At 71.2% G+C, this 57,671-nt stretch carries 46 protein-coding genes and 1 pseudogene (1 of these 47 running past the window's edge); 19 read left to right on the top strand and 28 right to left on the bottom strand.

Annotation, left to right across the window (positions count from 1 at the left end):
• Positions 1-153: 153 nt before the first annotated feature.
• From ACZ62B_RS24520 to ACZ62B_RS24530, 3 genes are all read right to left on the bottom strand, one after another.
• Positions 154-2,295 (bottom strand): putative bifunctional diguanylate cyclase/phosphodiesterase, encoded by a 2,142-nt coding sequence (locus tag ACZ62B_RS24520; RefSeq protein WP_468723804.1) that lies wholly within the window; start codon positions 2,293-2,295, stop codon positions 154-156.
• On the bottom strand, positions 2,292-3,104 hold the full coding sequence (locus tag ACZ62B_RS24525; protein WP_344556944.1) for an SAM-dependent methyltransferase: 813 nt from the start codon (positions 3,102-3,104) through the stop codon (positions 2,292-2,294). The genes ACZ62B_RS24520 and ACZ62B_RS24525 overlap by 4 nt, the downstream gene beginning before the upstream one ends.
• A 335-nt stretch (positions 3,105-3,439) precedes the next feature.
• On the bottom strand, positions 3,440-4,369 hold the full coding sequence (locus ACZ62B_RS24530) for an SCO0930 family lipoprotein (RefSeq protein ID WP_469692178.1): 930 nt from the start codon (positions 4,367-4,369) through the stop codon (positions 3,440-3,442).
• A 181-nt stretch (positions 4,370-4,550) separates the two neighbouring features.
• Between ACZ62B_RS24530 and ACZ62B_RS24535 the strand changes: the two genes are divergently transcribed.
• On the top strand, positions 4,551-5,156 hold the full coding sequence (locus tag ACZ62B_RS24535) for a hypothetical protein (RefSeq protein ID WP_468723802.1): 606 nt from the start codon (positions 4,551-4,553) through the stop codon (positions 5,154-5,156).
• Positions 5,157-5,191: 35 nt separating this feature from the next.
• A complete protein-coding gene (locus tag ACZ62B_RS24540) occupies positions 5,192-5,956 on the top strand; it encodes a bestrophin-like domain (RefSeq protein ID WP_344556939.1) in 765 nt (254 codons plus the stop codon).
• Positions 5,957-6,057: 101 nt separating this feature from the next.
• On the opposite strand, the gene ACZ62B_RS24545 is transcribed toward ACZ62B_RS24540, so the two are convergent.
• A complete protein-coding gene (locus ACZ62B_RS24545) occupies positions 6,058-6,555 on the bottom strand; it encodes a hypothetical protein (protein WP_344556937.1) in 498 nt (165 codons plus the stop codon).
• 334 nt (positions 6,556-6,889) lie between these two features.
• Here ACZ62B_RS24545 and ACZ62B_RS24550 point away from each other — a divergent pair, with 334 nt between their 5' ends.
• Positions 6,890-7,558 (top strand): class F sortase, encoded by a 669-nt coding sequence (locus tag ACZ62B_RS24550; RefSeq protein ID WP_344556935.1) that lies wholly within the window; start codon positions 6,890-6,892, stop codon positions 7,556-7,558.
• Between the two features lie 31 nt (positions 7,559-7,589).
• On the opposite strand, the gene ACZ62B_RS24555 is transcribed toward ACZ62B_RS24550, so the two are convergent.
• Positions 7,590-8,429, bottom strand: coding sequence for a polysaccharide deacetylase family protein (locus tag ACZ62B_RS24555; protein ID WP_344556933.1), 840 nt, complete (start codon positions 8,427-8,429; stop codon positions 7,590-7,592).
• Between the two features lie 145 nt (positions 8,430-8,574).
• On the opposite strand from ACZ62B_RS24555, the gene ACZ62B_RS24560 reads away from it, so the two are divergent.
• The gene (locus tag ACZ62B_RS24560; RefSeq protein ID WP_344556931.1) at positions 8,575-9,036 is read left to right on the top strand and encodes a universal stress protein; all 462 of its coding nucleotides are present in this window, start codon (positions 8,575-8,577) and stop codon (positions 9,034-9,036) included.
• 33 nt (positions 9,037-9,069) lie between these two features.
• Here the strand turns inward: ACZ62B_RS24560 and ACZ62B_RS24565 are convergent, their stop codons facing one another.
• Positions 9,070-9,894 carry an alpha/beta fold hydrolase gene (locus tag ACZ62B_RS24565; protein ID WP_344556929.1) on the bottom strand — a complete coding sequence of 275 codons (825 nt, stop codon included), beginning with the start codon at positions 9,892-9,894 and terminating at the stop codon, positions 9,070-9,072.
• Positions 9,895-9,951: 57 nt separating this feature from the next.
• Here ACZ62B_RS24565 and ACZ62B_RS24570 point away from each other — a divergent pair, with 57 nt between their 5' ends.
• Positions 9,952-10,425, top strand: a complete 474-nt coding sequence (locus ACZ62B_RS24570) for a MarR family winged helix-turn-helix transcriptional regulator (RefSeq protein ID WP_344556927.1) — start codon at positions 9,952-9,954, stop codon at positions 10,423-10,425.
• A gap of 6 nt (positions 10,426-10,431) precedes the next feature.
• On the opposite strand, the gene ACZ62B_RS24575 is transcribed toward ACZ62B_RS24570, so the two are convergent.
• Positions 10,432-11,586, bottom strand: a complete 1,155-nt coding sequence (locus tag ACZ62B_RS24575; RefSeq protein WP_468886066.1) for a CapA family protein — start codon at positions 11,584-11,586, stop codon at positions 10,432-10,434.
• Positions 11,587-11,797: 211 nt separating this feature from the next.
• Here ACZ62B_RS24575 and ACZ62B_RS24580 point away from each other — a divergent pair, with 211 nt between their 5' ends.
• From ACZ62B_RS24580 to ACZ62B_RS24590, 3 genes are all read left to right on the top strand, one after another.
• On the top strand, positions 11,798-12,343 hold the full coding sequence (locus ACZ62B_RS24580; protein WP_468886065.1) for a sigma-70 family RNA polymerase sigma factor: 546 nt from the start codon (positions 11,798-11,800) through the stop codon (positions 12,341-12,343).
• Positions 12,344-12,479: 136 nt separating this feature from the next.
• Positions 12,480-13,001 (top strand): hypothetical protein, encoded by a 522-nt coding sequence (locus ACZ62B_RS24585; RefSeq protein WP_085571413.1) that lies wholly within the window; start codon positions 12,480-12,482, stop codon positions 12,999-13,001.
• A gap of 151 nt (positions 13,002-13,152) precedes the next feature.
• A complete protein-coding gene (locus ACZ62B_RS24590; RefSeq protein ID WP_344556901.1) occupies positions 13,153-13,806 on the top strand; it encodes a zf-HC2 domain-containing protein in 654 nt (217 codons plus the stop codon).
• A gap of 408 nt (positions 13,807-14,214) precedes the next feature.
• On the opposite strand, the gene ACZ62B_RS24595 is transcribed toward ACZ62B_RS24590, so the two are convergent.
• On the bottom strand, positions 14,215-16,311 hold the full coding sequence (locus ACZ62B_RS24595) for a SpoIIE family protein phosphatase (RefSeq protein WP_468723791.1): 2,097 nt from the start codon (positions 16,309-16,311) through the stop codon (positions 14,215-14,217).
• 146 nt (positions 16,312-16,457) lie between these two features.
• On the opposite strand from ACZ62B_RS24595, the gene ACZ62B_RS24600 reads away from it, so the two are divergent.
• Complete coding sequence (locus ACZ62B_RS24600; protein WP_344556896.1) at positions 16,458-17,879, top strand: lipase maturation factor family protein; 1,422 nt, start codon at positions 16,458-16,460, stop codon at positions 17,877-17,879.
• Here the strand turns inward: ACZ62B_RS24600 and ACZ62B_RS24605 are convergent.
• The 4 genes from ACZ62B_RS24605 to ACZ62B_RS24620 are packed head-to-tail and all read right to left on the bottom strand — an operon-like array spanning position 17,867 to position 21,832.
• Positions 17,867-18,709 carry an amidohydrolase family protein gene (locus ACZ62B_RS24605; RefSeq protein ID WP_344556895.1) on the bottom strand — a complete coding sequence of 281 codons (843 nt, stop codon included), beginning with the start codon at positions 18,707-18,709 and terminating at the stop codon, positions 17,867-17,869. The genes ACZ62B_RS24600 and ACZ62B_RS24605 overlap by 13 nt on opposite strands.
• The gene (locus ACZ62B_RS24610; RefSeq protein ID WP_344556894.1) at positions 18,706-19,686 is read right to left on the bottom strand and encodes an aldo/keto reductase; all 981 of its coding nucleotides are present in this window, start codon (positions 19,684-19,686) and stop codon (positions 18,706-18,708) included. The genes ACZ62B_RS24605 and ACZ62B_RS24610 overlap by 4 nt, the downstream gene beginning before the upstream one ends.
• The gene (locus ACZ62B_RS24615; protein WP_344556892.1) at positions 19,683-20,438 is read right to left on the bottom strand and encodes an SDR family NAD(P)-dependent oxidoreductase; all 756 of its coding nucleotides are present in this window, start codon (positions 20,436-20,438) and stop codon (positions 19,683-19,685) included. Before ACZ62B_RS24615 ends, ACZ62B_RS24610 begins: the two co-directional genes overlap by 4 nt.
• Entirely contained in the window at positions 20,435-21,832 is a 1,398-nt protein-coding gene (locus ACZ62B_RS24620) for an enolase C-terminal domain-like protein (RefSeq protein WP_382051969.1), read from the bottom strand. The genes ACZ62B_RS24615 and ACZ62B_RS24620 overlap by 4 nt, the downstream gene beginning before the upstream one ends.
• A 122-nt stretch (positions 21,833-21,954) precedes the next feature.
• Between ACZ62B_RS24620 and ACZ62B_RS24625 the strand changes: the two genes are divergently transcribed.
• Complete coding sequence (locus ACZ62B_RS24625) at positions 21,955-22,656, top strand: FadR/GntR family transcriptional regulator (RefSeq protein ID WP_344556888.1); 702 nt, start codon at positions 21,955-21,957, stop codon at positions 22,654-22,656.
• Positions 22,657-22,661: 5 nt separating this feature from the next.
• On the opposite strand, the gene ACZ62B_RS24630 is transcribed toward ACZ62B_RS24625, so the two are convergent.
• A complete protein-coding gene (locus ACZ62B_RS24630) occupies positions 22,662-25,682 on the bottom strand; it encodes an alpha-mannosidase (protein WP_469692069.1) in 3,021 nt (1,006 codons plus the stop codon).
• An 82-nt stretch (positions 25,683-25,764) separates the two neighbouring features.
• The gene (locus ACZ62B_RS24635; protein ID WP_469692070.1) at positions 25,765-26,193 is read right to left on the bottom strand and encodes a DUF3291 domain-containing protein; all 429 of its coding nucleotides are present in this window, start codon (positions 26,191-26,193) and stop codon (positions 25,765-25,767) included.
• Positions 26,194-26,278: 85 nt separating this feature from the next.
• On the opposite strand from ACZ62B_RS24635, the gene ACZ62B_RS24640 reads away from it, so the two are divergent.
• Positions 26,279-26,950 (top strand): MerR family transcriptional regulator, encoded by a 672-nt coding sequence (locus ACZ62B_RS24640; RefSeq protein WP_344556881.1) that lies wholly within the window; start codon positions 26,279-26,281, stop codon positions 26,948-26,950.
• A 201-nt stretch (positions 26,951-27,151) separates the two neighbouring features.
• Positions 27,152-27,547 carry a VOC family protein gene (locus ACZ62B_RS24645; protein ID WP_344556879.1) on the top strand — a complete coding sequence of 132 codons (396 nt, stop codon included), beginning with the start codon at positions 27,152-27,154 and terminating at the stop codon, positions 27,545-27,547.
• Positions 27,548-27,576: 29 nt separating this feature from the next.
• Here the strand turns inward: ACZ62B_RS24645 and ACZ62B_RS24650 are convergent, their stop codons facing one another.
• The 7 genes and pseudogenes from ACZ62B_RS24650 to ACZ62B_RS24680 all read right to left on the bottom strand — a co-directional run bounded on the left by ACZ62B_RS24650 (position 27,577) and on the right by ACZ62B_RS24680 (position 35,122).
• On the bottom strand, positions 27,577-27,750 hold the full coding sequence (locus tag ACZ62B_RS24650; RefSeq protein ID WP_107425205.1) for a hypothetical protein: 174 nt from the start codon (positions 27,748-27,750) through the stop codon (positions 27,577-27,579).
• A 525-nt stretch (positions 27,751-28,275) separates the two neighbouring features.
• Positions 28,276-29,769 carry an SDR family NAD(P)-dependent oxidoreductase gene (locus ACZ62B_RS24655; protein WP_344556876.1) on the bottom strand — a complete coding sequence of 498 codons (1,494 nt, stop codon included), beginning with the start codon at positions 29,767-29,769 and terminating at the stop codon, positions 28,276-28,278.
• A 106-nt stretch (positions 29,770-29,875) separates the two neighbouring features.
• Positions 29,876-31,303, bottom strand: coding sequence for a wax ester/triacylglycerol synthase family O-acyltransferase (locus tag ACZ62B_RS24660; RefSeq protein WP_344556874.1), 1,428 nt, complete (start codon positions 31,301-31,303; stop codon positions 29,876-29,878).
• A 235-nt stretch (positions 31,304-31,538) separates the two neighbouring features.
• Positions 31,539-31,889: pseudogene (locus ACZ62B_RS24665) on the bottom strand (glycoside hydrolase family 2); the annotation flags it as partial.
• A 15-nt stretch (positions 31,890-31,904) separates the two neighbouring features.
• Complete coding sequence (gene glgC, locus ACZ62B_RS24670) at positions 31,905-33,125, bottom strand: glucose-1-phosphate adenylyltransferase (protein ID WP_344556873.1); 1,221 nt, start codon at positions 33,123-33,125, stop codon at positions 31,905-31,907.
• 51 nt (positions 33,126-33,176) lie between these two features.
• Complete coding sequence (glgA, locus tag ACZ62B_RS24675; protein ID WP_344556872.1) at positions 33,177-34,328, bottom strand: glycogen synthase; 1,152 nt, start codon at positions 34,326-34,328, stop codon at positions 33,177-33,179.
• A 38-nt stretch (positions 34,329-34,366) separates the two neighbouring features.
• Entirely contained in the window at positions 34,367-35,122 is a 756-nt protein-coding gene (locus ACZ62B_RS24680; RefSeq protein ID WP_469692073.1) for a (2Fe-2S)-binding protein, read from the bottom strand.
• A gap of 210 nt (positions 35,123-35,332) precedes the next feature.
• Between ACZ62B_RS24680 and ACZ62B_RS24685 the strand changes: the two genes are divergently transcribed.
• Complete coding sequence (locus ACZ62B_RS24685; RefSeq protein WP_468886062.1) at positions 35,333-36,460, top strand: DMT family transporter; 1,128 nt, start codon at positions 35,333-35,335, stop codon at positions 36,458-36,460.
• Here ACZ62B_RS24685 and ACZ62B_RS24690 read toward each other — a convergent pair.
• A complete protein-coding gene (locus ACZ62B_RS24690; RefSeq protein WP_468886061.1) occupies positions 36,450-37,751 on the bottom strand; it encodes a transglycosylase family protein in 1,302 nt (433 codons plus the stop codon). The two genes, ACZ62B_RS24685 and ACZ62B_RS24690, sit on opposite strands and share 11 nt — an antisense overlap.
• Before the next feature lie 366 nt (positions 37,752-38,117).
• Here ACZ62B_RS24690 and gndA point away from each other — a divergent pair, with 366 nt between their 5' ends.
• Positions 38,118-39,557 (top strand): NADP-dependent phosphogluconate dehydrogenase, encoded by a 1,440-nt coding sequence (gene gndA, locus ACZ62B_RS24695; RefSeq protein WP_469692075.1) that lies wholly within the window; start codon positions 38,118-38,120, stop codon positions 39,555-39,557.
• A gap of 491 nt (positions 39,558-40,048) precedes the next feature.
• On the opposite strand, the gene ACZ62B_RS24700 is transcribed toward gndA, so the two are convergent.
• The 6 genes from ACZ62B_RS24700 to panD form a co-directional block, all read right to left on the bottom strand.
• Positions 40,049-40,807, bottom strand: coding sequence for a DUF899 family protein (locus ACZ62B_RS24700; RefSeq protein WP_469692077.1), 759 nt, complete (start codon positions 40,805-40,807; stop codon positions 40,049-40,051).
• A gap of 45 nt (positions 40,808-40,852) precedes the next feature.
• Positions 40,853-41,188 (bottom strand): ArsR/SmtB family transcription factor, encoded by a 336-nt coding sequence (locus ACZ62B_RS24705; protein WP_344556860.1) that lies wholly within the window; start codon positions 41,186-41,188, stop codon positions 40,853-40,855.
• Entirely contained in the window at positions 41,185-41,682 is a 498-nt protein-coding gene (locus ACZ62B_RS24710; RefSeq protein ID WP_469692079.1) for an SRPBCC domain-containing protein, read from the bottom strand. Before ACZ62B_RS24710 ends, ACZ62B_RS24705 begins: the two co-directional genes overlap by 4 nt.
• Before the next feature lie 142 nt (positions 41,683-41,824).
• Entirely contained in the window at positions 41,825-42,013 is a 189-nt protein-coding gene (locus ACZ62B_RS24715) for a hypothetical protein (RefSeq protein WP_469692081.1), read from the bottom strand.
• 151 nt (positions 42,014-42,164) lie between these two features.
• Positions 42,165-42,509, bottom strand: coding sequence for a GNAT family N-acetyltransferase (locus ACZ62B_RS24720; protein ID WP_344557240.1), 345 nt, complete (start codon positions 42,507-42,509; stop codon positions 42,165-42,167).
• A 34-nt stretch (positions 42,510-42,543) separates the two neighbouring features.
• A complete protein-coding gene (gene panD, locus ACZ62B_RS24725; RefSeq protein WP_361742451.1) occupies positions 42,544-42,966 on the bottom strand; it encodes an aspartate 1-decarboxylase in 423 nt (140 codons plus the stop codon).
• A gap of 667 nt (positions 42,967-43,633) precedes the next feature.
• Between panD and ACZ62B_RS24730 the strand changes: the two genes are divergently transcribed.
• The 5 genes from ACZ62B_RS24730 to ACZ62B_RS24750 all read left to right on the top strand — a co-directional run.
• Positions 43,634-43,804: a helix-turn-helix domain-containing protein gene (locus ACZ62B_RS24730; RefSeq protein ID WP_228679018.1), complete on the top strand. Its 171-nt coding sequence runs from the start codon at positions 43,634-43,636 to the stop codon at positions 43,802-43,804.
• A 233-nt stretch (positions 43,805-44,037) separates the two neighbouring features.
• Entirely contained in the window at positions 44,038-45,213 is a 1,176-nt protein-coding gene (locus ACZ62B_RS24735) for a serine/threonine-protein kinase (protein ID WP_467217174.1), read from the top strand.
• Positions 45,214-45,343: 130 nt separating this feature from the next.
• Positions 45,344-48,403 carry an SNF2-related protein gene (locus ACZ62B_RS24740; protein ID WP_467217175.1) on the top strand — a complete coding sequence of 1,020 codons (3,060 nt, stop codon included), beginning with the start codon at positions 45,344-45,346 and terminating at the stop codon, positions 48,401-48,403.
• Entirely contained in the window at positions 48,400-53,700 is a 5,301-nt protein-coding gene (locus ACZ62B_RS24745) for a hypothetical protein (RefSeq protein WP_469692083.1), read from the top strand. Before ACZ62B_RS24740 ends, ACZ62B_RS24745 begins: the two co-directional genes overlap by 4 nt.
• On the top strand, positions 53,697-57,671 hold the 5' portion of the coding sequence (locus ACZ62B_RS24750) for a DEAD/DEAH box helicase (RefSeq protein WP_467217177.1). It continues 2,763 nt past the right edge of the window; only the first 3,975 of its 6,738 coding nucleotides appear in the window; it begins with the start codon at positions 53,697-53,699; its stop codon lies off the right edge, out of view. Before ACZ62B_RS24745 ends, ACZ62B_RS24750 begins: the two co-directional genes overlap by 4 nt.

A 57,671-nucleotide genomic window follows, 5' to 3' on the forward strand; every position in this document is an offset into this window, starting at 1 on the left:
CCCCCTCCCCTTCCCGTCCTTGGGGGCTTCGCCCCCAGACCCCCTTCGCGCAGTTCCCCGCGCCCCCTCAGGGGCGCGGGGCCGACACATGTGCGGCTCCGCCGGGTGGGCGCGACCAGCCGCAGCCGCCGTGCGCCCCGAGCCACTGGGCGGCTAGCCCGTCGCGTCGACGAGCGCCAGCTCGTGCAGCCGCTCCGGCGGGCCCGGGCGGGCGTAGTACCAGCCCTGGGCCGTGTCGCAGCCGAGGACGCGGAGCTGTTCGGCCTGGGCCCCCGTCTCCACTCCCTCCACCGTGACCGCGAGGTCAAGGCTGTGGGCCAGGGAGACGATCCCCTCGACGATCTTCAGATCGACGGGATCCGCCGGGAACTGCTGCATGCTCTGGGTGAAGGAACGGTCCAGCTTCAGGACGCTCACCGGGAGCCGGCGCAGGTTGGCCAGGTTGGAGTAGCCGGTGCCGAAGTCGTCCAGCGCGATGTCGACGCCCATCTCCGCCAGCCGGCGCAGCGGCTTCAGCAGGTCGTCGTCCGCGCCGATCAGCGCCGACTCGGTCACCTCCAGGCACAGCGCGTCCGGCGCCATCCCCGTGCGCTCCAGGATCTCCACCGTGTCCTGGACCAGCCCGGGGTGCGTGAGCTGACAGGGCGACAGGTTCACGTTGATGCGCAGCGGGCCGAGCGCCTCACCCCCGTGCCGGTCCCGCCACTCACGTGCCTGGCGCACCGACTGCTCCAGCACCCAGCGGCCCAGCGGGACGATCAGCCCCGTGTGCTCGGCGAGCGGGATGAACCGGTCCGGGGACAGCACCCCGTGCTGCGGGTGCAGCCAGCGCACCAGCGCCTCCGCGCCCCGCACACTGCCGTCGCCGAGGTGCACCAGCGGCTGGTACTCGATGAAGAACTCGCCCCGGTCCAGGGCCGTCGGCAGCGCCGTGGTGAGCCCGTGCCGGGTGATGGCGCGGGCGTCCGCCTCCGGGTCGGCGAGCTCGAACCGGTTGCCGCCCGCCGACTTGGCCCGGTACATGGTGATGTCGGCGCTGCGCAGTACCTCCGCAGCGCTGCGTTCCCCGGCCGGTCCCTCGACGATGCCGATGCTGCCGCGCACGGTCAGCTCCCGGCCGTCGACGCTGATCGGGGCGAGCAGCGCGTTCATGATGCGGGCGGCGAGTTCGTCGACGGTGCGCTCGGTGTGGGGGCCGGTGGTCAGCGCCACGAACTCGTCGCCGCCGAGCCGGGCCACCATCTCGCCGGACGCGGTGGCGCAGGCCTGCAGCCGGTCGGCGACCTCGACGAGCAGCCGGTCGCCGGCCGCGTGCCCGAGACTGTCGTTGACGGTCTTGAAGCCGTCCAGGTCGAGGTAGCACAGCCCGAACCGCTGGCCCTCGCCGGCGCCGAGCGCCTTCTCCAGCCGCTCGAAGAAGAACGCCCGGTTGGGCAGCCCGGTGAGCGCGTCGTGGGTGGCCTCGTACCGCAGCCGGAGGTTGAGCAGCCGCCGCTCGGTGGTGTCCTCCATGAGGGCGAGCTGGTACTGCGGGGCGCCGTCGGCGTCGCGCAGCAGGGACACCGTCAGATTGGTCCACAGGACCGTTCCGTCCGGGCGGTAGAACGCCTTTTCGAGGTGGTAGTGCTCGCGCTCACCGCTCACCAGCTCGTCGTAGAGCCGCCACGTCTGCGGGGCGTCGTCGGGGTGGACCCACTCCTTGACGTTGCGGCCGCGCAGGGTCTGCTCGGACAGGCCGAACATGCGCCGCAGCGCGCCGTTGACCTGGAGGATGTTGCCCTCCAGGTCGGCGATGCCGATCCCTATGGCCGCGCCCTCGAACACCGCGCGGAAGCGGGCCTCGGTGGCGTGCAGCGCCTGCGCGACCACGCCCTGGGCCTCCAGCGCGGCCCGCGCGACGGCCTCCTGCTCGGCCAGCGTCCGCTCGCGCAGCGCCTGCGCGAACCCGGCGGCCATGGCGTGCTGGAGCCTCGCGGAGCGCGCCCGCAGGTCCTCCCGGTCGCCGTCCTCGCCGCAGTACAGGACGAGATAGGCGTCCACGCAGTCCAGGGTCCGGCTGAGCGCCTCCGGGTCGGTGCAGTGCGCCTCCACCAGCGCGGCGCCGGCCGCCCGGCCCGCGTCCGCGTCGAACGACCGGGCCCGCAGCGCCTCGCTCAGCAGCCGGGCCAGCGGCAGCAGCCGCTCCTCGAACTCCGGGCGGGTCGCCGACGTCGAGGTCACCGGGAAGACCGCCCGGCTCCAGATCGTCGCGAACCGGCGCAGTCTGTCCTCCGGCCCGTCCGGCTCCGCGCTCACGCCGTACGCCCCACGCCCGCGAAACCGGAGAACGCGTAGGGATCCTCGTCCTCCGGTGCGGTGTCCGGCCGCCACTGCGGCATCGGCACCAGTCCGGGTTCCACCATGTCGTACCCCTCGAAGAACCGCGCGATCTCGTCGCGCGTGCGCATGATCAGCGGGTTGCGAATGTCCTGGTACACGTCCACCGCCCCCTCGGCCCGCTCCGCCGGCAGCGGGATTCCCTCGTACGAGGCATGGGTGAGGACGAGCATGCTGCCGGGCGCGAGGGCCTGGCGCAGTTCGGCCACCGCCGTGTACGGGTCGTCCGCGTCTTCCACGAAGTGCAGTATGGCAACGAGAAGCAGCGCCACCGGCCGATTCAGGTCGATCAGCCGCAGCACTTCGGGACTGCCGAGAATCTCCTGCGGCTTTCGGAGGTCCGCGGCGACGACGTCCGTGCCGTCGTCACCCTCCAGAACGGCCTGGCTGTGCGCCACGGCCACCGGGTCGTGGTCGACGTACACCACACGGGCGTCCGGTACGGCCGCCCGCGCCACCTCGTGGACGTTGCCGAACGTCGGGATGCCGGAACCGATGTCCAGGAACTGGGTGATGCCCTCACCGGCCGCGAAACGCACCGCCCGGCGCATGAAGGCACGGTTCGCCTGCATGATCTTGGGCAGGCCCGGCATGAACTCCATGGCCCTGCGGGCCGCTTCCCGGTCGACCTCGAAGTTGTGCGAACCGCCCAGGTAGTAGTCGTACATCCGGGAGACGCTGGGCACCGAGATGTCGATGCTCCGCGGGGCCCAGGCGGGACGCTCCATGTATCTCTCCAAGGCGTAGGCGATCCGGTGTTCGAGCAGAGGCTACTGATCGCCCGCCAAAGGAGCGACCCCAAACGGAAATTGACCATCCGTTCCCGGTCACTGCCAGTGGCACGTGCCTATTCGGCGCCCCGCGAAAGCGTGACGACATGTGCCCGCGGCATTCCGGAGAGTTCCGACACGCCGAGAAGTACGCGGAGAAGGCGGAGAAGAGTGCCGATAATTCCACGGGTGCCGGTGAACCACGGCAAAACGGTCCGCCCCTCCGCGGGCTGCGAAGGGGCGGACACGGGGCCGGCGACGTCCGGAGCGGACGACACCCTTGGGGGAGGTTGCTACTTCTCCGACGCGCCGACCGGCTTTCCGTCGGGCCGTACGGCGTACCAGGTACCGCCGACGCCCTGACCGTTGGTGTCACCGGGGGCCTTGTCACCGGCGAAGGTGTAGATGGGCCAGCAGTTGATCGTCTGCTGGTCGGCGCCGTCCGGGCGGGTGAAGGTCATGTAGCCCTTCTCCTGGATGCCCTTGGTGTCCTCGAAGTCGACCGGCGAGACCACCGGCCACTTCTCCAGGCAGGCGCCGGTGCAGGCCGACACGGGTTTCGGCCAGGCCTCGTCCTTCATGAAGCGGTAGACGGTCATGCCGTTCTCGTCGACGACGATCTCGCCCAGCTTCGCGTCCTCACGGGTGGACAGTCCGGGCCGGTCGGCCGCCTGCGCCTTCTTGCCCTGGGGGTTCAGCGCGTACCACTTGCCGCCCACGCCCTGGCCCTTGACGTCACCGGCGTTGACGTCCTTGACGTAGCGGTAGGCCGGCCAGCCGGCGACGGTGAGCTGCTTGGTGCCGTCGGCCCGGTCGACCGATCCGAGCAGCGCCTTGTCGATTCCCTCGCCGGCCGTGGCGTCGTCGGCGGGCACCGGCGGCCAGGTCTTGGCGCAGTCGTCCTCGCAGTTGGAGGCGGGCGGCTCGGCGGTGTCCTGGTCGAAGCGGTACAGGGTCAGACCGAGGCTGTCGGTCACCACCTTGCCCAGTTCGGCGTCGGTGGAGACGTTCAGCTCGCCCGCCGTGTCGGAGGGGCTCGCCGACGCCTGGGCGCCGCCGCCCGCCTGGCCCGCGCCGATGTCGCCGACGTCCCCGGCCCCGGCCGTGGCGCCCACGTTCTGGCTGGCGGCGGACGGCGTGCTGTCCTGACCGCACGCCGTGGTCAGGGCCAGCACCGTCGCGGCGCTCGCCACCAGTGAGGCGGTCCGCCAGGAGGTCTTCATCGTCAACTCCACATCATCGCAAGGGTCGTGCAGCGCCCTGCTGTGCCGCCGCTCGACGATGGGTACGCATGAAGGCACGGGTCGTGTTCAACGGGGGCCCGGATTTCTTTTGTTAACTCCTTCGGGGCAATCACCGGGATCCCGGGCGCGGCCCAGCGGTTCACGATTCATGATCTTCGTCGTGCAAGCACTCGTACCGACCCAATCCCGCGCCACCGCACGCGCGTTGGCCGTGACGACGCTGGTCTGGGCGCTCGTCGGCGCACCCGGCACGGCCGCGGCCGACGCCTGCGCGTACGCCTCGACGGGGCCGGGCGGCACGGAGGCGGTGGCGGTCGCGGGACACGTCACCTGGACGGACCCCCCGTTCTGCTCACCACCGCCACCGCCCCCCACGCCCACACCCACTCCTACTCCTACGCCCACGCCCTCTCCGGAGCCGCCGCCCCCGCCCGAGCCCACGCCGACCACCCCGCCGCCGAAGCCCCGCCCGACCCCGAAGCCCGAGCCGCCGCCCCCGCCGGCCGCCCGTCCGGCACCGCCCGCCGCCCGTCCGACGCCGGCTCCCAGCCCGCCGCCGCGCCCGCGCCGCCCGCCGCCGCCGTCACCGGCCCCGACGCCGTCGGCCACGCCGAAGCCGCGTCCGTCCGTGACGCCCGTGCACTATCCGCGGTACCGCGCGGCCCCGGTCCGGCGGTCCTCCGGCGGTGCCACGTCACCGCTCACCTTCGTCCTGCTCATCACGGTTCCCGCGGTGGTCGCGATCGCCGCGCTGCGTCCGCGCTGAGGCCCGACCGACCCGACCCCTTCTGGAGGCACCTCTTGCCGGAATGGCTTGTTCTCACCCTCGCGATGCTCGCCGCCTGTGTCGTCGTGGTGGTCATCACCCTCGTACGGCACCGCAGGGCGGCCGACGACGAGGATCCCAGCGAGACCCCGGACGTCATCGAGTACATGACGATGTGGATCGGCGTGGTGTACGCCATCGTCCTGGGTCTCGCCATCGCCGGCGTCTGGGAGGGACGCGGCGCCGCCCAGGAGCACGTACGGGCGGAGGCGGTGGCCCTGCACGAGATCTCGGAGCGGGTACGGGTCTACCCCACCGAGGTGCGTGACCGTATCCGGGAGGATGTCAACGCCTATGTCGGACACGTCGTCACCACCGAGTGGCGGGCCATGGCCGACGACGGAGAGGTCACCGAACGCGGTACCGAACTCCTCGACCGCGTCCGCCGGGACGTCACCGACTACGAGCCGCGGACGGACTTCGAGGCACAGGCCTACCAGCCCCTCGTGGACCAGGTGGCCGCCGCCGACCAGGCGCGCAGCGCGCGGGCCGAGTCGACCGGGGAGACCATGCCGGGCGTGGTGTGGTTCGGGCTGATCACCGGGGCCGTCATCACCATCGGGATGATCTTCGCGCTGCAGATCCGGCGCACCACCCGGGAGATGGTCCTCGCCGGGCTGTTCTCGGCGCTGATCGCCTTCCTGCTCTTCCTCATCTGGGACTTCGACGCGCCCTTCGGCCGGGGCATCGCCGCGTCGGCGGACCCGTTCCTGCGGCTCTTCCCGCACATCGAGGGCTGAGGCCGCCCTCGGGTGGGCAGAGCGCCGCCCCGGATCCCGCTGGATCCGGGGCGAGCGGCGTGCGAACTCGTGCGAAACGGCGGCCCGGAGAGGACAGCGGTTCAGATCCGCTTCTCGGCGCGGCGGCGCATCCAGAAGACACCGCTGCCGGCGACCGCGGCGGCCACCAGGGCCCCGCCGATGGCCATGTCGGTCGGGGTCGCCCCGCTGGTGCTGCTGCCGCCGATACCGCCGCGGACACCGCCGATGACGGTGAAGGCGGCCGGCCGGGTCAGGCTGCGGCCGGAGCAGTGGACCGTGATGTCGTAGGAACCGGGACGGGCGTCGGCGTCGACGGTGGCGGTGCCCTTCGAGGTGTCGTTGGCACCGCTGATGGGCGTCAGGTTCGTCCGGGGGAAGGCGTTGGAGGTCGCCGTGCCGCCGTTGGGGCAGCCGTCGACCGTGATGGTCAGCTGGCCGCCGCGGGCGATGACGCTGGGCAGGGCGACGATGTTGGACGGGTTGGGAACCCGGCCGCCGTCCGCGACCGCCGCCGGGGCGGCGAGCCCGAGGACGGCGACCGCGGCGCCGGCGGCCGCCAGGGCACGTGAATTGCGCATGTGATCCTCCGCGGAAGACGCCCCGGGTCCCGTTCCCGGTCGATCGGCGAGAAAGCGCCTCCCGGAAAGACCCTCAGTTGCCCTGCGCACGCCCGCATTTCGGGAATGGTCCGTACCGGTGAGGCGAACCCCGCGCGGAAAACCGCGAGAGGGGATATCACCGCAGGTCACGGACCGTCAGAAAATCTTCGTCCGGTACCGCCCCGGATGGCGCACCCGGTCGTGCCGGGGCCACCCGTTCGCCGCCGCCCCGTCGCCGGTTGCGCGCACGGCATTTAGCGTTTTCCTCATGCGCGAGTGGTACGGCGACGGCCGTGTCGAGAGGGGAAGGCGAATGTCTGCTTTCGAGCCGGACGAAGCCGAATGGGAGGCACGGCGGAAAAAGCGCGCCCCGTGGGGCGTGATAGCGCTGGTTCTGCTCACCGGCCTCGCGCTCATCCGGAACGGTTCGGGGGAATTCGACGTGGGCCCGCCGCAGCCGGCCGGCGCGGCCGCCGCCGACAGCCGGACGCCCGGCGACATCACGGTCGGCGCCGTGCGGCCGCTGCCGTACGCGGTCCCGGACCGGGTCGTGATCCCGGGGATCCAGGTGGACGCGCCCGTCATTCCGGTGGGCCTGGACGCGGAGGGCTGGGTGGACGCGCCGCCGCCCCAGGACCCCAATCTGGCGGGCTGGTTCACCGGCGCCGTCTCACCGGGCGAGAAGGGCACGGCGGTCGTCGTCGGCCATGTCGACAACGCTCAGGGACCGGCCGTGTTCTACGGGCTCGGGGCGCTGAAGAAGGGAAACCGCGTCGAGGTCGCCCGCAAGGACGGGAGGACCGCCGTGTTCGAGATCTACGGCATCGAGGTCTTCGCGAAGAACGACTTCCCCGGCGACCGGGTCTACGCCTCCAAGGGGGCGGCGGAACTGCGGGTCATCACCTGCGGCGGCGGTTTCTCCAAGCAGAACGGCTACGACGGGAACGTGGTCGTCTTCGCCCGCCTGGCCGAGGTCCGCTGAGCGGTCCCGCGTCCGGGCGGGCGGGGCCCGCTCAGACGTACTGCCGGCGGGGCACGGTGACGTGGTACCCGGAGTCCAGCAGTTCGGGCAGGTAGGCGCGCAGGGCCCGTACGCTCTGCGAGCGGTCGCCCCCGGCGTCGTGCGAGAGCACCACGACGCCGGGGGCGGCGCCGTCCTCCACCCGCTCGACGATGGTGCGGGTGCCGGGCTCGGTCCAGTCGAGGGTGTCGACCGTCCAGGCCAGCGGTTCCATGCCCAGTTCGGCGCCGAGCTGGAAGGCGGCGCGGTTCCAGGCGCCGTAGGGTGCGCGGAACCACTCGGGGCGTTCGCCGTAGGCCTGCTCGACGATGTCGCTGGTGCGCTCCATCTCGGAGCGGATCCGGGCGCGCCGCAGCCGGGTGAGCAGGGGATGGGACCAGGTGTGGTTGCCGACCACGTGCCCCTCGTCGGCCATCCGGGCCAGCAGGTCCCGGTTGTGGGCCGCCATCTCCCCGCACACGAAGAACATCGCCCGCACCTCGTACCGGGCCAGGGTGTCGAGGATGTGCGGGGTGTAGCGGGGGTCGGGGCCGTCGTCGAAGCTGAGCACCATGGTGTGGCCGTGTCCGGGCACGCTCAGCAGCGGTTCGCGCCGGACCGGCGTCCTGCCGCGCGGGGTGTGCGGGGGCCCGTAGCCGGTCAGGGGCCGCAGGCGGTACTCGGAGGGCCTGAGCGGGCGGCGGGCCGCCCGGGCGCCGGCGGCCGGCGGCGGCGCGGGTGCGGCACTGTTCCCGGCGCCCGGCACGAACGCCGCGGCCACACCGGCGGCGCCCAGGGAGACGGCGCCGGCGAGCAGCGCCCGGCGCCGGGTGAGCAAGTGATCCTTCTGCATGACTCATCAGTCGCCCCGCGGAGGGCCGACGCACCTCAGCGACACCGGTGCGGCGGCACGATTTCACCCGATCGGCGCAGCGCGGGGCGACGGACCCCGGCGGGCGCGTGAGGCCGGTGAACTCGACTCCGATAGCCTCGCTGCCGTGACGGAACAACGGTCCCACCGGTTCGAACGGGGCACGGACGGCCCGAAGGTGATCGTGGCCGGCGTGGACGGCTCCGACTCCTCGCTGCGCGCCGCGGCGTACGCCTCCGGCCTGGCACGCCGTCAGGGGGCGCTGCTCGCCCTCGTGTACGTGCAGCCGGTGCTGGCCGCGGGAGCGGCGCTCGGCGCGCCGGTGGCCGACACGACCGAGGAGGTGGCCGAGGACCTGGTGGCGCAGGTCCGGGAGGCGATGGAGCGGATCAAGGGCGTCTTCGACCTCCGCTGGGAGTTCCACACCTTCCGCGGCGACCCCTACAGCGGACTGGTGAGGGCGGCCGACGACCTGAAGGCGGACGCGGTGGTCGTGGGCGCCTCCGAGCAGGCCGGCCACCGGATCGTCGGATCGGTCGCGGTGCGGCTGGTGAAGGCCGGGCGGTGGCCGGTGACGGTGGTGCCGTAGTCCCGTACGGGCGGGCCCGGGTGCGGTGCGCCGTCAGCGGGAGCGGAGGGAGCCGAGGAAGTCCAGCAGGATCTTGTTCAGTTCCTCGGGCCGCTCCAGGTTGGGGTAGTGCGCGGTGCCGTCGATGGTCACGGAGCGGCCGTCGCGGACGGTACGGGCGAACCGTTCCGCCTCGGCGATCAGGTCGGGGGCGTCGAGGGCGCCGTTGACGGTGAGGACCGGGACGTCGATCCCGGGGACGCGGGCCCAGGTGTCGGTCATGGGCACGTGGTGGTTCTCCTCGTCCGGGGTGTGTTTGGCAAGGGTGCCCAGAGCCATCTCGCGCAACCGGCCCGGGATGTCCGGGTCGATGTCGGCGGCGGTGCGGTGCTCGCCGGGCACGTAGCGCAGGAACGCGGTGAGCCAGCCCTCCACGTCGCCCGCCCCCAGGGCCGCGGCCTGCTCGGCCAGCACCTGGCGGACCCAGGGATCGGTGTACTCGAAGTCGCTGGTGGCCGCACCGCAGGCCACCACGGCGCGCACCAGCTCCGGGTACTCCAGCACCGTGTCGGTGGCGATGGCGCCGCCCATCGACACACCGACGAGCACGGCCGGACCGGTGTCCAGGTGGCGCAGCAACGCGGCGAGGTCGTCGGCCCAGCGGAACGGCGCGGTGGCGTTGGCCGAGGCGCCGTGGCCGCGGACGTCCGGTGCGATCACCCGGTACCCGGCGGCCAGGGCCGGGATCTGGGCGTCGAAGACCCGGTGGTCGGTGAAGCCGGAGTGCAGCAGGACCACCGGGTCGCCGGAGCCGGTGTCGAGGTAGGCGAGGTCGCCGTCGGCGGAGGGGAAGAAGCGCAGATCCGAAGCACCATTCATGACAACCAAGGTGTCATCTTGCGCCGAGTTTGGCAACTCAGGTGTCATGATGGCGTGATGACAGACACCGACGCCCCCCTCCCCCCGGACGAGCTCGGCCGCCGCCTCACCGAGGTGTACGACCTGGTCGGCCCCCTCTACCGGCGCGCCCAGCGCAGCGTGGAGCAGGAACTGACCACCGACGGCCTGTCCGTGGGCGTGCGTGCCGTGCTGACCCTGCTGCACCGCAACGGGCCGATGACCGTGCCGCAGATGGGCAGGGCGCAGGCGATCAGCCGGCAGTTCGTGCAGCGCATGGTGAACGACGCCGCGGCGCAGGACCTGGTGGAGGCCGTCCCGAACCCCGCCCACCGGCGGTCGTCGCTCATCCGTCCGACCGAGCGGGGCTCCGCGGCGATCTCCGCCGTCCTGGAGCGCGAGCACCTGCTCCTGCGGGAGGTCGGCGGTGACCTCACGGACGCCGATGTGACGGCCTGCCTGCGCGTGCTGGGCGAACTGCTGACGGCGCTCGACCACGTCGACCTCGGCTGACGGTCCTCACTCCCCCATCACGAGCCCGTCCTGCGCGGCGCCCCGGCTCAGCACCACGTTCCGGATCCGGTCGCGCACGGACCGCACCTCGGCGCCCCGGGCGAGCGCCCGGTTGAGGTTGACGACCCGGCCGGCGTCCACGTCGAAGAGCTGCGGGACGAACTCGGCCCGGGTCACCTCCCAGCGCCCGCCGGGGCGCTCCGGCGGGGCGAAGGTGAAGCGGCCCAGGGTGGACTGGTTGCCGCGGGGGTCGTGGACGCCCTCGTGGCCGGTCATCTCGCCGGCGATCTGGTCGCCCATGCCGTAGATCACCCAGGTGCCGTTGACCTTCTCGTAGGCCTGCGGGACATGGGCGTGGGTGCCGAGGATCAGGTCGATGTCGGGACGGCCCCCGGTGGCCGAGGCGGTGAGCGAGCGGGCGAGGGCGGTCTGCCGCTCGTCGGGGGCCTCCTGCCATTCGGTGCCCCAGTGCAGGGAGACCACGACGACGTCGGCCCCGGCCTCCCGGGCGGCCCGTGCGTCGTCGACGATCCGCGCCTCGTCGACGAGGTTGACGGCCCAGGGCTCGTCCGGCGGCAGCGGGAGGCCGTTGGTGTCGTAGGTGTAGGCGAGGTGGGCGACCCGCGCCGGGCCCGCGCGCAGCACGGTCGCCGTGCGGGCCTCCCGCTCGGTGCGCGCCGAGCCGGCGTGGCGCACACCGGCCCGGTCGAGGGCGTCCAGAGTGCGGCGGATACCCTCGGCGCCGTCGTCCAGGGAGTGATTGGAGGCGGTGGAGCAGCCGTCGTAGCCGGTGGCGGCGAGGCCGCGGGCCACCTCGGGCGGGGACTTGAAGAGGGGGTAGCCGGTGTAGTCGCCGCCCGCGCCGTACACGGTCTCCATGTGACACAGCGCCACATCGGCGGAGTCGACGACGGAGCGGATGCCGGAGAGCATCGGCCGGAAGTCGTACCCGGTGCCGCCCGCGTCGTAGCGGGCGCGTTCGATGATCGAGTCGTGGGGCAGTACGTCCCCCGAGGCGACCAGGGTGAAGCCGCGGGGCCCCGTGGCGGAAGGGGCCGGACGCCCCGGTTCCGGCGGTCGGTGGTCGCGGGCCTGGCAGGCGGCGCCCGCGGCGAGGACGACGGTCAGGACCAGGGCCACCTGCCGGCTGCGTGTGATCATCACTCCACCCCGCTGTAGTCGTATTTATTGACAAACAGGTAAGAAGCCGCATTGCGCCCGCGGCCGCTCCGACACGCCCTTTAGGCCGTCCGGCGTGCGCGAACGGCCGCCCCGACCGTTCGTCGAACCGTTCGTCGACGCGATCGACCGTCCGCCGCACGCTCCTGCGCACGCCCTGTCCCCGCGTCGCGCCGTGCGCTGCCATACGGCCATGACGGCCGGAACCACACTCATGAACGGGACGACCGCCGAGCACGAGCTCGCCGCACTGCAGCGCGAGCACGGCCGGCCCCTCTTCGCGCTGCTGCTCCGGCTCTGCGACGGGGACCGGCAGCGCGCGGAGGATCTGGTCCAGGAGACCCTGGTGCGCGCCTGGCAGCACCCCGAGGCCCTGCGCGCCGAGAACTTCGACTCCGTACGGCCCTGGCTGCTCACCGTGGGACGGCGGCTCGCCATCGACGCGCGACGGGCCCGGCAGGCCCGGCCGACCGAGGTCGGGGACGCCGTGCTGGAGAACGCCCGGGTGATCTCCGACCACGCCGAACGGGCCGCGGCCGCGCTCGACGTCCGCGAGGCTGTGAAAACACTCACCCCGGAGCACCGTGAAGTCCTGGTGCTCGTGTACTTCCAGGGGGCGAGTGTGGCGGAAGCGGCGACGGCCCTCGGGATTCCGCCCGGTACCGTGAAGTCCCGCGCGTACTACGCACTGCGCGCCCTGCGCCGGGTGCTCCCCGGATACGCCTCCGACATGCGGTGAAACCGAAGGCAGGGTCAAACCTTCGTAAAGCGCCTTGCCGACCACCCGGGTTGAGTAATCGGCTGTCCTCATCCGTGTTCCGGACCGGGGGCCCGGGTTCGGGCGACGCGCACGCACCGGAGGAAGGCAGGAAGGGATGCTGCACAGAGGTCGAGAGAGCACGGACGGCACCGGCGACGGTGAACTGACCGTCCCCATGGCCTGGTTGTACGCCGAGTACATCGCCGACGAACTGCTGCGCAGCGGCGATCTGATGCCGCCGACGTCCTTCGAGTTCCGCGCGGGCCGGGACGCCCTGGCGCTGACCGTGTTCCTGTCCGACACCGACGGCGAGCTGTCCGGCATCCGGGTGGTCACCCAGCTGGAGACCTGGCTGTCGCTGACCGCGTACGACCAGCCGTGGCAGGAATGGGTGCAGGGGCGCCTGCGGGACCTGACCGCGGACGCCGCCGCGGCCGGCCGGGACGCGCCGGACCCGGACCTGGAGCTGGCCCGGGAGGCCTGGCGCTGGCTGCGGGAGACGGAACTGCTCGCGCCCGACCTGAACGCGGTGCCGGGTGGCGGCGCGGTGACCGGCGAGGACGAGGGACCCAAGGTGTGGACACCGGCGTGGCAGCTCGGGCTGCCGCTCGGTCACCTCGCCATCCATCTTTTCTAGATTCCTCGCCGATCCGACCAATCCGGGGGCCGGTCCGCTCCGAATCCCTTGGTCACGATTCGGCACGTGGCTTGAGTGATTCGGCTGCCTGGTGCGTACCGGTGGGAGCAAGGAGTAACCCCACCCGCACCCAACGGCACGAGGATTCGGCATGAGGTCCCTGGAGAGGCATCGCGACGTCGGCGCCTACGCGCTCGGCGTGCTGGACGAGGCGGACGCGTTCCGTTTCGAGGACCACCTCATGGAGTGCCCCCGGTGCGCTGTCCAGGTGACCGAATTCGGCCCTGCGGCACGCCAGTTGATGCTGTACCGGAGTTCCACCCCACGGCTGGTGCACCCACTGGCCAAGCCCGGCCCGAGGATGCTGGACCGGCTGCTGTCACAGGTGGCGGCCCGCAACCGGGCGGGACGGCGCCGGCTGCTGCTGGCGCTGGCCGCCTCGGTGGTGGTCGCGGTGTCCGCGCCGGCGGTCGCGGTGCTGACGCGGGACGACGGCGGGAGCGCCGTGAGCGTCGCGGCGACCGACGAGCGGTCCGGGGTGTGGGCGCAGGTGACCACTCAGGACGAGGCCTGGGGCAGCAACGTGGAGATCGAGGTCAAGGACGGTGCGGGGCCCCGCACCTGCCGGCTGGTGGTGGTCGGCCGGGACGGCTCCGAGGAGACGGTGACCAGTTGGAGCGTGCCCCGTCTCGACGCCCGACCCCACACGGTGCTCGGCGGCTCCGCCATGCACCCCGAGGACATCGCCCGCTATGAGGTGCGTACGGCGGAGGGCGACAACCTGGTGACGCTGAAGCCCCGGTGAGGCCCCGTGCGGGCAGCGCGGCGCACCGCGCCCCTTGAGCCGCCGGCGTTCCCCGGAGGGCGGTTCCGGCCTGCGCAGGAGTGCCGTCCGGGGCGCCGGCGGTCAGGCCGCTCGGACACCGCAGCGGGCGCGACGGGGCCGCTCGGCGCCTGCCGGGCCCCGGTCGGCTCCGCCCGCCACACGGCCACCGCGCCACGGCTCACCGCCGTACCGGAGCCGCCCGGCACGGCACCGCCCCACACCGCCGGCACCGCCCCGGGACCGGCCGGCTCCCGGGGCGGCACGCACTCCGCGCGGCCCCGCCGCCGCGGCACGGCGACCGCGGGGCTCACCCGTGCGCGCGGTGCTTCCCCCGCCGTGCCCGCGGGAGCCCCGGGACCGCACCGACGGTGCGGCACCCGCGCGTGCTCAGGCCGGGTCGGGGTCCTTCGCCACCACGAACTCGCTCCACACGCACTTGCCGCCGCCGCGTGCCTCCACGCCCCACACGTCCGTGAGCGTCTCGATCAGGAGCAGGCCCCGCCCGGAGACGCCCGACTCGCCCGCCTCCCGGCGGCGCGGCAGGGCGCTGGAGGAGTCCTCGACCTCCACCCGCACGCGCCGTTCGCTGCCGGTGAGGGCCCGCAGGGTGACGACCGCGGAGCCCTCGGTGTGCATCAGCACGTTGGTGATCATCTCGTCGGCGACCAGCTCGATCTCGTCGGCCCGCTCCCCCGCGCCCCAGGCGCCCGCCGCCGTACGGATCATGCGCCGGGTCTCGGCGAGCGCCTCCGGATCGCCGGGCGTCACCCGCTGCTTGAGCCGGCCGCCGGGCCGCGCGCCGTCCGGGGCGCGGCGGCGCAGCAGGAGCAGTGCCACGTCGTCGCCGCCGCCGCGTTCCCCGGCCACGTCGATGAGCCGGTCGGCGAGGTCGCGCACGTCGTCGGGGCCGGCGGCGACCAGCGCCGCGAGGGCCTCCATGCCGTCGTCGAGGTCGGCGCCGGGCTGCTCGACCAGGCCGTCGGTGCACAGCAGCAGGGTGTCGCCCGGATCGAGCTCCATCGTGCCGACCGGGTAGTCGAGCCGCCCGAACTCCGCGGACAGGCCGAGCGGCAGCCCGCCGGGGACGAGGACGCGCCGGCAGGAGCCGTCGGTGCGGCGCACCAGCGGGTCGAGGTGGCCGGCCCGGACCACCTGGAGCACACCGGTGGACAGGTCGGCCTCGGCGTAGAGGCAGGTCGCGGAGCGGTCGGTGTCGAGCTCGTCCAGGAAGACGGAGGCGCGGGCCATCACGGTGGCCGGCGGGTGGCCCTCGGCCGCGTAGGCGCGCAGCACGATGCGCAGCTGGCCCATGACGGCGGCGGCGTGCGTGTCGTGCCCCTGGACGTCGCCGATGACGGCGCCCACCCGGCCTCCCGGCAGTGGGATCAGGTCGTACCAGTCGCCGCCGATGTCCCGGCCGAGGGAGCCGCCGATGGTGGCGGCGCGGTAGCGCACGGCGAGGTCGGCGCCGGGCACGCTGGGGATGGTGCGCGGCAGCATGGCCTGCTGCAGCCCCTGGGCGAGGTCCATCTCCTGCTCGTAGAACATCGCGCGCTGCAGGCTCTGGGAGATGCTGCTGCCCAGGGCGACGAGGATGTTGCGCTCCTCGGCGGTGAAGCCGCGCCGGTCGCTGTAGAGCAGCCCCATCGCGCCGATGGGACGGGCCTGGACGATCAGCGGCAGATAGGCCGCCGAGGTGATGTTCAGCCCGGTGATGCCCTGCCACAGCCCCGGATAGCGCTCGGCGAACTCCTCCGGGGAGTCGATGAAGCACGGGCTGAGGGTGCGCACCGCCTCGCTCATCGGGTACGGCTCCTCGATCCCGGTGACGTCGGTGCCCGGTACGAAGCTGCCCGCGGGGCCCTCCGCGATGAGCCGGATCCTGCCCGCCTCGACCAGACCCATCACGAGGCTGGTCGCACCCAGATGGGTGAGGCCGTGGGTGTCCTTGAGGACGTCTATGACGTCCTGCACGGTGCGGGCGTGGGCGAGGGCGGCGGTGGTGAGCTGGACGACGTTGGTCTGCTGTCGGCGGATGTCCTCCTGGGCGGCCTGCACGCGTCTGGCCTCGCCGTCGCGGAGCTCCTGGGTGGCGTCCCGGACGATGCCGATGATGCGTCGGGGCCTGCCGGACCCGTCACGGCGGATGTAGCCCTGGGTGTGGGTCCAGCGCAGGGAGCCGTCGCGGCGGCGGAGGCGGAAGTAGGCGCCGTAGTTCTCACGGCCGTCCCTCAGCGCCTCCGCCACGGCGGCGTCCAGGCGCAGGGCCTCGCCGGACGGGACCCGGCTCCCCAGGGTCTCGGGCCGGTCGTCGTACTCGTCGGGGCGCAGGTCGAAGATCTCGTGCGCCTGGGCGTCCATCTGCATCACCCCGGCGTCCAGGTCCCAGTCGAAACTGCCCATGCGGTTGAGCGCCAGGATCGGATCCGGGTGGTCCGGCCAGTCGTCCGGGAGAGACAGGGGGCTCGCTCCCCGATCAGCCATGGGCCCACCTTGCCAGGGTTCACGCGATTCTTCGACCGCTGGACGCCGTCCGCGCGCCTCTCGTCCGCGGGTCGCGCGGCCCGCCCGGTGGTATACGGAGAGTCACGTAGGTGTCGGCGGGACGAGGCAGGAGGGAGCGTACGGCCGTGGAGTGGTTCACCGCGTCCGAGTACTGGACGGGCCGGCTGGTCTTCCAGCGGGCGCTGGCCGGGCTGTATCTGGTCGCGTTCCTGACGGCGGCGCTGCAGTTCCGTGCGCTGATCGGGGAGCGCGGCATGCTGCCGGTGCCGCGTTTCGTGGAGCGGGTGCCGCTGCGGAGGTCGCCGAGCCTGTTCCACTGGCACTACTCGGACCGGTTCTTCGCGGGGTGCGCCTGGGCGGGCTGCGCGGTGTCGGCGGCGCTCCTTGCGGGGCTGGACTCGCTGCTTCCGCTGTGGGGCGGGATGCTGCTGTGGCTGGTGCCGTGGGCGCTGTACCTGTCGGTCGTCAACGTGGGGCAGACCTGGTACTCGTTCGGCTGGGAGTCGCTGCTCCTCGAGGTCGGGTTCCTGGCCGTGTTCCTCGGCAACGACGAGGTGGCGCCGCCGGTCGTGGTGCTGTTCCTGCTGCGGTGGATCCTGTTCCGGGTGGAGTTCGGCGCGGGGCTGATCAAGATGCGCGGCGACGAGTGCTGGCGGAAGCTGACCTGCCTGGACCACCATCACGAGACCCAGCCGATGCCGGGGCCGCTGAGCTGGTTCTTCCACCGTCTGCCGAAGCCGCTGCACCGCGTCGAGGTGGCGGCGAACCACGTCACCCAGCTCGTCGTGCCGTTCCTGCTGTTCGCCCCGCAGCCGGTGGCCTCGGTGGCCGCCTCGCTGATGATCGTCACCCAGCTGTGGCTGGTGCTGTCCGGCAACTTCGCGTGGCTCAACTGGATCACGATCGTGCTGGCCCTGCCGGCGGTCGCGTTCCCCTCCGATCCGCCGGCGGTGCCCGGCGCGCCCCTGTGGTACGTGGTCGTCGTCCTCGCGGTGTCCGCGCTGCTGCTCGGCCTCAGCTACCGGCCGGTGCGCAACATGCTCTCCCGCCGCCAGGTGATGAACCGCTCCTTCGACCCGCTGCACCTGGTCAACACCTACGGGGCGTTCGGCAGCGTCAGCCGGGTCCGGTACGAGGTGGTCGTGGAGGGGACGGCGGACGAGGTGCCCCGCAAGGACGCCGGCTGGCGGGAGTACGAGTTCAAGGGCAAACCGGGTGATCCTCGGCGCTGGCCGCGGCAGTTCGCGCCGTACCACCTGCGGCTCGACTGGCTGATGTGGTTCGCCGCGCTGTCGCCCGCGTACGCGGGTCCGTGGTTCGGCGCGCTGGTGGAGCGGCTGCTGGAGGGCGACCGGGACACGCTGAGACTGCTGCGACGCTCCCCGTTCCCTCCGGACGCGCCGCCCCGGCACATCCGCGCCCGCCTCTTCCGCTACCGCTACACGACCTGGCGGGAGCTGCGGGAGACGGGCGCGTGCTGGGAGCGGACGTACGTGCGGGAGTTCCTGCCGCCGACCCGGCTGACGGGGCCGGCTCAGAGGCCGTAGACGCGGGTGGCGGTGGTCTCGAAGAGCTGACGGCGTCCGGTGGCGTCGAGGCCCCCGGTCAGCGCCCGCGCGGTGGCGAGGACGTCGCCGTACGCCGCCGCGAGGGTGCAGACCGGCCAGTCCGAGCCGAACATCAGCCGGCCGGGGCCGAACGCGTCCAGCACGACGTCGGCGTACGGGCGCAGGTCGTCGACGGTCCAGGAGGCCCGGTCGGCCTCGGTGACCAGGCCGGAGAGCTTGCACACCGTGTTGGGCAGCGCGGCCAGGGCGCGGACGCCGGACGCCCAGGGTTCGAGCGCGCCCGAGGCGACGGGCGGCTTGCCCAGGTGGTCCAGGACGAAGGTGAGCCGGGGCAGCGACCGGGCCGCCGCCACACAGGCCGGCAGCTGGTGGGGCAGGACGACCAGGTCGTAGACCAGGCCTGCCTCGGCGACGGCGGCGAGCCCGCGCCGTACGTCCGGGCGCAGCAGCCACTCGGGGTCGGGTTCGCCCTGGACCTGGTGGCGGACGCCCTTCAGGTACCGTCCGCCGGGCAGTTCCCGCAGCCGGGCCAGCTCGTCGGCGGTGTCGGGGCGGGTGAGGTCGGTCCAGCCGACGACCCCGGCGACCGGCTCGTGGGCCCCGGCGAGGGCCAGCAGCTCGGGGGTCTCCTCGGGGACGGTGACGGTCTGCACCAGGACGGTGCGGGCGACACCGGCCGCGCTCGCCTCGGGTGCGAGGTCGGCCAGAGTGAAGTTCCGCCGCAGCGGGCGGAGTTCGGGGCCGGTGATCCAGTCCTGGTCGCGGACGGACAGGTCCCAGACGTGGTGGTGCGCGTCGACGACGGTCACGTCGGCTCCCCTTCGGGCGGCAGCAGGCCGGTGCCGCGCAGTTCCCGCCAGAGGGAGTCGGGGACCGGGGCGGCGAACTGGTCGGCGCAGTCGTGGACTTCGGCGGCCGATCGGGGACCGACCAGTACGCTCGCGACCGCCGGATGGGCGGCGCAGAAGGCCAGTGCGGCGGCGCGCAGGGTGGTGCCGTGCCGTTCGGCGGCCTCCCTCAGCCGCAGGGCGCGGTCCAGCAACTCGGCGGGCGCGCGGGTGTAGTCGTACGTCGCGCCCGGCCTCGGGTCCGCGAGCAGCCCGGAGTTGAAGGCACCGCCGATGACGACCGATCTGCCGTGTTCCCGGGCGGCGGGCAGCAGGTCGGTCAGGGCGCTCTGGTCGAGCAGGGTGTGGCGGCCGGCGCACAGGACGACGTCGACGTCGGTGTCGCGGACGAAGCGGGTGAGCATCGCGGTCTGGTTCATGCCGGCGCCGATCGCCCCGACGACGCCCTCCGAGCGGAGCCGCTCCAGGGCCGGGTAGCCCTCGCGGAAGGCCTGTTCGGCGTGGTCGTCGGGGTCGTGGAGGTAGACGACGTCGACACGGTCCAGGCCGAGGCGTTCCAGGCTCGCCTCCAGGGTGCGGCGTACGCCGTCGGCGCTGAAGTCCCAGACGCGGCGGTGGGTGGCGGGGACGGCGAAGCCGTGGGCGAGGTCGTCGCCGCCGGTGTGCGCGACGGGTTCGAGGCGGCGGCCCACCTTCGTGGACACCGTGTACGCGTCGCGCGGGTGCTCCCGCAGGGCCGCGCCGAGTCGGCGTTCGGCCAGGCCGAGGCCGTAGTGCGGGGCAGTGTCGAAGAAGCGGATGCCGCGCTGCCAGGCGGCCCGCACCGTCTCGTACGCCGCCTCCTCGCCGACCTCGGTGTACAGGTTGCCGATGCCGGAGGCGCCGAAGGCCAGGGCGGTGACCTCGACGCGGCTGCGGCCGAGCCGGCGGGGGTTCACCGGTTCTCCGGGCGCGGCCGCAGTCCCTGCATGCCGCCGTCGACGGCGAGGGCCGTGCCGGTGGTGGCGCCGGACAGCGGGCTCGCCAGGTGGGCGACGGCGCCCGCGACCTCGGCGGCCGAGACCAGGCGGCCGGTGGGCTGGCGGGCCTCCAGGGCGGCGCGTTCGGCGGCCGGGTCGTCGGCCGCGTCCAGCAGCCGGCCGATCCAGGGGGTGTCGACGGTGCCCGGGTTGACGCAGTTGACGCGGATGCCCTCGCGGACGTGGTCGGCGGCCATGGCGAGGGTGAGGGAGTACACGGCGCCCTTGGTGGCGCTGTACAGGGCCCGCTGCGGCAGCCCTGCGGTGGCGGCGATGGAGCAGGTGTTGACGATCGCCGCGTGCGCGGAGGCGCGCAGGTGCGGCAGGCAGGCGCGGGCGGTGCGGACCATGCCGAGGACGTTGACGTCGAAGACGCGGTGCCATTCCTCGTCGGAGTTGGTCTCCACGGTTCCCCGGGCGCCGACGCCGGCGTTGTTGACCAGTACGTCGAGGCCGCCCAGGCCGTCGACGGCGGCGGCCACCGCCGCGCGCACCGAGGCGTCGTCGGTGACGTCGGCGCGGTGTCCGGTGAGGGGCTCACCGACCGACGACGGGTCGAGATCGAGGACGGCCACCCGGGCGCCGCGCTCGGCGAGGAGTTCCGCCGTGGCCCGGCCGATGCCGGAGGCGCCGCCGGTCACCAGGGCCGTCAGGCCCTCGAAGTCGTTCATACGGCCCGCTCCTTGTCCTTGTCCTTGTCCTTGTTCTTCTGTGTGTCCGGGTCTGCGGCCCAGAAGTCGCCGTCGGGATAGGTGTAGCGCGCCAGGGACTCCGGTCGCACGGCGGCGGAGAAGCCCGGCGCGAGGGGTGCCGTGTAGTGGCCGTCGCGGATCACCACCGGGTCGAGGAAGTGGTCGTGCAGATGGTCGACGTACTCGATGACGCGGTCCTCGGTGGTGCCGGTGAGGGCCACGTAGTCGAACATCGAGAGGTGCTGGACGAGTTCGCACAGGCCGACCCCGCCGGCGTGCGGGCACACGGGGACGCCGTACTTGGCGGCGAGCAGCAGGATCGCCAGGTTCTCGGGGACCCCGCCGACGCGGGCCGCGTCGATCTGGACGATGTCGACGGAGCCGGCCTGGAGGAGCTGCTTGAAGACGATCCTGTTCTGCGCGTGCTCGCCGGTGGCCACCTTCACCGGGGCGACGGCGCGGCGGATCGCCGCGTGGCCGAGGATGTCGTCGGGGCTGGTGGGTTCCTCGATCCAGTACGGGTCGAACGCGGCGAGGGCCCTGGTCCAGCGGATCGCCTCGTCCACGTCCCAGCGCTGGTTGGCGTCGATCGCGATGCGCACGTCCGGTCCGACGGCCGCGCGGGCGGCCCGGCAGCGCCTCAGGTCGTCGTCGAGGTCGGCGCCGACCTTGAGCTTGATCTGCCGGAAGCCGTCGGCGACCGCCTGTGCGGCGAGCCGGGTGAGTTTGTCGTCGTCGTAGCCGAGCCAGCCGGGCGAGGTGGTGTAGGCGGGGTAGCCGCGCTCCAGCAGCAGGGCGGTGCGCTCCTCGGCGCCCTCCCGGCCGCGGCGCAGGAGGGCGAGGGCCTCCTCGGGGGTGAGGGCGTCGGTGAGGTGGCGGAAGTCGATCTGGCGCACCAGCCAGGCGGGGTCGGCCTCGGCGAGCAGCCGCCACAGCGGCTTGCCCGCGCGTTTGGCGGCCAGGTCCCAGAGGGCGTTGACGACGGCCCCGACCGCCATGTGCATCACGCCCTTCTCGGGTCCGAGCCAGCGGAGCTGGCTGTCGCCGGTCAGGTCGCGGTTCAGGAGGGAGGGGTCGGCGCAGAGTTCGTCGGCGGACCGCCCCACCACGTGGTCGCCGAGCGCCCGGATCGCGGCGACCTGGACGTCGTTGCCCCGCCCGATGGTGAAGGCGAACCCGTGCCCCTCGTGTCCGTCGGCGGCGTCGGTGCGCAGCACGACGTAGGCCGCCGAGTAGTCGGGGTCGGGGTTCATCGCGTCGGAGCCGTCGAGTTCGCGCGAGGTGGGGAACCGGACGTCGTAGGTGTCGACGGCGGTGATGCGGGCGGGTCGCGGGGGCACGGAGGACCTTTCGACGGGGGCCGGAGATCGCATATTTATCAGACCACTCGCCGATGAGAACACCCTTCGAGCGCGTCTGTCCCGCCATCTGACCGAATTTGGTCCGACCACTTCCGTCGTTAGACTGCGGCGCATCCGGTGAGTGGAGGAATGGCGTGGAGGAGACGGCCCCGCAGAAGGGCACGGTGACGCAGCGCGCCATCGAGCGGATCACGGCGATGATCCGCGAGGGTGAACTGGAGCCCGGCGAGCGGCTGCCCACCGAGCGGGAGTTCGCCGCCCGGCTGGGCATCTCCCGCAGTTCGATGCGGGAGGCGGTCCGCGCGCTCACGGTGCTGGGAGTGGTCGAGGCCCGGCACGGCTCGGGCATCTACGTCACCCGACTGGAGGCCGGGGACCTGCTGGAGACGTTCGGGGTGGTGGCGGATCTGTCCCGGGGGCGGCAACTGGTCGAACTGCTGGAGGTGCGCCGCGTCCTGGAGTCGAACGCGACGGCCCTGGCCGCCGCCCGGATCACCCCGGACCGGCTGGCCGAGGTCGAGAGGCACCTGGCGGCGATGAACGCCACCGACGATCCGGAGGAGATCCTCGCCCACGACCTGGCCTTCCACCGTGAGATCGCGGCGGCCGCCGGCAACGGGACGACGGCCGCGATCCTGGAGGGCCTGTCCTCCCGCACCTTCCGGGCCCGGGTCCGGCGCGGCTACCAGGAGGAGGACGCCTTCGCCCGCACCCGGCGCGAGCACGCCGCGATCCACCGCGCCCTGGCCGCCCGCGACCCGGAGGCGGCGCGGGCGGCGGCGGCCGCGCACGTGGGCGCGGTGGAGGAGTGGCTGCGCGCCCGGCTGGAGGACTGAGCCGGTCAGGCCCGCTTCAGCCGCAGCGTCATCAGCTGGAAGGGACGCAGGCGTACGGTGATCCGGTCGCCGTCGAGCGGAGGCGCCGAAGTGTCCGCCAGCGGGCGTTCCAGCAGGTCGGTCACCTCGACGCCGGCGGCGGCGAAACCGGTGGTGAGCGTGGTGCGGGCGCGGGCGCCGTGGGCCTCGTGGAAGCGGACGACGACGTCACCGCTGCCGTCGTCGGCCAGTTTGACCGCCGTGATCACGACCGCGTCCCGGTCGGCCGTCACCAGCGGGGCGATCTCACCGGCCCCGGTGAGCCGCCGCTCGGGCAGATTGATCCGCCAGCCCTCGCGCACCGCGTCACCGATGGACGCGCCCGGCACCAGTGCGTGCCGGAAGCGGTGCACGCCCTGGTCGGTCTCGGGGTCGGGGAAGCGCGGGGCGCGCAGCAGGGAGACGCGGACCGTGGTGGTCGTACCGCCGTCGCCGTCGGTGCGCACCGTACGGCTCACATCGTGGCCGTACGTCGAGTCGTTGACGACCGCCACGCCCCAGTCCGGCTCCTGGAGGTGGACGAAGCGGTGGTTGCACGCCTCGAACTTGGCGGCCTCCCAGGAGGTGTTGGTGTGGGTGGGCCGGAAGAAGTGCCCGAACTGCGTCTCGGATGCGTACCGTTCGGCGTGCAGGTCGAGCGGGAAGGCGAGCTTGAGGAACTTCTCCGTCTCGTGCCAGTCGACCTCGGTGTCCACCACGAGCCGCCGCTCCCCCGGCGGCAGCGTCAGCACCTGCGTGACCCGTGAGTCGCCGAAGGAGCGGACGATCCGCACCGAGACGCCGTCCTCCCCTCGAGTGACCTCGTCCGCCTCGGTGAGATCGGTGACCGTGTTGCGGTAGAACTCGTCGACGTCCCAGGCGTCCCACATGTTCGGGAGGTCGGGGTGCAGTTGGAGGAGGTTGCCGGCCCGGCCGGGGGCGATGGTCTCGCGGTCGGCGTCGATGTCGTGGGCGGAGACCACCAGGCCCCGGGCGTCGATCTCCACCCGCAGCAGGCCGTTGTCGAGGACGTGACCGCCGCCGGGGCGCGCGTCGAGCGTCGTACGGCCCTCGGCGGACGCCGGTCCCGCGCCGCCGGCCGGGACACCCGCGCGGGTGTGCGGGGCGGCGTTGAAGACCAGCGGGAGTGTCCCCTCGCCGGCCAGGGCGCGCTGGGCGGAGTCGATGACGCCGTTCAGTTCGGCGGTGATCCGGGCGTAGGTGGCGCGGGCCTCGCGGTGCACCCAGGCGATGGAGGAGCCGGGCAGGATGTCGTGGAACTGGTGCAGCAGCACCGTCTTCCAGATCCGGTCCAACTCCTCGTAGGGGTAGGGGAATCCGGTGCGTACGGCGGCCGTGGCCGCCCACAGTTCGGCCTCGCGCAGCAGGTGCTCGCTGCGGCGGTTGCCCTGTTTGGTGCCGGCCTGGCTGGTGAGGGTGGCCCGGTGCAGTTCGAGGTACAGCTCGCCCACCCAGACGGGTGGTTCGGGGTACTCGGCCTCGGCCTTCGCGAAGAACGCGGACGGTGTCTCCCAGGTCACCGTCGCCGAACCCTCCAGGTCCCGCAGCCGGGCCGCCTTGGCGACCATCTCGCGGGTGGTGCCACCGCCCCCGTCGCCCCATCCGGTGGGCGCGAGGGAGCGGCGGGCCGCGCCCTTGTCCTTGAAGTTGCGGACGGCGTGGGCGATCTCGGCGCCCCTCATGGAGCAGTTGTAGGTGTCGACGGGCGGGAAGTGGGTGAAGATCCGGGTGCCGTCGACGCCCTCCCAGTGGAAGGTGTGGTGGGGGAACTTGTTCGTCCGGGACCAGGAGATCTTCTGCGTCAGCAGGTACTTGGAGCCCGCCGCCTTGATGATCTGCGGCAGTCCGGCGGCGAAACCGAAGGTGTCCGGCAGCCAGGCCTCGTCGTTCTCGACGCCGAACTCGTCGAGGAAGAACCGTTTGCCGTGCACGAACTGCCGGGCCATCGCCTCCGATCCGGGCATGTTGGTGTCCGACTCCACCCACATGCCGCCGGCCGGCACGAACCGCCCGTCGGCCACCGCCTTCTTCACCCGCGCCCACACCTCGGGCCGGTGCTCCTTCACCCACGCCCACTGCTGGGCCTGCGACATGGCGAACACGAACTCGGGTTCGTCGTCGAGCAGGGCCGTCATGCTGGCCGCCGTACGGGCGACCTTGCGCACGGTCTCGCGCAGCGGCCACAGCCACGCCGAGTCGATGTGCGCGTGGCCGACGGCGCTGACGCGGTGGGCGGAGGGGACGGCGGGGGCGGACAGCACCTCGGTGAGGCGTGCACGGGCCCGCTCCGCCGTGCCGTTCACGTCCTGGAGGTCGACGGCGTCCAGCGCCTTGTCCACCGCCCGCAGGATCTCCCAGCGGCGGGGCGAGTCGGCCGGGAGTTCGGCCATCAGCTCGCCGAGCACCTCGAGGTCGATCACCAGCTGCCACACGTTCTCGTCGAACACGGCGAGATCCATGCGGGCGAGGGTGTACTGCGGTGCGCCGCCCGCGGTCTCCTTGTCGCCGAGCGGGGTGGGCAGGAAGGGGTGGTACCCCAGGATGACGGGGTTGGAGGCGGCCTCGATGTGCAGGCGCACCTCCTCCCCGCCCTCGGCGGGCGCGCCGACGCGCACCCACTGGTTGCGGGGGTTGAGGCCCTTCACGGGGGTGCCGTCGGGCCGGTGGACCAGGCCCTCGCACTGGAAGCCGGGCATGTTCTCGTCGAAGCCGAGGTCGAGGATCGCCTCCACGGTCCGCCCGGCCCAGGCCTCGGGCACGGTCCCGGTGACCCGGAACCAGCTGGTGCCCCAGGGCGCGCCCCAGCGGGTGCCCACCTCGACGGGCTCGGGTTCGGCCGCGAGGCCCTCGGCGACGGGCACGGGTTCGCCCGGGGCGTGCCACACCGCGACGTCGAGGGGCACGGACTCGGGGTACACGGCGGGGCGGAGGCGCTCGTCGAGGACGCGCTTGAGGCGGGCTTCGGCCAGGGTGCGGTCGTCATGCATACGGGGCGCTCCATGGGTGCGGGCGGGTGGTCACCAGGGGTACGAATCCCCCGGCGCGCACCCGCTCGAACCAGGCCGCCGTTCAGCGGGGGGCGCCGTGCCCGTCCGGGGCACCGGCCTGCGCCTGTGCCTCCAGGCGGCGCTTGGCGTCGTTCCAGTCGATCGGCAGCCCGTCGACGGGCACCTCCCAGAAGGTGAACGTCGAGTCGCGCATCGTCTCGCGCACGCCGGTCATGACGCTCTTGTGCGGTTCGGTCCGGGCGTAGGCGTAGAGCGCGTCCCGGCTCTCCCACGCGGACAGCGTGTAGAAGACCTTGCCGAACGGCCGGGCCTCCAGGGAGGCGCCGAGGGCGCCGGGTGCCTTGCGGACCTGGCCCCAGGCGGAGAGGGACTTCCGGAAGAAGCGCGGGACGTCCTTCAGCGACCGCACCTCGAAGCGGGAGGCCATGACGAAGGCGTGGGTGGTGTCGGGGCCCACCGGGTTCGGCGTGACCCAGGGAAGAGTAGGCACGGTAGTCTCGCCTCCATAGTTGGACAGTGACACTATCCATATTAGACAGTGACGCTATCCAATGCCAGGGGAAAGTGGGAAAAACGTGAGGATCTCGGAGCTGAGCCGCCGCAGCGGGGTGCCCAACGCGACGATCAAGTACTACCTGCGCGAGGGGCTGCTGCCGCCCGGCCGGGCGACCGCGGCGACCCAGGCCGAGTACGACGAGACGCATCTCAGGAGACTCCGCCTGATCCGCGCGCTGACGGGGGTGCGGGGCCTGTCCGTCGCCTCGGCCAAGCAGGTCCTGGACGCCATGACCGAACACCGGGGCGACACCCACGAACTGCTCGGCATCGCCTTCGGCATCCGGCCGCCCGACGGCGGCACGCCGGCCGGGGACGAGGGGGAAGGCGAGGGCGAGGCCCTCGCCGAGGCGAACCCCGAGGCCGCCGCCCTGGTCGACGCGATGGGCTGGTCGGTCTCCGCGCGGAACCCGGCCCGGCAGGTCATCGACGAGACGCTGCGGACCCTGCGCTCACTGGACGTCGAGTACGGCTGGGAGGCGCTCCTCCCCTATGCCGAGCTCGCGGAACGGACGGCCCGGCACGACCTCGACAACCTGGAGACGGTCACGGACCCGCTGGAGAAGGCCGAGCGGGCGGTGCTGCTGACCTTCCTCCTGGAACCGGCGCTGATGGCCCTGCGCCGGCTCGCCCAGGAGAACGAGTCGACCGCGCGCCACGGCGGGGACGGGCACACCCCGGCCCGGCCGTGACGGCATTGCGGTGATCGATCGCGAGGGTCTAGGGTCGGCCGGGTGACTGCCGGGTCGGCCATGGGCCATTCACGTAAGGCGCTCCCGGCCTCGGTGTGAGGCCGGTGCGGGGCGCGCCCCCGCTCGCGCGCGCCCGTGGCCCGCCCCTTCTCCGCGTGTTCCCTCCCCTCACGGAAACCGACACCGGAGACGAATCCAGCCATGTCCGCAGTACAGCACGTCCAGTTGAACCACACCGCCGTCTACGCCAGTGACCGCCGGTACTCCGCCGAGTTCCTCGCCGGGATACTGGGACTGGAGGTCGGCGCCCCGTTCGGCCCGTTCCTGCCGGTCGACCTGGGCAACGGCGTGACCCTCGACTACTACGAGAAGCGGGACGAGCCGGTCCAGGGCCAGCACTACGCGTTCCTGGTGCCCGAGGAGCGGTTCGACGCCATGATCGCGCGTCTGGAGGCGGCCGGGGTCACCTACTACGCGGACCCGGGCCACACCGAGCCCGGCAGGGTCAACGACCTCTTCGGCGGACGCGGCGCCTACTTCGACGACCCGGACGGCCACAACATGGAGATCATGACCCGGCCCTACGCCCGGCCGTAGTGACGGGGCGCGCCCGCCCGCACGTGCCGTCAGTCGACGCTGGGCAGGATGTGGGGCTCGGCGAGGTCGTCCTCGTAGCCCGCGAGGCGGATCGGGGCCGAACGGGCCCACACGTCGAGACTGCCGAGCTCTCCCGGCCGGCGGGCGGCGCGCTCCGTGCGTTCCTCGGGGCGCTGATCGCTTTTCGTCTGCTCCGGTGTCACCGCGCACTCCTTATGTGTCGGTCACCCTCGGGACGTACTGCGTCGGCCCTGCGCCTGGCGTCCGACGTCCGCTCGGGTCTGAAGAGAAAACCGTTCGGACGCGGTGGCGCCGGCGACTCGAGGGAGAGCAGGCCGTTGTGAACCGGCTGGTCCCATGACGGACCGTGGGTGCGGGTAGAACCCTGAACTGCTGTCCGTCCGGATCAGAGTAACCAAATGAGCGACCCCCCGCTCGATGGGGCTCAAAACTGACGGTAACAATCCCGCGTCGGACGGTGCTCGATAGGCCGGAATATGTCCCTATTTCCGGATGAGCGCGACTGACTGTATTCACCCGTTCGAAGTACATCGACGTCGGCGCTTTCGACCGGGCCGCGCGGCCGGGGGCCCGGTTCGGATCCCGTCGGCCGGCACGCGGCACGGTCCGCCGCCGCACGACGACGGCCTGCTCCCGGGAGGCCCGGCGCGTGGAGCCGCGCACCGCCGCGCCGCGGCCGGGCGCCCCAGGGGCACGGCCGGCCGCCCTCACCACCGGCCTGGCGCGTAGTCCTTCATGAAGACGCCGTACAGGTCCTCGCCCGCCTCGCCGCGCACGATCGGGTCGTAGACGCGGGCCGCGCCGTCGACCAGGTCGAGCGGGGCGTGGAAACCGGCGTCGGCGAGGCGCAGCTTGTCGAAGTGGGGGCGCTCGTCGGTGATCCAGCCGGTGTCGACCGAGGTCATCAGGATGCGGTCGGCGTCGAACATCTCCTGCGCGCTGGTCCGCGTCACCATGTTCATGGCCGCCTTGGCGGCGTTGGTGTTGGGGTGGCCCGCGCCCTTGTAGCCGCGGTCGAACACGCCTTCCATCGCGGAGACGTTGACGACGTACGCGCGCCCCGTGGACGCGCGGCGCGCGGCCTCGGCCATCGCCGGACGCAACTTGCTGATCAGGATGAACGGCGCCGTGTAGTTGCACAGCTGGGTCTCCAGCAGCTCCACCGGGGAGATCTGCTCGATGGTCTGGACCCAGGTGTTGGTGTCGACGACGTCGGGGAGCAGGCCGCCCGCGTCGATGGCGGTGCCCTCTCGGTGCCGGACCACGCTGGCGTTGCCCGCGACCAGGGCGAGGTCGGCCACCTTCTGCGCTTCGAGTCCGCTGACGCCGACGGGCAGCGCGGTCAGTCCGTCGACCGCGCCGGAGTTGAAGGCGCCGATGACGTGGTGGGCGGGCAGCTCACCGGCCGGCAGCGGGGCACCCTCGCCCTCGACGAGCGCGGCGTACGCGGACGGCAGCCGGCGTACGGTCTGGGTGGCGTTGTTGATCAGGATGTCGAGCGGGCCCTGCTCGGCGACCCGGTCGGCCAGCGCGACGGCCTGGGCGGGGTCGCGCAGGTCGATGCCGACGACCTCCAGGCGGTGCATCCACTCCGCGGAGTCGTCCATGGCCTTGAAGCGGCGGATGGCGTCCTTGGGGAAGCGCGTGGTGATCGTGGTGTGGGCGCCGTCGCGCAGCAGTCGCAGCGCGATGTACATGCCGATCTTGGCGCGTCCGCCGGTGAGCAGCGCACGCTTGCCGGTGAGGTCGGCGCGGGCGTCGCGCCGGGCGCGGTTCTCGGCGGCGCACTTCTGGCAGAGCTGGTGGTAGAAGTAGTCGACCTCGGTGTAGCGGGTCTTGCAGGTGTAGCAGGAGCGGGGGCGCTGGAGTATCCCCGCGATCTTGCCGGGCTCGACGCGGGAGGACGGCAGGATGCCCTCGGTCTCGTCGTCGATGCGCTCGGCGGAGCCGGTGGCGGTGGCCTCGGTGACGGCCTTGTCGTGGGCGGTCTTGGCGGCCCGGCGCTCCTGGCGGCGGCGCTGCTTGACCGTGCGGTAGATGTGCGAGGTGGCCCGGCGGACCAGGATCGCGTCCGGGTGGTCGACGTCGAGTTCGTCGAGTTCCCGCAGCACGTCGAGGCAGACGGCCAGCCGCTCCGGGTCGATGCCGGGCCCGTGCGCCACCGCGTCCATGGCCTCGGGGCCGTCCTGTGTCACCGTCATCGCCGCTGCCGTTTCCCGCTCTGCTTCTCGCGGCGCTCCGTTCGCGCACGCTGTTCGAACGGCGGATTTTACTTCAGCGCGGGGCCGCGGCACCAAACCGGATGCGTCAGTGATCGCAGACGGCGGTCAGCGCCGTCACCTCCTCGGTCAGCGCGCGGGCCAGCCGGTCGAGGTCCGGGACGGCCGCGCCGTCGGCGACCAGCCCGTAGTGGACGCGTCCGCGGTAGGTGGAGACCGCGACCGCGAGGGAGTGGCCGGGGGCCAGCGGCGCGAGCGGGAAGACGGCGCCGAGCGGGTCGCCGCCGAGCCGCAGACCGAAGCCGGGCAGCGGCACGCTGGTGACCAGGACGTCGAACCAGAGCCGGGCCGCCTGGCCGAGCAGCGGTCCGCCGAGCCGGTGGCCGAGCGGCGGCACGTGCTCGGCGAGCAGGGCGACGGCGCCCGCGCCCCGGTGCGGACCGGCGTCCTTGTTGCGGTCCATGGCGGTGCGCACCAGCGCGAGCCGGACGAGCGGGTCCCGCTGGTCGACGGGGAGCCGCAGCAGGTACCCGGAGAGCCGGTTGCCCTGCGGGTGCGCGGTGCGCGGCCGGCGCCGGGAGACGGGGATGAGGGCGCGGGGCGCGACGCCCTCGCTGCCGTCGCCGCGCTCGTCGAGCCAGCGGCGCAGGGCGCCCGCGACGACCGCGATCGTGACGTCGTTGACGGTGCCGCCGGCGCTCTTGCGGATCCGGTGCACGTCGTCGAGGTCGACGACCGCGCCGGCGGTGCGGCGGGTGCCGCTGGGCGCGCAGGTCAGCGCGGGTGAGGAGCGCACGTCGAGGGTGGAGCGGGCGACGGCGGCGCCGATGTCCAGGGCCCGGCCGGCGTCGGACAGGGCGTCCCGGACGAGGCCGGGCACCTCGCGCACGTCCGGGAGGAGCCCGCGCGGGGGCTCGGCGGGGCGGGGCCGTGGTGCGGGGAGGTCCATCGGGTCCATCAGCGCGGCGGCGAGGGTGAGGGCGCGCAGCCCGTCGGCGAGCGCGTGGTGGAACTTGAACAGGACGGCGAAGGAGGTGCCGTCCTCCCCCGGCAGCACATGGGCCTCCCAGGGCGGCCGGGTGCGTCGCAGCGGGCGTCCCATGAGCCGTCCGGCGGCGGTGTGGAAGTCGGCGGCCGGGGGGTGCAGCCGTACGTGGTCGAGGGGGTCGAAGCCGGGGTCGGGTTCGCGGGCGGCGCCGCCGAAGGCGAGGGAGCGGCGCAGGGCGGAGGCGAGCGGTTGCCGCAGCGCGGCGGTCAGGGGCTCACCGGGCGCCGGCCAGGTGCGTCGGAGCGCCGACAGCGGCCGCCGCAGGGTGAGCGGCTGCCAGGTGTCGCGGATGCGCATGCGCAGTCCGGGCACGGCGGCGGCCCGGGACGCCAGCAGATCGGCCGCGTGGGCCGCCGCGGAGGGCGAGCCGGCACGGAAGACGCCGAGCGCCGCGAGGTGCATGGGATGACCGGCGGACTCGATGTTCCAGAACGCCAGGTCGAGAGGGGCGAGCGGATCTGCGGTCATGGGCGGGGCCTCGTGTCGACGACGGGAACGGATCAGCAGTCAATCGCTCCCGGCCGATTACGGTCAAGTACGATCTGGCTACACATAGTTAACATCATGTGACGTCTTCGCCCCTCCCGCCGGGGCCGGGAAAGGGCGGAAGGGGAGTGACGGACGGGGCTGCCGCGGCGCGATCGCCGCCTCACGGGTGACGGACGCCACCCGGACGGGCGCGGCCCGCCGGAGGAACGGTTCATCACGCGGCGCCCTCCGCGACCGGGCGGACCGTGGGTCGTGGGTCGTGGGCCGTGGGTCGTGGGGCGTCCCGGATCAGGACTTCGCGGACGGCCTTCACCCGGGCCACGTCCGGCTTCGGCACGCGCCGGTCGTGGGCGAGCAGACCGTTGAGCCCGCCCTCGGCGTCCGTGATCCGGGTGCGGACGGCGCCGTCGCCGCCCCGGCACACCGGCGTGCGCACCTCGTCGGGCTTCATGAGGCGGTCCCCGGTGCGGGTCGCCGGGCCGACGTCGGCGTACGACCGCCGCACGGACCGGGCGTGTCCGGGCACCGCGAGGCCGAGGCCGCCGCGCCCACCGCCGACCGGGGCCTCTCCCTTTCACCGCTACGGCACGAGCTGTCCCTTGCCGAGCGCGATCACGCCGCTCTTGGACACCGTGTACAGCTCGGCGTCCCGCTCCGGGTTGACGCCGATCGTCGCGCCCGGCGGCACCTCGACGTTCTTGTCCAGCACGGCGCCGCGCACCACCGCGCCCCGCCCGATGTGCACGTTGTCGTGCAGCACCGAGCCCTGCACCACGGCCCCCGGATCGACGACCACGCCCGGCGACAGCACGGACCGGGTGACCTGGCCCCGGATGAGGCAGCCGGCGCTGATGATCGACTCGCTCGCCATGCCGCCCGCGTTGAAGCGGGCCGGGGAGAGCTGGCCGGAGTGCGTGTAGATGGGCCACTGCCGGTTGTAGAGATTGAACGCGGGGCGCTCGGCGATCAGGTCCATGTGCGCCTCGTAGTACGCGTCCAGCGTGCCGACGTCCCGCCAGTAGCCCTGGTCGCGGCTGGTCTCGCCGGGCACGTGGTTGGCGCTGAAGTCGTACAGCGCGGCCTCGCCCCGCTCGGTGAGCTGGGGCAGGATCGAACCGCCCATGTCGTGCACCGAGTTCTCGTCCTCGGCGTCCCGGTGCAGGGCCTCGATGAGCGCCTTGGTGGTGAAGATGTAGTTCCCCATGGAGGCGAACACGCACTCGGGGTCGTCGGCCAGTCCGGGCGGGTCGGCGGGCTTCTCCAGGAAGCGGTCCACGGACTGTCCGTCGGAGCCCGGCGTGATCACACCGAAGGCGGAGGACTCCGAGCGCGGCACCCGTATCCCCGCCACCGTGACCCCGGCCCCGCTCTCGATGTGCTGGGCGAGCATCTGGCGCGGGTCCATGCGGTACACGTGGTCGGCGCCGAACACGGCCACGTACTCGGGCCGTTCGTCGTAGACCAGGTTCAGCGACTGCAGGATCGCGTCGGCGCTGCCCAGGTACCAGCGCGGGCCGAGGCGCTGCTGGGCGGGGACCGGGGTGACGTAGTTGCCGAGCAGGCTGGACATCCGCCAGGTGGTGGTGATGTGCCGGTCCAGCGAGTGCGACTTGTACTGCGTGAGCACGCAGACGCGCAGGATGTCGCCGTTGACCAGGTTGGACAGCACGAAGTCGACCAGGCGGTACGTGCCGCCGAAGGTGACCGCCGGTTTGGCGCGGTCCGCCGTGAGGGGCATCAGGCGCTTGCCCTCGCCGCCCGCGAGCACGATTCCCAGGACCGAAGGACCTCCACGACGCACGGCCGCTCCCCTCACGCCGAATTTTCCCAACACTGCCCCGGACGGGCGGGACTAAGCCTGTTTGAGGATCTCCTCGTAGAGCCCGGCCGTCCGGCGGGCCACCGCGCCCCAGCCGAACTCCGAGACCGCGCGCTCCCGGCCCGCCTCGCCCATCCGCCGTGCCGCCTCCGGATCGCCGAGGACCGAGTCGAGCGCCCGCGTGAGGCCCGCCTCGAAGTCGTCGTCCGCGTCCACGAGTACCCCCGTTCCGCCGTCCGCCACGACCTCGGGAATCCCGCCGACCCGGGAGGCGACCACGGCGGTGCCGCACGCCATGGCCTCCAGGTTGACGATGCCGAGCGGCTCGTACACCGAGGGGCAGGCGAACACGGCGGCGTGCGTCAGGAGCTGGATCACCTCGGGCCGCGGCAGCATCCGCGGGATCCAGTGCACGCCCTCGCGGACCCGGCTCAGCTCCTCGTACAGCTCGCGGAACTCCCGGTCGATCTCGGGCGTGTCCGGGGCGCCGGCGCACAGCACGACCTGCGCGGCAGGGTCGATGCCGCGCACCGCCCGCAGCAGCTGGGGCACGCCCTTCTGCCGGGTGATCCGGCCGACGAACAGCACGTACGGGCGGGAGCGGTCGAGACCGATCCGGTCCAGGGCGTCGGTGCCCGGGTCGGGACGGTACAGGTCCGTGTCGATGCCGTTGTGCACGACGTGCACGCGGGCGGGGTCCAGCGCCGGGTAGGAGGCGAGGATGTCGTCGCGCATGGCGCCGGAGACGGCGATCACCCCGTCGGCCGCCTCGACGGCGGTGCGCTCGGCCCAGCTCGACAGGTCGTAGCCGCCGCCGAGCTGCTCGGCCTTCCAGGGGCGCAGGGGCTCCAGGGAGTGGGCGGTCATCACGTGCGGGATGCCGTACAGCAGCTTGGCGAGGTGGCCGCCGAGGTTGGCGTACCAGGTGTGGGAGTGGACGAGGTCGCGGCCCTGGAGGGCGGCGGCCATGGCGAGGTCCACGGAGAAGGTGCGCAGCGCGTCGTTGGCGCCGTCGAGCGCGCTCCAGGGGCGGTGGCGCAGCACGCCGTCCGTCCGGCCCTCGCCCCAGCAGTGCACCTCCAGGTCCACCAGGGACCGCAGTTCCCGGGCGAGGAACTCCACATGGACTCCCGCGCCGCCGTACACGTCCGGGGGGTACTCCCGTGTCAGCAGTCCCACTCGCACCCGTGAACCCCCTGTCTGAGCGGACGTTGTCTTCATGGTCACCCAGATGGGGCGCGTGGGGAAGAGCGGGGCGGCCGTGCGAGGCAGCAGTCGCCGCAGACGCCCCCGCCGGGCACCCGGTAGTACAGACAGCAGCTACGGCGCCGGAAGGCGGTGCCCGTGAGGGTTCCGGTCCCGGCGAGCAGCGGGTGCGCGAGGAGTTCGGCCGCCAGGAGGCGGGCGCGGGCGGCGGCGTCCGTACGGCCGTGGCGGCGCCCCCAGCGGTCCAGTTCCCGGGCGGCGCCCGCGAGCGCGGAGGCGGCGTTGCCGCGCAGCAGGCCCGGTGCGAGGCGGTGGCGGGCGCGCAGGGCCGCGGCGAGGGGTTCCAGGTGGCCGTGCAGCACCAGCTCCGCGACCGTCGCCGCGTCGCCGGGCAACGGCCGTACCTCCGTCAGCCACAGGTCGTCGGGGGCGCTGCCCTCGGGGTCCCAGCGCAGCAGCGGCGGGGCGAGGTCGGGGACGGCGCCGTACAGGACGGCGGAGCCGAGGGCCACGGACCACAGGCGGGCGGCGAGCCCCTGCTGGGCCACCGACGCGGCGACCCTCGCCTCGGGGGTGCGCAGGGCACCGGCGACCCGGCGGACCCGCGAGGTCAGGAAGTCGCCCTGAACATCCGGGAGCCGCGGTCCGTATGCCTGGGCGAGCGTGGGCAGGCGGCGGTCGGCCACTCCTGCCGTGCGCAGTACGAAGAAACCACCGAGGCGGTGAAGGGCGGTGAGAGACGGGTCGAGGTCCACGACGTGCAGTAGTACCAAGGCCCCTAGGGGTAGCGACCAGGGGCCCTCCGCCCTGGGGCACCCACCCTGGGGATGACGGGGTCGCCGTCGTACTCCATCGGCAGTAGGACTCATTGAGTGCTCAGGGACGACGACGGGAACACTCCGACACGGCATCGTGTTGGTTATGAAAGCCGACCGTTCGCCGTGCCGGGCCCACCGCCCCGGCCTCACGCAGAGGAGCAGCCGATGAGCGCCCTCGCGTTGTCCGTGCTGCTGTCGTTCGTCTCTGCCGTGGCGTACGCCGGTGGAGCGATCGTGCAGGAGCAGGTCGCGGTCTCCTCGCCCGGCGCGCAGCAGTACGCACCGCTGCGCCGGCCGGGCTGGTGGGCGGCGGTCGCGCTCAACGGCCTCGGCGGACTGCTGCACGTGGTGGCGCTCGCCTACGGTCCCCTCAGCCTCGTCCAGCCCCTGGGCGCGCTGACCATCGTCTTCGCCCTGCCCATGGCCGCGCTGTTCGTCGGCCGGAAGGCCGGGGCGACCGCGTGGCGCGGCGCCCTCATGGCGACGATGGGTCTCGCGGGACTGCTCTCCCTGGTCGGCGCGTCCGACGCGCAGTCGCTGGACACCGCGCAGCGGGTGGCGGCGGCGCTGGGGACGGCCGGGGCGGTCGTGGCGCTGATGGTCGCGGCCCGCGCCGCGCACCGGCATCCCGCGGTGCGCAGCATCCTGCTGGCCACCGCGTCCGGTGTCGCGTTCGGTATGTCCTCCGTCTTCACCAAGACCGTCGCGGTCGACTGGACCGGCGGGGTCTCGGCGGCGGACCTGCCGTCCCTGGCGGTGATCGGCGTCCTGGCCACGGCCGGCATGCTGCTCTCCCAGGCCTCCTACCGGGGCGCCGGCCTCGCGGCCCCGCTGGCCACGCTGACGGTGGTGAACCCGGTGGTGGCGGCCGCGGTCGGCATCACGATGTTCGGTGAGACCTTCCGCTACGGCACGACGGGCACGGCGCTCGCCCTGAGCTGTGGCGTGGTGGCGGCCGGCGGTCTGATCCTGCTCACGACGGAGCGGCTGGCGCGCGAGCACCAGGAGGCGCGGACGGCGGAGGACTCCGTACCGGAGCCCGCGCCCGAGGCGGTTCCCGCGGGGGCCGACGAGCAGCCGACCGCCGACCCCACCGACCCCGCCGAGCGGCTGCTGGCCGCGCTCGAACTCCCCGAGGACGTACGGCTGCCGGCCCCCGTGCCGGCACCGGGCGGCGCGCCGGACGACGCGGATTCCGCCCCGGTGCCGCTGGTGTCGTACGCGCCCTTCTACGGCGCCCCGTACGTGCCGGTGGCGGTGGTGGACCGGCGCAGGACGCGGGTCACATCCTGACGCCGCCCGCCCTCAGGTAGGCGACCGGGTCGATGTCCGATCCGAAGCCGGGCCCCGTCCGCACCTCGAAGTGCAGATGCGGGCCCGAGCTGTTCCCGGTCGAGCCGGAACGGCCGATGCGCTGGCCCGCGGCGACGGACTGCCCGTTCTTCACGGAGATCGCCGACAGGTGCGCGTACTGGCTGTAGCGGCCGTCGGCGTGCCGGACCACCACCTGGTAGCCGAACGATCCCTCCCAGCCCGCGCCGACGACGGTGCCGGCTCCGACCGACTTCACGGACGTGCCGGTGGGGACGGGGAAGTCGACGCCCGTGTGGTACCCCTTCGACCAGGCGGATCCGGCCTTGTGGTACGGCGTGCCGAGCGCGGCGCTGACGGGGGCGACCAGACCGCCGGTGGTCTTGGTGGCACGGTCCGCACGGTCCTCGGTGCGCTGGGGGGAGGCTTTCTTCTCAGCCTTCTTCTCGGCCTTCTTCTCGGCCTTCTTCTCAGCCTTCTTCTCGGCCTTCTTCTCGTTCTTCTTCTCGGTCTTCTCTTCGGCCTTCTCGGCTTTTCCGGCTTTCTTCCCGTCCGACTCGGCCGGTTTCCCGGCCGTCTTCGTCGTCCCGTCGGGCAGGGCGAGCCGCTGGCCCGGAATGATCAGGTCGGGGTCGCCGCCGATGGTGGAGCGGTTGGCGTCGTACAGCTTCTGCCAGCCGCCGCCGACCCGTTCGCCCGACGCGATGCCGGAGAGGGTGTCGCCGCGGACGACGGTGTACATCTCGGCGCGGCCCGCGCGGGACTGGGGTGTGGTGTGCGGTTTGACGTCCTCGACGGAGGACCCGCCGGTCTTCTTGCCGTTCTTGCCGTTCTTGCCGCTCTTCTCGTTTCCGTCCGGCTTGTCGGTGGCCGGCCGGATGTCGGGGGTGTCGCCGCCCCGGGTCAGCCCGGCCCGTACCGAGCACACCGGCCAGGCGCCGGGCCCCTGCCCGTCGAGGACCTTCTCGGCGACGGCGATCTGCTGGTCCTTGGTGGCCAGATCCGCGCGCGGCGCGTACCGGGTGCCGCCGTACGCCTCCCAGGTCGACCGGGTGAACTGGAGCCCGCCGTAGTACCCGTTGCCGGTGTTGATGTCCCAGTCGTTGGTGGACTCGCAGGCGGCGACCTTGTCCCAGGTCTCCACGTCGGCCGCCTGGGCGGGGCCGGCGCCCAGCAGCGGGAGCGCCATTCCGGCGCCGCCCGCGGTGACGGTGAGCGAGGCCCGGTTGATCCTGTTCGGCTGATACCGGCGGTGCCGGCCGCGCACGGCCATGGAAATCCCCCTCGACAATGCGTCAGGAGGGGCAAAAGTAAGCGTTGCGAACTGGCCGTGACAAGACGGCTATCGGCCGCACGGATGCGCCAAGTGGCCGGGAGTTTTCGCCCGTTGCGCCCCCCTTGGCGCCCCGTGGGGAGCGTGCGCGGGCGGGTGTTTCCGTCCGCGGGGGCACGCGGGTGCGTGCCCCCGCTGAGTGCGCGAGGGGCATCCGCGCGTATGTACCTGAGCGGTGTCACGACGACCCGCGCGTGCGCGCGCGAGTGCGGCACGTCAGGATGGTCGATGGCAGGACTGGCGGGCATCGACCGGCAGCACCGGGACTCGGCAGTACCGATACCAAGTTCATGAGGAGCCATCCCAATGAGCAGTTCAGCGCAGATCGGCGTCACGGGACTCGCGGTCATGGGCCGCAACCTCGCACGCAACTTCGCCCGCAACGGCTACACGGTCGCGGTGCACAACCGGACGGCGGCACGTACGCACGCGCTGGTGGAGGAGTTCGGGCACGAGGGCGACTTCGTGGCGGCCGAGACGGCCAAGGAGTTCGTGGCGGCGCTGGAGCGACCGCGGCGGCTGGTCGTGATGGTGAAGGCGGGTGAGCCGACGGACGCCGTGATCGAGGAGTTCGCGCCGCTGCTCGAGCCCGGTGACATGATCATCGACGGTGGCAACGCGCACTTCGCGGACACCCGGCGCCGGGAGAAGGCGCTGCGGGAGCAGGGCATCCACTTCGTCGGCATGGGCGTCTCCGGCGGTGAGGAGGGCGCGCTGAACGGACCGAGCATCATGCCGGGTGGCCCGAAGGAGTCGTACGACTCGCTCGGCCCGATGCTGGAGAAGATCTCCGCGAAGGCGAAGGACGGCTCCCCCTGCGTCACGCACGTCGGCCCGGACGGCGCCGGCCACTTCGTGAAGATGGTGCACAACGGCATCGAGTACGCCGACATGCAGCTGATCGGTGAGGCGTACCAGTTGCTGCGCGATGTCGCCGGGTACTCCCCCGCGCGGATCGCGGAGATCTTCCGCACCTGGAACACCGGCCGGCTGGACTCCTACCTGATCGAGATCACGGCCGAGGTGCTGTCGCACGTGGACGCCGCCACGGGCAAGCCGTTCGTGGACGTGGTGGTGGACCAGGCCGAGCAGAAGGGCACGGGCCGCTGGACCGTGCAGATCGCGCTCGACCTGGGCGTGCCGGTGTCCGGCATCGCCGAGGCCGTCTTCGCGCGCTCCCTGTCCGGTCACGCGGCGCTGCGCGAGGCCTCGCGCTCCCTGGCCGGCCCGAAGGCCGCGCCGATGGACGAGGCGGAGGCGGCGGCGTTCGCCGACCGGGTGGAGCAGGCGCTGTACGCGTCGAAGATCGTGTCGTACACGCAGGGCTTCCACGAGGTCGCGGCCGGCAGCGAGGAGTACGGCTGGGACATCGACCTCGGCGCGGTCTCCGCGATCTGGCGCGGCGGCTGCATCATCCGCGCGGCCTTCCTGGACCGCATCCGGGCCGCCTACGACGCCCGCGCGGACCTGCCGAGCCTGCTGTCGGACGAGACGTTCGCGCGGGAGATCGCCGACGCCCAGGACGACTGGCGCGAGGTGCTGATCGCGGCGACCCGCCAGGGCGTGCCGACCCCCGGCTTCGCCGCCGCCCTCGCGTACTACGACGCCCTGCGCGCGGAGCGCCTGCCGGCCGCGCTCACCCAGGGCCAGCGCGACTACTTCGGCGCGCACACCTACCGGCGCACGGACCGCGACGGCTCGTTCCACACGCTGTGGGGCGGGGACCGCTCGGAGGTGACGGCGTAACACCCCGCGCGACAGGGCGGTGGACGGCCTGCCGGTCGTCCACCGCCCTGCTTCGTGCCGCGTCCGGGTCAGCTCAGCGGCGGGCCCGGTTCCGGGTTCGGCACCGGCTCGGGGCCCGGCGGGATCGGCGAGGGCGACGGCTCGGGGGGACCCGGGTGCGGCGGGGGCGGCTGCGGTCCCGGGCCCGGCGGCTGCGGGGTCGGCTGCGGACCGGGGCCCGGCGGCGGGGGCGGAGGGGTGGGTTCCGGGCCGGGCGGCGGCTCGGGTGAGGGCACCGGGTCGGGGCGGGGCTCGGGGTGCGAGGGGTCCGGGCCCGGAGTGGGGCCCGGCGGGACGGGGTCCGGGTACGGGTTCGTCATGGCGCGTGTCCTCCGGCCTGTCGGTCGACGTCGGCTCTGGACTACTCCCCCGCCTACCCGACGGACGCCTCTCCAGTCACCCGTCCGGGTGACGGCGCGGAGCCGGTTGGCGCCACCGGCCCGGCCGGAGGATCAAGGGGTGAGGGTGTCGGAGCGGCCTGCCTCGATGCGCGACCACTGGGGGATGGGGCGTCCGTCGCTCCGCAGCCGGACGGCGTCGACGGGCGTGCCCTGGACGGTGGGCCAGCCGGAGGGCGAGTCCTCCCACAGCTCCTGGCGTCCGTACACGGTGAGGTCCATGAGCGCGTAGCTGTAGTCCATCGCCTCCACGCCGCGCCGGGTCGTCCAGTACGTCTCGAAGACGCGGTCGCCGTCCCGCAGGTAGCACACGATGTGCATCATGCCGACGTGGCGCCCGGTCAGGAGTTCGTCCTGGGACGGGACCGCCGAGTACCACGGCACGTCCCAGCCCATGAAGTCGCGGTAGCGGCGGCTCTCCTCGTACGGCCCCTGGCAGAAGACCGCGTAGGTGATGTCGCGCGAGTGGAGGTACGACAGCTCCTGCACCTGGGTGGTGACCCAGGTGCAGCCCTCGCACTGCCCGGCCGCGTCGTGGCCGTGGTGCCACATGAAGTAGTAGGCGATGAGCTGTCGGCGCCCTTCGAAGGCCTCCAGCAGGGTGACCGGTCCGTCGGGCCCGGTCAGCTCGAGGCCCGCGTCCACCTCGACCATGGGCAGCCGCCGCCGGGCGGCGGCGATCGCGTCGCCTTCCCGGGTGTGCGCCTTCTCCCGGATCCGCAACCGGTCCAGTTCGGCCTCGAAGGCGGCCCGGTCGGCCGTCGGGGGCAGTGCCGGGGCGCGGTCCGTGGGCCTGTTGCCATGCTCAGTCATGATCATGTCCCATCGTCGTAAGTCGCGGTCCGTCAGGCGGCCGGATCAGGTGGCCGGGTCGGGTCCGGGGCGCTCCGCCAGTTCCTTGATCCGCAGCAGACGCGTCTCCCAGCCTCGGCCGATCCGGTCGAGTTCGCGAGCCAGCGTGCCGAGCCGGGCGCCGACGGCGAGGTGGACGACCTCGCGCCCGCGCCGCTCGGACTCGACCAGCCCGACCTCGCGCAGCACCTCCAGGTGCTTGCCGATCGCCTGCCGGCTCACCGGCAGGGCCCTGGCCAGCGCGGACGCCGACATGGGGCCCTCGCCGAGCCGGGTGAGTATCTCCCAGCGCGTCGCGTCGCCGAGCGCGGCGCACACGACGGGGAGAGTGGAAGCGGTCACGGATGCCTCACCGGGGCCGGCGCGCTCTTCTCGACGAACACCTTCGCGGCCGTCAGCTCGGTGAGCCAGCCCTTGTCGTTGCCCTCGCGCTCCTTCAGCCATGCCGCCGGGTCGTCGGCGAGGCTGGCGAACCCGCTCTCCACCACGCGCAGGGTCACCCCGCCGCCGTCCCGCTCGTCGATCCAGAACTCGACCAGGGTCGAGGGCGTCGAGTCGTCCCGGTACGGGGTGCCGATCCAGCGGAACGCCGCGTAGCGCGGCTTGTCCAGCTCCACCGTCCGGAACCGGAACTCACCCAGCGACGGATGGCGCACCACGGTCACGTCACCCTCGTGGCGCAGGTCCGGCTCCGCCTCGACCACACCGTCATTGATGTACCAGCCGGGCCGTACGACCAGCTCCCATACCCGCTCGGCGGGGGCGTCGATGTCGATCCGCCGGTCGATCCGGTCGAGCTCAACCAGCTCCGCGTCGGTGTAGGTGGTGTCGTTCACGGGAACCTCCCTCGTCATTTGTCATGCAACACAAGGGTTGCACGTCACGACATCACATGCAACCCGTGGGTTGCACTAAAGGTTCCGGCGTCTCACGCGCTTCTCACGCGGTCGCGAGGAAAGAACAGCCGGCGCGGCCTCGTCAGGGGCTGGACAGCACGAACACCGGAGTCGTGGTGAGCCGCTCGGCCGAGGTCGTGGAGGCCCGGGCGAGGACGATCGCGTCGGCGCGGGTGACCACGCCGACGGCGTCCGCGATCCGGCGTACGCACCCCGCCGGACCACCCGCACCGAAGCGTTCCCAGGCACCCCGACGGACCAGCCGGCGCAAGGGGCCTCCTCGGCCGGCGCCACCGCGGGCCGGGACGTGCCCTCGGATCCCCGGGGACGAGACGTCACGACTCCGGCCCGGAACGGTCCTCGGCGCGTCGAGGCGCGTTACGTGAACGGGCGAGGTGTGCGGCAGCGCGGATACGGGGGCTTCAGAACCGCCCGGGGTGCGCCGCCAGCCACTCCTTCGCCGCCCGGATCAGCTCCGGCCCGGCCGCCGGAGCCTGGTCGGGGTGACGCTCGGCCCACTTGGCGACGTACGGGCAGAGCGGGGCGACGGCGCTGCCCTCGCGGGCGGCGACGGCGTAGAGCTCACGGGCGAGGGAGCCCGCGATGCCCTTGCCCTCGTGGGCGGGCTCGACGACGGTGTGCACGGGCACGAGCGCGCGCTCGGGGCCGTCGAGCGGGAAGTACTCGATCCGCCCGACGACCTCGCCGTCCGCCACCGCCTCGAGCCGGCCCGCCGCCCGGTCGTCACGGATCTCGATGTCACCCATGGCCACGTCACGCTCCTGCCTCGGTCTGCGCCGGTCAGGCCGTGGTGACGGCCCCCGGGCTGCGCTCCTGGTCCGACCCCGGCACCGGCTCGGACGGGTCGGCCCCCAGGGCCACGATGCGGTTGTCACCGTCCACGTGCACCACCCTGGGTTCCAGCGCCCGCGCCTCGGCGTCGGTCACCTGAGCGTAACTGATGATGATCACCAGATCACCGGGCTGGACGAGATGGGCTGCGGCCCCGTTGATCCCGATCACCCCGGACCCGCGCTCCCCCTCGATGACGTACGTCTCCAGCCGTGCCCCGTTGGTGATGTCGACGATGTGCACGAGCTCGCCGGGCAGCAGATCGGCGGCATCGAGCAGCTCGGCGTCGATCGTCACGGACCCCACGTAGTGCAGGTCGGCCTGGGTGACGGTGGCGCGGTGGATCTTGGACTTGAACATTGTACGCAACATCGGGGTACTCCCACAAGTAGGCTCCCTGCCTGCGTTTTTGCAGGTCAAGGGCTGTTTCGACACCCTACAACGAGTCGCATGTTCGGGCAGCTGTCCCCAGGTTTTTCAGGACTCATGCTGACCACTTGCTGACTTTCCTGACGCCCCGTCAGGTGGCTGGAGGAGGGCTTCGCCCACTCTCGCGGACCCCACCGTGGCGACGACCCAAGCCTACGCAGCACCCCCGAAAGGCGTCCGTGATCACCGTCACGCGAACGGTCTGGACGGCAGTCAGGAGCGAAGGCGCTCGACCGGAAGTCGGACCACGCGCCGCCATGGGACAGCTGGCCCAGGCCCCTCGTATCCCGTCTCAAAGGAGGAGGCGTCCACAGCTCCATGAATCTGAGTGGCCGAAGCAGCGCGGCAACATAGCGGCGGATCGCCGGTTAGCCAAACCGGCGATTCTCACGACCATGGCTGTGGCTCGTCCGGTGACTCCTGGCGGTGGCACAGGGCGGGCGTCAAGGACGTTTGAAATTCGACCAGAGCAGAGCGCGAGCCGCTGCCGCGATCAGGCTCAGGCCAGCCTCAGGGAGTCATCTTGCCCATGGGACCGCAGTCGCACCCCGACGAGACCCGCACCGATATCGACTCGTCGCGCAGGCGCCGTAGCGTCGAGCCCGTCCTTATGGACACTTCTGAGGTCGCTGCGATGCTCAATATGTCCACGAGCTGGGTCTACAAAGAGGCATCGAAACTGGGCTTGAAGGGCTACAAGCTCGGCCGAGGCAGGAACGCCAAGGTCCTGTACAAGAGGGCCGAGGTCTTCAAGTGGCTGGAGCAGCAGAAGATCCATTAGAAGCGGGCAGTTTCCTGCCGACCCCGGACTCACAGACACCCAGCAGCCGTCGACACAGCGGCTGCTGGAGATCCCGAAGCCCTTACTTCCTCACGGCCGGTTTCGGCTTGCACCGCGTTGCTCGGCGTCCTGATCAGGACGAAAGCACCTCAGGCTGACCTCTTGGCCGATTAGAGTGTGGCGGGCAAGAGCGCCGATCGGGTGAGGCGCAGTGGAAAGGTGAGTCGGTGCGGATGAGCGGGGTGCCCACGCGGATCGGCCGGTACACGGTGGCGCGGGAGCTCGGCTCCGGCGGGATGGGTGAGGTCTATCTCGCCTACACGCCCGCAGGTGATCCGGTCGCGGTGAAGGTGATCCGCAACGACAAGCTCGATCCGCTGACGCGTGCGCGCTTCGAGAAGGAGGCACTGATCGCCCGCACGGTGATCGGCACGAACCGGGTGGCCCGCTTCCTGGATGCGGATCCTTACGCAGACCGGCCTTGGTTGGCCATGGAGTACGTGGCCGGCCGTACGCTGCTGGCCTGTGTGGACAGCGACGGTGTACTTCCGCTGCCGCTGGCGGCCAGCCTCGGGGCGTTGCTCGCCGAAGGCTTGTCGGCAGTCCACGCCGCGGGGTTGCTCCATCGAGACCTGAAGCCGCAGAACGTCATCCTGGGCGATGACGGCCCGATGATCATCGACTTCGGGCTGGGCGCGTTCATGGACTCCTCGCAGGAGACGCTGTCACACAGCGGCATGATCATCGGCACCGTCCGATGCATGCCTCCGGAGCAGGCCGGCGGCCATCCGCAGGTGTCGCCCGCGGCAGATGTGTACGCGCTGGGCACGGTCCTGCTGTACGCGGCGGCCCGCCACTATCCGTACGACGGATCACGCTGGGAAGCGATCGCGGCACAAGTCACCAATCCCGAGATCGCTCCCGATCTCTCTGGTGTGCCTGCGCCGCTGGTGCCCCTGCTGGAGTCGATGCTCGCCCACACGCCGGAGGAGCGGCCGACTCTGCCAGCGGTCTCCGAAGCGTGCGCGAGGGTCCTCTCCGACTCCGGGGTGACACCGGCGGCTGCCCGGCTCACGCTGATCGCCCACACCAAGGGGGGCGAGGCTCCGTCGACCCCTGGTGAGCCGCCGACGGTGCCGTTCGAGAAGCTCATCCACGAGCAGGATGATCTTGTCGAGAACAGTGAAACGGTGAGCCCGCTCGACGACCCGCCGCGGGCTTCACTGACCAAGGCCGACGAACCGGAGCGGGAGCCAGAAGAGCCTGAGGTTCTCCTGCCCAAGCCGACTCCGGAGTCCGGAAGGCGAAGCGACCCTCCGAAGGCCAACGCAGCCAAGGGACGCCCCTTGGCGTCGAAGCGGATCGCGGACGAGCTGCGCGCGTTGTACGCAGCCGATCCCGTTCTGTGACTCCTTTGCTGACAGTGCTGAGTGAGAGTCTTTGTCGGAATGGCGCGCTCGGACGGCGTAGTCCGTCGTTTGCAGGCGTGTGGGGTGTGTGCGGCCGTCGGTGGCCGCTGGTGATGGATCGGAGTGGACGTTGAGCGTCGAGGCGGAAGCCGTGGGCGGCCAGGGCGATGAGGTGTGGGACGCCTGGACGCCGGAGGATGCTCCGGCCTCACGGCGGACCAGTGGGTCCTCCGGCTATGCCCCGGGGTCCCAGGTATTGATCCGCGACGAGCTGTGGCTCGTCCGGAACTCCAAGGACGTCGGCAAAGACGGGTGGATGGTGGAGGTCACCGGCATCTCATCCTTCGTTCGAGGCACGGACGCGGTCTTCTACAGCCGACTCGACGCGATCCAGGTGCTGGACCCGAGGGAGACGCGGCTCGTCCCGGACGACTCACCCAATCACCGGCGAGGCCGTCTGTTCCTTGAGGCGGTGATGCGCAAGACGTTCCTGCCGCAGACCGAGCATGGGCTCGCGCTGGCCGACGGGTTCCTCATGGACCAGCAGGTGCACCAGCTGCGGCCCGCCGAGTTGGCGCTGTCATTGGAGAAGAACCCACAGCCGCGGATCCTGATCGCCGACGTGGTGGGCCTGGGTAAGACCCTGGAGATCGGGGTGTTGCTGGCCGAGCTGATCCGGCGCGGGCGCGGCGAGCGCATTCTGGTCGTGACACCCCAGCATGTGCTGGAGCAGTTCCAGCGGGAGCTGTGGACCCGCTTCGCCATTCCGCTCGTCCGTCTGGACTCCACCGGTATCCAGCGCATCCAGCAAGACATCCCGGCTGGCCGGAACCCGTTCGCGTACTTCAAGCGCGCGATCATCTCCGTGGACACGCTCAAGAGCGACGTCTACGCGCACCACCTCGAGCACACCAACTGGGACGCCGTCGTCATCGACGAGTCCCACAATCTGGTCAACCGGGGCACCAAGAACAACGAGCTCGCCCGTCTGCTGGCTCGGAAGACCGACGCGCTGGTACTGGCCTCGGCCACGCCCCACAACGGTCGTGCCGAGTCGTTCGCCGAGTTGATCAAAATGCTGGACGAGGCGGCCATCGCCAACCCGTCGAAGTACGAAGTGAAGGACCTCGAGCACCTCTACATCCGGCGTACGAAGACCACGGCGGAGGTCCGCGACTCGTTGAAGGGCGCCTGGGCGGACCGTGGACCGTCCCAGCCGATCCACGTAACGGCCGGTGAGAAGGAGCTCGCCGTCTTCCAGGAGCTCGCCACGCGCTGGATCCCGGCCGATCCCGACAAGCCGTCGGTCAGTCGACACCAGTTGGTGCCCTACCAACTGCTGAAGTCCTTCCTGTCCTCGCACAAGGCTCTGCTGGAGACCGTCAAGACGCGACTGACGACGCTGGACAAGCAGCCTGCCGCCGAGTCGGCGCGAGGTGGGCAGAGGCCGGCCCGCCCGGTCGACCCGGAGGTCCGGGAGGCGGCAAGGCAGGCGGAGCGCGCCGCCTTGTTGGATCTCCGGGACGTGGCCGAGCGGATCCAGGACGAGGACTCGGCAAAACTGGCGGCCCTCCTGGACGAGCTGCGCAGCATGGGTGTCGGCCCCGGTTCGGAGACCCGCGTGGTGGTGTTCTCCGAGCGCATCCCCACACTGAAGTGGCTCGCGGAGGCTGTCCCGGCCGCGCTCGGTTTCCGTCGCGGCGCCGATCCCGACGAGAACAAGCCCTGGCTGGCCTTCGGCGGCGCGGTCCAGGTCATGCACGGCGATGCCACCAGCGACGAGGAGCAGCAGGCCATCGTCGAGAAGTTCGGGCTGCGCGACGACCCCGTACGCATCCTGTTCACCGGCGACGTCGCCTCTGAAGGCGTCAACCTCCACCAGCAGTGCCACCGGTTGATCCACTTCGACCTGCCGTGGTCCCTGATCCGTATCGAGCAGCGCAACGGCCGCATCGACCGCTACGGCCAGCAGCACCGGCCTGAGTTCCGTGCTCTGATCCTCACCAGCGACATCCCCTGGCGGACGGACGAGACAACCGGGGAGGCCCGAACGCTGGACGACCGTCTCGTGGGCGAGAAGCTACTGAAACGCGAGGAGGAAGCGCACAAGATCGAGGGCTCGGTGGAGGCGGTCACCGGCCTGTACCGGGCCAAGGAGGAGGAGAACCGCCTCACCCAGGATCTGATCGCCGGCCGGACTGTTGAGGAGTCCATCAAACAGTCCCAGCAGGGGGGCGCCGCGTTCCTCTCCGGACTACTCGGCCAGGTGGGCGCCGTGCCGGAGCATCCCGAGGTCCGGCGGGCGTACGTGCCACGCCTGTTCTCGTCCACCGCTGACTACTTCGACGAGGCACTGCGTCAGGTCTGCCGCCCGAACCCGGAAGACCAGCTTTCGCTGCGCCGCGACGAGGACGGCACGATCGCCTTCGAACCTCCGCGCGACCTGCTGTACCGGCTGAAGGCGCTGCCGAAGTCGTACCTCGACGAGCAGCGGATCATGCCTCGGAAGGCCGAGCCGGGGCGGATGCGCATCACCTTCTCCAAGGACCTCGCAGACCGGCGTCTGAAGGCAGCCCGTGAGTCGTCCAAGTCGCAGTGGCCGAACGTCTCCTACGTCACCGACGTCCACCCGGTCCTGGACTGGCTGACCGACAAGGTGCTCGTCGAGGTCGGCCGCCACCAGGCCCCCGTCCTCGCCGCCTCCGTGGACTCACCGACCTTCCTGATCCAGGGCATCTGCTCCAACGCGCTGGGTCGGCCGACCATCGTCGAGTGGATGGCCGTCCACGGCGCCCCCCACGACCTTCAGGTGGCGCCTCTGACCCCGGAGGTTCTGGAGGACTACGGTGTAAGTCCGACGATGCCCGGCCGCGCCACGCCGCGCGACCTCAGTGGCCTGACGGAGCTCGTGCCTGAAGCCATTGACAGGGCCGAACAGCACCTGCGGGCCCTGAAAGAGGCTTACGGCGAGGAGATCGAGGCGATCCTGGCCCCGTCCCGTAAGCGCGTCGTGCACTGGCAACAGGAAGCCATGTTCTCTTCTGATGGGACGGGAAAGCGCGGAGTGAACCTCAGCGCCAGCAGGCGGCTGAGCCTTCTCAATTCCCTGCAGACCACGGGTGAGCCGATGTTGCGCCTGCTCGCCGTCCTGGAACCGCTCAATGCCGCTGAGGGAGGCACCAACCGATGAGCACCGATTTCGACTCCTTCAGCAACCGCGGCGAATACTTCGCCGCGCACTACTTCGCCGAAGAGCTCGGAACCGACCTGAAGAAGGGCCTGTTCGCCACCTGGGCCCTGCGTGAAGGCGACGAGCACGACCCGCGGAAGACTCCTCGAGAGCTCCTCCGCTCGCTGCGCGGCGCCTACCTCTCCGAAGACGTACGCGGTTACTTCGCCGAGGCCGCCGAGCGCGACGCAGGAGATGAGGTCCGGCCGAGCACCCACAACAACCCCGAGTGGCGCAAGCGTCTGGCCGAGTGGCACCACACGGTCCTGCAAGCCCTTGGCTTCGAGGCCACTCCTACCGAGGTCACCGTCCACCGCGCCGGAGCGGACCACTCCCTGACCGTGGCCTACCACGGCCACGGGATCATCGCTCTGGACTGCGGCTGGGCCGCCGACAATGACGCCGCCCTGAACGCGACAGGCCCCGGTCGGCTCCTGCACCCGCTGCGTGTCAGTGCAAGCGAGATGTACGAGACCGGCCCGGCCCTAACATCGTGGCTTTTCCAGAGCGAGCTCGGCGAGGCCGGCGGGCCTCGCCCGCGCTTCGTCCTGTTGTTGTGCGGAGGCGTGCTCGTCCTCGCGGATCGCCAGTCCTGGAACGAGGGCCGCTTCCTCGCCGTCAACCTCGACGCGGCCCTCGAACGCAACGACCGCAGCCAGCAAGGCGAACTCGCCACCATCGCGGCACTGTTCAGCCTGGACATGCTCCGGCCCGGCGAGAACGACCAGAGCCGGACCATCGATGCCCTGCTGAAGTCCTCCAGCGCCAACGCCGCCGGCGTCTCCGGCAAGCTGCGCCACGGGCTCCAGCGCTCGGTAGAAATCATCGCCAACGAAGTCCTCGCGCGGATGGCCGAGCCGGAGAACAACGTCACCCCGGCCGACATCGAAAGCCCCAAGATCCCCTTCGCCCGGGAACTCACCCGCGAATCCCTCCGTTACCTCTACCGCGTCTTGTTCCTCCTCTACGCCGAGGCCCGCCCCGAACTCGGCATCCTTCCCGCCGACGACGGCAGCTACGAGGCCGGCTACTCGATGGCCCGCCTGCGCGAGCTCGTCGAACGCGACGAGGAACTCGTCGAGGAGGAGGCCCGCAAAGGCTTTCACCTGCACGAGTCTCTGGACGTCCTCTTCAACAAAATCAACTTCGGCCACCGTCCGTACGGCACCGAGGCCGACGACGACCAGCCCGGTGACGACGAGGAGACCCGCAAGGCCAAGGCCGCCCGCCGCAGCGATGACCGTGGCCTGCGCTTCGAACCCCTCCGCAGCGAGCTCTTCGAGCCTCGTTCGGTACGCCTCATCGGCAGGGGCGTTCTCGACCCTCGCAGCGACGAAGACAGCGACCCGCGCTGGCTCGACTTGCGGCTCCGCAACGCCGCCCTGCACGAGGTGCTGCGTCTGCTGACGATGAAGAAGGGCAAGCGCGGCGAGCGAGGCGGTTTCATCTCCTACCGCAACCTCGGCATCAACCAGCTCGGCGCCGTCTACGAGGGCCTGATGTCGTACACCGGCATCATCGCTGAGGAGGAGCTGTGCGAGGTCGCCAAGGGCGGCGACCCGGAGAAGGGCTCCTGGCTCATCCCCTTGAAGAAGCAGGACCAATACCCCGACAAGAGCCTCGTCCACTACGACGAGGACGACGCCCGCAAGGGCCTGCGTGGCGTCAAGAAGTACGAGAAGGGCTCCTTCGTCTACCGCCTCGCCGGCCGTGACCGCGAGACCTCCGCCTCGTACTACACCCCCGAGTCGCTGACCCAGGTCACGGTCGAGCTCACTCTCAAGCACCGCCTTGACCAGGAGCGCGACGCCGACGGCAATGTCATCAAGACCCGGGCGTCGGAACTGCTCAAGTACAAGATCTGCGAGCCGGCCCTCGGGTCCGGCGCCTTCCTCAACGAGGCAATCAACCAGGTTGCTGAGGAGTACCTGCGCCGCAGGCAGGACGAGCTGGGCGTCACCATCCCGACCGCGGACGCCCTCACCGAGAAGCAGAAGGCCAAGGCGTACATCGCTCTGCACAACGCGTACGGCGTCGACCTCAACGCCACGGGCGTCGAGTTGGCCGAGGTGTCCCTCTGGCTCAACACCATGCACCCGGGCATGCGCGCCCCCTGGTTCGGCCTGCACCTGCGCCGAGGCAACAGCCTCATCGGCGCCCGCCGTGCCGTCTACGCGGCCGACGACGTCACCGGCAAGGAATGGCTCAAGGCCAAGGGTGCCCTGGCGCCCATCCCGCTCCCCTTCCTCAAGGACGGCGAGCCCCAGCCCCTCCCCCAGGACGCGGTCCACCAGTTCCTTCTGCCGAGTCCCGGATGGGCTGCGGTCGCAGGCTCGAAAGAGGCTAAGGAACTCGCGAAGGAAGGCGTTGATCAGCTCGGCGCCTGGAAGAAGGGCATCCTCCAGCGCCCGAAGCGCGGCAAGGCCGGCAAGTCGAAGAAGGAGCCGGTGTCCCAGTTCACCCGTCTCCGTGACGCCGCTCGGCGGGTCGAGTTCCTCTGGTCGCTCGTCGTCAAGCGCATGGAGCTGTCCGAGCAGGCGATCGCCCGCCGGATCGACGTCTGGGGCGCCGACCCGACCGACCCCGAGTACGACTTCCTCCACCGCCCTGACCAGGCGGTTACGAAGGAGCAGGTCCTCGAAGATCTTTTCAACGCCGCGGACACTCCGTACTGGCGCCTGAAGAAAATCATGGACGCCTGGTGCGCATTGTGGTTCTGGCCCGTCGACAAGGCCGGGCTACTCGATGGCACGGCTGGGGAGTACACCGCACATATGAAGGTGACGGGAGCGGACGGCCTCAGCCGCCTGCTCGACGGGGCGGCGGCGGTGGCGGAGTCCCTTTCCCCGGCTGGACTGGAACCAGCGGCCGGGCCCGTGGCTACACCTGCGCCGCGCTTTGTCGAGGCGGCGGCTCTATTCGCTCTCGGCCCTGAGCAGACTAGCTTCGAGGACCTCGAACTGAGTGCAGACGACGCGGTCGTAGAGGTCAAGCAGGTCAGGCCGCGGGGCAGGGCCCAGACCACTGCACCGAAGCCGAAGGCCCCGGAGCGTCGACCGGTCGTCCCTCTCAAGGACCTGGACGACTGGCTGGAGTTTCTGGAGGCCATGGTCGGCACTGCCGACGTACCCGAGGGCACTCTCATCGACAGCTTCAAGGACCTCGACGCGCTCAAGAGCTTCGAAGAGACCCTGCCCAGCTTCATGGGAATGGACGCTGGCAACCCGGAAGACCGCTTCCCGTGGCTTCGGGAAGTGCACGACATCGCGGAGGACCAAGGCTTCCTCCACTGGGAGCTGGAATTCGCACTCATCTTCGCCGAAAACGGCGGCTTCGACCTCCAGGTGGGGAACCCGCCGTGGGTACGCCCCCGTTGGCAGGAGCATCTGGTCCTCGGCGAACGTGATCCTTGGTTCGCACTAGCCAAGAATCCCAGCGTTTCGGAATGGCGACAGCGTAAGAATTCCATTCTTGCACCCCATACGAACAACGTGGATTACGTTCTTCGTGAACTAGCGTCGAATGTCGGAACAGTCGAATCGTTGAGTTCCGAAACCACTTATCCTCTTTTGTCAGGAACCCAGCCGAACCTTTACCGCGCATTCATGTGTCGAGTATGGGACCACCTTGGCAGTAACGGAACAGCTGGCCTACTCCACCCAGACACGCATCTTGAGGGCGTAAAGGAAGGCAAGCTTCGAGCGGCTGCTTATCGGCATCTGCGGCTGCATGCAAGTTTTGTCAACTCCGCCAACTGGGCCTTCGACGAAGTCGACCGAACAGTCTCTTTTGGCATGCATATCTATGGGGAGAGCATACGGGAGATTGAGTTTCTAAACCTCAGCCAGCTACGCGCCGCCCGCACCCTCCCAGAGTCGCTTACGCATGATGGATCAGGCGAACTTCCGGCCCAGAAATATGCAGGATCCTGGGATGTACGCCCACATCGCGCGCGCATAATCCACGTTACTGATGCACTCCTAGCTGAGTGGCAGCGACTGGGTGGCAACACCGATACTCCGCCAGACGAGACCCAACTTCTCTACCCGGTCACTACGGCCGAGCAAGAAGCCATCATCGCTCTCGCCGATCACGGATATAAGGTCAGCCGCGAGAAGCCACTAATCAGCTCGGGCTACCACGAAGCGACCAGCAAGGAAGACGGGTTGATTCGTCACGAAGTCGGCGCACCCGGTAACTGGACTGAGGTGATTCTTCAGGGATCCCACATTGGCATCAGCTCTGCCTTTGCGAAACAACCAAACCTGCCGATGCGAAACGTAAAGGACTGGGTTCCGTGGCCACTAGTATCCCTTCCAGCGGAGGCGGTACCTCGCACCACATATGTTCGCGCCTGCAGTTTGGAGAGGTACCGAGACGAGCAAGATCAGTGGCAGGGGCGTTCATACACCGAACGCTTCAGACTTGCATGGCGGGTCATGATCGACTCCAAGAACACAGAGCGGAGCCTCTTCTCCGCTTTGATTCCACCGGGCCCGACACACGTGGACGCCGTGAACTCCATGGCCATGGCGGACGATCTCACAACCACCTTGAACGCGGGTTTTTGGGCTTCCCTGCCATTGGACTATCTCCTTCGAATCACAGGACGTTCACATCTCCGCGCATCCGAAGTTCACAAGATGCCCGCCCCTCGCTCTACACACCCTCTTGCGGCACCTCTTGCACTGCGAACACTGCGCTTGAATTGCCTCACCAACGAATACAGCCCACTCTGGCAGGAGGTATTTCACGAAGAGTGGTCCGCAAATGAAAGCTGGGCGGCTCCATGGCCAGGCCAGCTCTCCCCGCTCGGTTCAAACCTGTGCAGAACATGGGAGGAAGCCACCCCACTGCGCACGGAGTATGAACGACGTGCAGCCTTGGTTGAGCTGGATGCACTCGTCTCAGTTTGGCTTGGGATTAGCGCTGATCAGTTGGTCGCTATTTATCGTTCACGCTACTCGATTCTCGCTGATCGTGAGGACGAGATGTGGTTTGACTATGCTGGCAGACGAATCTCACGTGATCCGTACGCCTACGGTCACGGACAGGTTAAAGGGGACTACGAACAACTGCAGTCCCATCTTTTTGATCCGGAAGCCGCCCCAGTGCCGGAGCATTACACCGCTCCGTTTTTTAAGGCGAATCGCGAGGCGGAGATGCGGGCAGCGCACGCCTACTTCCAGAAGCGGCTCGATGAGGCCGTCGCCCGTGGCGAGTGGGATCCGGTGAAGCAGGAGGTACCGAAGCCGTGAGGCCGACGCTTCAGGCGCGAGGGCTCAAGGAGAGCCTGCTGCAGTATCTGTCGACGACGTACGCGCTCACCGACGAGGGCGCGCGTGAGGCACTGCACCGGTTCCTCGGAGACGAGACGTCGGGGATGTTCCGGGGTCCATATCTACGAATCCGGACACCATTCACCGTGGCCGGCCATGAGTGGCGCACCCATCTGGAGTGGCAGCGGATGGGCTTCAAGCCGTACGCGCATCAGGCGGTCGCGTTCGCGCGGCTATCCTCAGCGCACGGCCACACGCCGCAACCAACGCTGGTCACCACCGGTACCGGGTCCGGTAAGACGGAGTCGTTCCTCTACCCCGTGCTGGACCACTGCCGTCGGGAGCGGGCCGCCGGCAAGACCGGGGTGAAGGCGGTCTTCCTTTACCCCATGAACGCCCTGGCCACCGACCAGGCGCAGCGCATCAACGATCTGCTCACCGAGAACGCCGAGCTGGGAAAGCTGTCGGCCGGCCTCTACATCGGAGAGCGCGCGGCGACGCAGTACGAGAAGGTGCGGACCCGCCGTTCGGACATGCAGTTGTCCCCGCCCGACATCCTGATAACGAACTACAAGATGCTGGACCTCCTCCTCCAGCGCGCGGACGACGCGCCCCTGTGGCGGGAGTCGGATATCCGCTACGTCGTCGTAGACGAGTTCCACACGTACGACGGCGCGCAGGGCACGGACGTCGGGATGCTGCTGCGTCGACTCGCCGCCTCCGTCGGGGCAGCCGAGGAAGGCCGTCCGCTGGGGAAGATCTGTCCGGTCGCGACATCGGCGACGCTCGCTTCCGGTACGGACGAGGACGGCACGGCGCAGCTGCTGGAGGTGGCCACCCACGTCTTCGGCACAGAGTTCACTGCGGACTCCATCGTCGGGGAAAACCGGCTCACAGTCGAGGAGTTCATCCCGCTCGGTGACGTGACCATGCAGCCGATGCCGACACCCGACGAGTTGCTGGCGCTGCCCGATCCGGCGACCGGCGACGAGGCGTTGCTGGATCTGATCGAGAAGGTGACGGACGTCCGTGACCTCGATCCGTTCCTCCTCGGTGGAAACCTCAAGCGGCATCTGTTCACTCGTGCGGTGATGCAGGCGCTCGGCGGCGGGGTGAAGACCAGTGCCGAAGTGCTGGATGTGATGTGGCGTGCGGGCGCCGCCGGCTGGTCCGAGGCGGTGGCGCGGCAGCCGGAGAAGGCGGCCGAGGCCCTGGCGCGGTTCGTCGCGCTGCTGTCGTACGCCCGCGATCCGGAGTCCTCGCCCGCCGAGCCCCGGCCCTTCGTGCACGTCGAGGTGCATCAGTGGGCGCGTTCGGTGTCTCGGCTGCTGCGCGGGGTGCTGCCGTGGCCGAAGGCGGAGTTCCGCTGGGATGTGGCCGGCACGGCCGATGCCGGCGCGGCCGACAGCGGCCGTATGGCGCCGGTGACGACGGCGACGTCGGGGCAGAGCGCAAACCTGTTCCTGCCGGCGATCTACTGCCGTGATTGCGGGCGGTCGGGGTGGGCGGTGTTCTCGCCGGAGAGCGATGACCACGATGTCCAGTTCGACACGTACAAGATTCGGCGGGCGTCGCTGGGCCAGGACAAGGCCCGGGTGCGGAACCTGATCGCCGCGACGGACCGGGAGGCCCGGGAGGGTTCCGGGGCTGCGCTGCTCACGGCGGCCGGCGGCAAGGGGGGCTCGGCTGCGTCGCAGGGTGCCGGCGGGGCGCTGATGGTGCTGGACGGCACTCGTAAGCGGCTGCGACTGCCTGATCCGCTGAACGATTACGACCGGGAGACCAAGGAGCCCCGGCTGACGGCCCGTGACTCGGCTTTCGTGCTCGTGAACTTCGGGGAGACGGCGAACACCGCGGCCAAGGAGGACTGGTGTCCGGCGTGCGGTGAGCGCAACGCGATCCGCTACCTCGGTACGGGTGCCGCCGCGATGGCGGCCGCGTCCATCACCCAGCTTTTCACCGGTGGGGAGCTCGACAAAAAGCTCCACGAGAAAAAGACGCTGATGTTCAACGACTCGGTGCAGGACGCCGCGCACCGGGCCGGGTTCGTCGCCAACCGCTCGTACACCTTCTCGCTCCGTGCTCTCCTCGCCGACCACCTGCGGCACGACAAACCGACCGCACTGAATGATCTGATCGCGAACGTCGTCGACGCCACGACGGACAAGGACACCCTCTCGGCGGTGGTGCCACCGGACCTGCACGGCTTCAAGGGCGTGAACCGGTTGCTGTCCGGCCAGGGTCGCGGTGGGGATCTGAAGACGTGGCGGCTGATCGGTCAGCGGCTGGCGTTCGAGGCGTTGATGGAGTTCGGCTTCCGGTCCCGGAACGGCCGTACGTTGGAGCTGACCCGCACCGCCGCCGCGCAGGTCCGCATCGGCGACCCGGCGGCAGTGATCGCGCTGGTCAAGCGGCTGCACGAGGAGTGCGTGCGGGACGGCCTGCCGCTGGTGGCGCAGGACGACGCCCGCTATCTGGCGTTCGTGCGCATTTTCCTGGAACGGCTCCGTACCCGGGGTGCGGTCGCCCATCAGTGGCTGAACAAGTTCATCGACGAGGCGGGCACCAGCCGGTACTACATCTGGGGCAAGCGGGCTCCGGGCATGCGGGCCTTCCCGAAGGGGATCGCCGCCCCTGTGTTCCTGCTCGGGCAGCCCAAGAACGGCAGCGAGTTCGACTTCGCGACCGGGCGGCTCTCCTGGTACGAGCGGTGGGCGGGGCGGTGTCTGGAACTGCCGCGTGAGCTGGCACCCGAGCTGTGGAGCCGACTGCTGCCTGAGCTCGCCTCGATGGGGCTGCTGTCGGTGCGCACCCCGAACGACACCTCGGTGCGGGTGTACGGGCTCAAGCCCGGCAACATCGAGGCCCGGCTGCTGGACGATGAGCAGGTGCGGGTCTCGTACGTGCGGTGCCCGGTGTGCTTCTGGGAGCAGACGGTCCACCCATCGCTGCTGGACCAGTGGCACGACCAGCCCTGTCCCTCCTACCGGTGCCGACGGGGCCGCCTTGTGGCCGGCGACCGGCCCGAGGGGCTGGGGGTACACCACCGCGACCGCGACTACAGGGACGACTACTACCGGCGGCTCTACCTCGGCGCGGGCACCTATCAGGTGGTCACCGCCGAGCACACGGGCATGCTGACGCGGCACCAGCGCGAGAAGGTCGAGGAGGCGTTCAAGCGCGGCGGCGGGTTCAAGGATCCCAATGTGCTCTCCTGTACGCCGACGCTCGAGATGGGCATCGACATCGGCGACCTGTCCGCCGTTGTGCTGGCCGCGCTGCCGCGCCGCCCCGCCTCCTACGCTCAGCAGGTCGGCCGGGCCGGCCGCCGCACCGGCAATGCCTTCCTGCTGACCATTCCCGACCGGCGGCGCCGTGACCTGTACTTCCTCGAGCGTCCGAAGGACCTGATCGCGGGCACGATCGTACCGCCCGGGTCTTACCTGTCGGCCGTCGAGATCCTTCGTCGTCAGTACCTGGCGCATCTGCTGGACCTCGCCGCGGCCGGCCGTCTCGTCCGTGCGGACGGCATCGTGCTGCGCGCGCTGCCACACAAGGCGCCGCGCCTGTTCGGCCCGTCCGGCTATCTGACCGATCTGGTGGAGCTGGCCCTCGACCAGGGTGAGGAGCTGGTCAAGGGGTTCCTGCGGCTGTTCCCGGTCGGCGTCAGTGAGCAGGCCGGGGTCGACCTGGAGGCGTATGCGACGCACGGTCTGCGCAGCGCCGTAGAGCGGGCGGAAGGCGAGTGGCGGCGCGCCGAGGACGCGCTGCGGGCGCGGCTGCGGGAGATCGACGAGGCCCACGGCGAGCTGCACGACAGCGACCCTGACCAGGCCCGCCAGAAGGCGGAGCTGGACGCCGAACGGCGCGGGGTGGGCAGGCAGCTGCTCCACCTGGGCGACACCACGGCGCAGACCGCGCTGTGTGACCTGGGTCTGCTGCCGAACTAC

The sequence above is a fragment of the Streptomyces sp. NPDC053426 genome (assembly GCF_055585405.1).

Coding starts and splice junctions, on each gene's coding strand:
- ACZ62B_RS24595 (WP_468723791.1), bottom strand. CDS start 16,311: ATGGCTGATCGGGGAGCGAGCCCCCTGTCTCTCCCGGACGACTGGCCG.
- ACZ62B_RS24730 (WP_228679018.1), top strand. CDS start 43,634: ATGGACACTTCTGAGGTCGCTGCGATGCTCAATATGTCCACGAGCTGG.
- ACZ62B_RS24615 (WP_344556892.1), bottom strand. CDS start 20,438: ATGAACGACTTCGAGGGCCTGACGGCCCTGGTGACCGGCGGCGCCTCC.
- ACZ62B_RS24590 (WP_344556901.1), top strand. CDS start 13,153: ATGAGGTCCCTGGAGAGGCATCGCGACGTCGGCGCCTACGCGCTCGGC.
- ACZ62B_RS24530 (WP_469692178.1), bottom strand. CDS start 4,369: ATGAAGACCTCCTGGCGGACCGCCTCACTGGTGGCGAGCGCCGCGACG.
- ACZ62B_RS24620 (WP_382051969.1), bottom strand. CDS start 21,832: ATGCGATCTCCGGCCCCCGTCGAAAGGTCCTCCGTGCCCCCGCGACCC.
- ACZ62B_RS24585 (WP_085571413.1), top strand. CDS start 12,480: ATGCTGCACAGAGGTCGAGAGAGCACGGACGGCACCGGCGACGGTGAA.
- ACZ62B_RS24645 (WP_344556879.1), top strand. CDS start 27,152: ATGTCCGCAGTACAGCACGTCCAGTTGAACCACACCGCCGTCTACGCC.
- ACZ62B_RS24525 (WP_344556944.1), bottom strand. CDS start 3,104: ATGGAGCGTCCCGCCTGGGCCCCGCGGAGCATCGACATCTCGGTGCCC.
- ACZ62B_RS24550 (WP_344556935.1), top strand. CDS start 6,890: ATGTCTGCTTTCGAGCCGGACGAAGCCGAATGGGAGGCACGGCGGAAA.
- ACZ62B_RS24570 (WP_344556927.1), top strand. CDS start 9,952: ATGACAGACACCGACGCCCCCCTCCCCCCGGACGAGCTCGGCCGCCGC.
- ACZ62B_RS24575 (WP_468886066.1), bottom strand. CDS start 11,586: ATGATCACACGCAGCCGGCAGGTGGCCCTGGTCCTGACCGTCGTCCTC.
- ACZ62B_RS24690 (WP_468886061.1), bottom strand. CDS start 37,751: ATGGCCGTGCGCGGCCGGCACCGCCGGTATCAGCCGAACAGGATCAAC.
- ACZ62B_RS24735 (WP_467217174.1), top strand. CDS start 44,038: ATGAGCGGGGTGCCCACGCGGATCGGCCGGTACACGGTGGCGCGGGAG.
- ACZ62B_RS24580 (WP_468886065.1), top strand. CDS start 11,798: ATGACGGCCGGAACCACACTCATGAACGGGACGACCGCCGAGCACGAG.
- ACZ62B_RS24660 (WP_344556874.1), bottom strand. CDS start 31,303: ATGACCGCAGATCCGCTCGCCCCTCTCGACCTGGCGTTCTGGAACATC.
- ACZ62B_RS24545 (WP_344556937.1), bottom strand. CDS start 6,555: ATGCGCAATTCACGTGCCCTGGCGGCCGCCGGCGCCGCGGTCGCCGTC.
- ACZ62B_RS24745 (WP_469692083.1), top strand. CDS start 48,400: ATGAGCACCGATTTCGACTCCTTCAGCAACCGCGGCGAATACTTCGCC.
- panD (WP_361742451.1), bottom strand. CDS start 42,966: ATGTTGCGTACAATGTTCAAGTCCAAGATCCACCGCGCCACCGTCACC.
- ACZ62B_RS24555 (WP_344556933.1), bottom strand. CDS start 8,429: ATGCAGAAGGATCACTTGCTCACCCGGCGCCGGGCGCTGCTCGCCGGC.
- ACZ62B_RS24565 (WP_344556929.1), bottom strand. CDS start 9,894: ATGAATGGTGCTTCGGATCTGCGCTTCTTCCCCTCCGCCGACGGCGAC.
- ACZ62B_RS24720 (WP_344557240.1), bottom strand. CDS start 42,509: ATGGGTGACATCGAGATCCGTGACGACCGGGCGGCGGGCCGGCTCGAG.
- ACZ62B_RS24700 (WP_469692077.1), bottom strand. CDS start 40,807: ATGACTGAGCATGGCAACAGGCCCACGGACCGCGCCCCGGCACTGCCC.
- ACZ62B_RS24655 (WP_344556876.1), bottom strand. CDS start 29,769: ATGACGGTGACACAGGACGGCCCCGAGGCCATGGACGCGGTGGCGCAC.
- ACZ62B_RS24685 (WP_468886062.1), top strand. CDS start 35,333: ATGAGCGCCCTCGCGTTGTCCGTGCTGCTGTCGTTCGTCTCTGCCGTG.
- gndA (WP_469692075.1), top strand. CDS start 38,118: ATGAGCAGTTCAGCGCAGATCGGCGTCACGGGACTCGCGGTCATGGGC.
- ACZ62B_RS24630 (WP_469692069.1), bottom strand. CDS start 25,682: ATGCATGACGACCGCACCCTGGCCGAAGCCCGCCTCAAGCGCGTCCTC.